Below are 57,671 nucleotides of genomic sequence, written 5' to 3'. Positions count from 1 at the left end.
TTCTGCTGAAGACAGAACAGCTGTTGCCGCTGCTTTGGATAAAGAAGCAAACGAGTTTAATAAAAAGCAAGCTGAAGATCAAAAAGATATTCTGGAGAAAAATAAAGAAAAACAAAATCAATTGTACAATTATGTTGAGAACGATCCACCACACTGGTTTACGATGTTCAAACAGTTGACATTGACTGGTTTCTTTAACTCAGAACTGGGTTGTACAAAAGCTTTGCGTTTTGTGAAGATCCCAGGAAGATTTGATGGCAACCTTCCTTACAAAAAAGGAGATAAGGCATTTGCATAACATGATGCTATATGTAAAATAAAGGGAGGCCCAAAGCCTCCCTTTTTATTTTGTTTCTATAGCCAAAGCAAAGTGGATTCGTTGCTGTTTAGTAACCGTCATAAAGTAACCTTGATCTGTTGCATCACCATTAATTTCTACCGTATCATTATAACGTAATTCACGCAGGTAATTCATCTCCAAGGATCTGATCTGATTGGTCAATACCAGCTCAATGGGCAATCTGTCCATACACCAATCCAGGTATTTTACATTGTTGGCGTGATTGACAATATCCAGGTCAGAGAGCTTAACGCTATATTCATCAATATTTTTGACGGTCTGGGAAATATCCAATTTTGAAAATGGCTGTTGTGTTGCCGGGCGATCAGGATAGGTGGTAAAATCTTCGGTGGAAATTGCGAGTGTTTCAGAGCTCCTTTTCACGATATTGATGACAGCCCAATAACTGGTTGCAGTAACATAGATCTGTCCATTGACTGTAATTTCGAAATTCCGCGTTGAGCGTGCGCCCTCTAATTCTTGAACCCAAGTTTTTACCTTGACATGGTCCATCCATTTGGGCAAGCGTGCAATCTCTATGCGTATGCGGCTAAGTACCCAGGTTTGGTTATGTTTGGCCATTTCTTTAAAACCGAATCCGACAGCATTGGCATGTTCTCCCGCGGTAAGCTGCAGAATATTGGATAAATCGGAGAAACGAATACGGCCGTTAGAATAGCATTGTGTGAAATAAATTTCCCACTCTTTTTCAAAAACAGATTTTTCCATTTACATATTGTTTTGATCAAAAATAGCCAATATGAATGATTTGGGCTATAAATTCAAAATGAAATGACACTATATTTAGATATCTCGTTATAAATGCCTGTTGGGCTTGCTGGTAATCCTCAAAGCGGAGCAGTGTGTCCAAAGTACAATCGTTTTTTTATTGTAAAATAAATGATAGTTTTCAAGGATTTAATTGATTTTTATCATGGGAATCGGTAGATTTAAATAAGCCAATGGCAGAAAGAGATAAAATAAGATTGGCTTTAAAGCGTTATAAAAGTAGCATAGCGCAAAACAATAATTTACACATTAAATGCTAGTATTATGGTTGGAGAACTAATAGCTAAAGAGGAAATTCCTCAATTTAAATTTATCCCGGCGAGTGAAGATAAGACAGCGACTTTTATGGATAAATTGAAAGGGGCACTTCGGTTGGGAAATGAGTTTAAATCCAAAACTGAAATCGCCTTTGAGACTGATTCCGGACCAAAGCGTATCGAGACCACTGTATGGTCGTTAACCGATAGATATATTCAGATTAAAAGTGGCGTTTTAATACCACTGAAATCTATTATAGCAATTGACTATTAAATAGACAAAGAAAGGCTCCTCATTTAGTTAAGGAGCCTTTCGCTTTTAATGATAGATGCTGTTAAGAAACGTATCAGTACTGTTTTCCTTTCTAAGAGGACCTCGTGCAAAAGGAAATTTCTAATACGTTTCGCCTGTTAATTCTTTTAGGCGTATCTCGGATACTTTCGCATCATATTGTGCTGTATAGCTACGTGTCATTACATTGATGTAGTTTAACTGCGCTGTTCTTACTTCTAAGGTTGTGATGGTACCGATACGGAATTTATCCATCGTGATGTTTAAATTTTCTTTTGCCAGCTCCTCATTTTTCCGTTCTACATTAGCCAGCTCCATATTGGTGATGTAGGTTTGGAATAGGGTTCTGACCTGAGCCTGGATATCCTGTTTTTGTTGCTGTATCTGTAGCTCGGAGCCTTTAATCTGAAATTTGGCAATCCGTTCGTTTCTATTTTGCAGAAATCCATTGAAAATATTAAGGGAAGCCGATACGCCGTAGGTAAGACCTCTATTTTTGTTTTCTGTCGAGAAACCGAGGGAGGAGTGGGATTCGTTCCAATTGTACCCACTATTTAAGCCAATTTTGGGATAACGTTCGGCCTTAACTGCTTTTAAGTTGAGCTCGGCCACCCGATTGTTGATGATGGCAAGCTGAATTTGCGGATTTTGTCGATCGGCAATTTCGATCAGATTACCAAGTTTAAGATCCGTATCAAGTTTCATGTCGTCTTCAATTTGAAAATCCAGGCTCAAGTCGCGCGTCATCAGCTGATTGAGGTAAGTCTTGGTATTTTTGAAGCTTTCCTGTTGTCTGAGTAAGTTTGTCTGATCGGTATTTAAATCGACTTTTGCATTCAGGAGGTCAAGCTTGGAGCCTTTTCCGATCTCTAGGCGATTTTCGGCAAGCGTGACACGGTATCTCGATAAGGTGATGGTTGTATCTAGGGCATTTATCAGGCGCTTTTGCTGCACCAGATTGTAGTAGGTAGCCATGACTTCGCTGAGCTGGGTAATCACTTGATATTTAATCTCCGCTTCCCCTTGACGTTGTATTTCTTTGAAGCGGTCGCGACGGGCGAACATGCCCAATCCATCGAATATCGTCCAGTTTAGGTTAACTCCATAAGACATGTTATCATTTTTGGCATTGGAAATTTGCTGTATTTGACCATCTGCTCTGACCTGCCTTGAATTCTGGGTGGAGTTGCTTCTATTGAACGTTCCAGTTACCGCTGGAAGCATACCGGCGCTTCCCAGACTGGTATTCTCCATATCGATGTTATTGTCATTTTTAGCCAAAAGAATATTGAAGTTATTGCTCAACGTTGTTTTTAGCGCATCTTCCAAGGTCAGTATCTCTTGTGCACGAGCTTGAAACATGATGGAGTAAAGTAATACTAGTAGGATGAAATTTCTCTTCATGTCTTTATTATTCGTAGCTTTTAATGTTATCAAATTCAGGCCTATGCTTTTTTTGTCTTGACCACATGTAATAGATTGCCGGGATAATGAACAAGGTTAGGATAAGGGAGAATATTGTACCACCAACGATAACAACCCCCATACCAATTCTACTCGTTGAAGCAGCTCCAAGTGACATGGCAATCGGTAATGCGCCCAAGGCAATGGCTAGACTTGTCATTAAGATCGGTCTGAGGCGTGATTCGGCAGAGTGCATAATTGCCTCAAATTTTTCCATTCCCTCTTCGCGCATCTGGTTGGCAAACTCAACAATCAAGATACCATTTTTGGTCACGAGACCAATTAGCATAATCGTTCCAATTTGGCTGAATATATTCCAGGTTTGATCAAATAACCATAGACTTATCAGTGCTCCGGCAACGGCCATGGGTACCGTAAGGATAATGATAAATGGGTCGAGGAAGCTTTCAAATTGGGCCGCTAAGATCAGGTAGATAAGCAACAAAGCAAGGCCAAAGGCAAATAGTGTATTGGAACTACTTTCAACGAAGTCACGTGATTCGCCACTGAGGTCGGTGGTGAAACTCTGATCGAGGACCTTTTCTTTTATGCGATCCATTGCTGCAATGCCGTCACTCATACTCATGCCCGGCGCCAAACCGGCTGAAACTGTAGCCGACATGTAGCGGTTATTGTGGTAGAGTTGGGGTGGACTGCTCTCTTCCTTAACGCTTACAACGTTGTCTAACTGGATAAGCTGTCCGAGGTTATTTCGCACGTAAATTGACGCAAGGTCTGTAGGTGTGGCTCTACGGTCGTTTTCAACCTGGCCTATGACCTGATATTGTTTGCCATCACGCATAAAATAAGCGAAACGTTGGCCGCTTAGTAATAATTGGAGGGACTGCGAAACGTCAAGTACGGAAACGCCCAGACTGAGGGCTTTCAGACGATCAATTTCGACATGCAGTTCGGGTTTGTTGAACTTCAGGTTGATGTCCGTTGTGGAGAATGCGGGATCGCTGTTGACCTCATTCATAAATTCGGGTATCTTTTCCTGAAGTTTTTCAAAATTTTGTGCCTGGATAATGTACTGAACAGGTAATCCACCTCTGCGATTCATGGATATCGTCGGCGTTTGCGAAACATTGACGCGGACACCATCGTATTTTTTTGTCCATTTAGTGAGCTCTTTGGCAATATCGTCCTGTGATTTTTTACGCTCACTTGGATCAACGAGAGTCATCCGTATACGTCCGGAGTTGACTGAGCTTGCGCCGAAACCCGGAGAGGTAATGTTTAAACTGATTTTGTTCTCAGGAATGGAATCGTAGACCAATTTGTCCAATTCCTGCATGTATCGGTCCATGTATTCATAGGTAGCACCTTCCGGGCCTGTCACATTGACGGAGATATTACTTCTGTCATCATAAGGCGCCGTTTCTTTTTTAATGGAGGAGAAAAGGATGCCAATAATGACAAAACATAGGATCAGGATTGGAAAGCTGATCCATTTGAATTTCATGAATTTCTCCAGTGCATTGGCATAACCTTTATTCATTTTGACGAACATAGGTTCGGTCCAATCGTAAAATTTCGTCTTCTTGTGTCCACCACCTTTGATTAGATAGGCATTGAGCATCGGCGTGAGGGTGAGGGAAACAAATGCGGAAACCAATACGGCCGAGGCGATGACGACACCAAACTCCCGGAAAAGCCGTCCCACAAATCCCTGAAGAAATATAACGGGTAAGAATACGGCTGCAAGTGTGATTGAAATGGAAATAACAGCGAAGAATATTTCCTTCGACCCTTTCAGGGCCGCCTCAATAGGGGACATTCCTTCTTCAACTTTCTTGAAGATATTTTCGGTAACAACGATACCATCGTCGACAACAAGCCCCGTCGCGAGTACAATAGCGAGCAGTGTCAGTACATTGATAGAAAATCCGAAAATATACATAATAAAGAATGTCGCGATCAAGGATACGGGAATGTCCAATAGAGGACGTAGTGCGATACCCCAGTCGCGGAAGAAAAAATAGATAATTAGGGTGACCAGAATGATCGAAATCAGGAGTGTCTCGGCGACCTCCTCAACAGATTTTTTGATGAATGTCGTATTATCAGAAGCGATGTTGAGTATAATATCTTGGGGCAGATCTTCTTTGATCTGATCGAGCATTTTATAGAAATTGTTGGCAATATCGAGGTAATTTGTTCCCGGCTGCGGAATAATGGCAATACCGACCAGCTGTTTACCGTTACTGACCATTTTTGTTTCTAGATTTTCAGCATCTATCTCTGCACGGCCAATATCGATAAACTTGACGATACGGCTGCTATCGGCCTTTAAAATGATGTTATTGAATTGCTCAGGAGTAGACAGGTTGCCGACGGTTTTTACGGTGAGCTCGGTTGTGTTTCCGACAATTTTCCCTGAAGGTAATTCAACATTCTGGCTATTCAATGCCGTACGAATATCCGAAGCTGTGATACCATAGGCAGCCATACGGTCGGGGTTGAGCCATAGACGCATGGCGTAACGTTTTTGACCATAGATCTGTGTGCTGCTGACACCGGGGATGGTTTGCAACCTTTCGGAAATCACATTTTCGGCGTAGTCGCTCAGCGAAAGTTTATCGCGCGTCTCACTTTGCAATGTCAATGTAATAATGGGATCGGAGTCCGCATCGGCTTTGGATACCACTGGTGGGGCATCAATATCCTGTGGTAGGCTTCGCACGGCTTGGGATACTTTATCCCGGACATCATTTGCGGCTTCCTCAAGGTTCTTTTTTAAGTCAAACTCAATGGTGATATTACTGGATCCCTGATTGCTCGAAGAAGAGATGTTGCGGATACCATCGATCGAGTTTATGGCCTTTTCTAGCGGCTCGGTAATCTGAGATTCAATGATATCTGGGTTGGCACCGGCATAGTTTGTTCTGACGGAAACAATCGCTGGGTCAATAGAGGGGTATTCGCGTACGCCTAGAAAACTAAAACCAATATAGCCAAACAATATGATGGTAATATTGACGACAATAGTTAAAACAGGACGTTTAATAAAAACTGCAGATAAATTCATGTACAACTAGTTAGCTAATGATACCTTAACTTTTGCTCCATCTTTTAACGACAGAACGCCCGTGGTTAAAACGGTGTCACCGGCACTGATGCCAGATAGAATGACGATGTCTTTGTCGGTACGCGCACCTGTTTCAACCTTCACTTCCTTGGCAAGGCCATGCTGTAATACAAAGACCTTTTTTCCATCCTGTACGGGAACAATGGCTTCTGTTGGAATGGATATCGCATCGTTTTCCACTTCGATCGGCACAATCACATTGACAAAGGATCCGACTTTCAATTTACCCTGATCGTTCGTTGCTCTGGCGCGGACGGTGAGTGTTCTGGTGTTAAGTGATACTTGCGGTTCAACGGCGTAAATGTTTGCTTTAATGATGGTTGGGTCGTTGGCTACGCTGAACTCAATGGGCATGTTTATTTTAACAATATTGCTGTATTTTTCGGGAACTGCAAAGGTAATTTTGACAAGATTGTCCTTCACTAAGTTTGTAATCAGGGTACTGGATGAGACAATGGCTCCTACGGAAATATTCCGAAGTCCAATCATGCCACTAAAAGGGGCGCGGATGGTTGTTTTGGATATTTGTGCCTGAATCAACTGGATCTGTGCTAAGGAGGTTTTTAAAGCTGCACTGGCTATATCAAACTCCTCCTGACTGATTGCTCCTTTTTGCAGCAGCAGTTTGGCCCGACGTTCATTTTCGGCATTCAGCTGGTTTGTTGTTTGTGCTTGTCTTAATTGTGCCTGAAGTTCAATATCATCAATCTTGATCAAGGGTTCGCCCTGTTTGATGCGCTGCCCTTCGGAGAAATAGATTTTGGTGATTCGACCACTTACTTCACTTCTGATTTCAACCTGCTCTTCTGCGTCAATGCTTCCTGAGAGATTAATGGATCGATCGGCGACGGAAGATTTGGCAATGATAGCCTGTGCGGGGACTGGCATATCTTTTTTCCCATTGGGCTTATCAGCTTCTTTTTTGTCTTTTTTAGCAGTTATCAGAAAGTATCCACCTCCAAACACAGCACAAGCCAAAAGGAGGTAAATGATCGATTTTTTATTCATACGGATATAGTCTCTTATGTACTTTTTACATTTAACGGGTAAATATAGGTTTATTATTATGAGGATATCAGTTGTCAAAAGGATTTTACAATAGGACCAAAACTTTGCAAATGGACATCGAAATGGGCGTATTGGGAACGATTGGAAATAAAAAAAGCCAGAAATAAGTTTCTAGCTTTATTGACTACTATTTTTTTGATTTTGCTTTTTGTTCCACTTCTTTTGAAGCCCCATTTTTTACTTTTGGCTTGATGGCAGCTTTCGATACATGTGGTCTTCTTTTTCCAAAAGAACCATTTGATATTTTTCCTCTTCTGGTCTTGATATCACCTTTTCCCATAGTGTAAAATATTTTGGTTTTAACAAATTATATTGATTACCTAAATATAACACTTTCTTTTCGGATGTTCAACCTGTTCATTTTTAAATAATTGGAAAAATACGTTTTTGAATAGCTACATTGAAGTTTTGGTTAATCGTGTCGAAAAATAAATTATTGACGGGCCTGTTTTCAGCGACTAAATAGGGGATTTCCAATATTTTGTTCTTTAACTTGATACGGTAGTAGCCGTATAATAACCCTTTGGTCGTTTGAATTGATTCGATTTTCTGAACGGCTTCTATGTCCTTAAAAATGTTAAAAGCATAATTTTCTCCTTTTAGCTGTTCAATAAAAACCTCATTGGTTTTGGCATTGTACCATATTTGTTGGCTTTTGAGCTTACTAAAGTGGTTGTTGAACAGAAAGAGATAGCCCAACAAGAAAAAGGCAATCGGAAGCAGGAACAGGACAATTTTTATCTTCATGAACAGCAACACGGTGATCAAAATGAGGATAATCCCCATAACGGCATTGGAAACACTCTTCTTTAGATTTGCCTGGATGACTGGAGATGAAGCTTCAATCAACTGAAAACCTGATTTTAAATTTCTGGACATATCCTCGGTAAACCCAAATAGATTGAATTTTTTGCGTATCATCAGATAAGCAATAAGAACAATAAGCCCAATGATCAAAAACCGCATATTTTTCTTCTAGTATTGTTCGTCTTCGTTCGGGTATTGTACTGCTTTTACTTCGGCCACATAATTTGCTACTGCTGTTGTGATTTGTTCGTGCAAATTAGCGAAATGACGCATAAATTTTGGTTTGAAATCGGCATTCATTCCAAGCATGTCGTTAATCACAAGGACTTGTCCATCGCAATCCGGCCCAGCCCCAATACCAACTGTTGGAATCGCTAGTTTTTCGGTTACTGTTTTAGCTAATTTTGCCGGTATCTTTTCCAGAACAATTGCAAAACAGCCCGCCTCCTGCAAAGCGAGTGCATCTTCTATTAATTTAGCGGCTTCTTGCTCTTCTTTTGCCCGCACACCAAAATTTCCAAATTTATTGATGGATTGGGGAGTCAAGCCCAGGTGTCCACATACAGGGATTCCTCCGGCAATGATTTTTTTGATGTTTTCGATGATTTCAAGTCCTCCCTCGAGTTTTAATGCGTGCGCACCTGATTCTTTCATCATGCGTACAGCTGCATTGTAAGCTTCATTGGCAGAGCCCTGATAAGATCCAAATGGCAAATCTGCTAATACCATGGCACGCTCGGTACCCCGAGCAACGGCAGCGGCATGGTAGATCATATTATCTAGGGTGATAGGCAAGGTTGTTTCGTAGCCAGCAAATACGTTGGCAGCGGAATCTCCAATCAAAATAACGTCAACACCAGCTTGATCTACCATTTTGGCCATGGAGTAATCATAGCTTGTAAGCATAGAAATCTTTTCCTGACGTTCTTTCATGGCTTGCAGCATTGCTGTGCTTACTCGTTTCATTTCTTTGTTTACAGACATCTTAACTTATATTGTGTGTTCAAAAGTAAGCTTTTTATCATACATTGAACAATATTCTGCCTTGTGTTTTGTATTTTTGCAAAATGATACAAAATGAGAATCGTCTATTTAAATTTCCCAAATTTTCAGAATTAATCATCCATGAGGATGAAAATTTGATTGTTATCAATAAACCGCCGTTTGTCGCTTCTTTAGATGAACGTGAGGGTGGGGAGGTCAATATTCTTCGCTTGGCGAAGAAATATCATCCTGATGCACAGGTATGCCACCGCCTGGATAAAGAGACCTCGGGTATTTTATTAATTGCAAAAAATCCAGAAACATACCGTACAATTTCCATTGCATTTGAAAAAAGAAAAGTGAATAAGATTTATCATGCAATCATAGGTGGTACACATACTTTTCAGGATTTGCTTGTCGATTTGCCCATCTTGAACCAAGGCAATAAAAATGTATCTATTGATCGTGCAAACGGCAAACCGGCAGAGACCATCTTTAATTCGATCAAATACTACAAGAACTATACCTTAGTGGAATGTAAACCCATTACAGGACGAATGCACCAAATCCGTATTCACCTAGCGACACAACATGCCGCTATTGTGGGGGATGACATGTATCGCGGTAAACCTGTGTATTTGTCCCAAATCAAGAAAAGGGGATATACATTATCCAAAGATGAAGAGGAACAACCCATTATGAAGCGTTTTGCACTACATTCAAAACATGTTGAATTTGAGTTGAACGGAGTTAAGATGGCTTTTGAGGCACCTTATCCAAAGGATTTTGCGACCTTGTTGAAGCTGTTGGATAAGTTTGATTCTTAATAGCGGGATTACCTATGAGTCCGAAGACAAAAAAGATAATCGGAAACGTTGTATTTGTACTGCTCATCGGTTTGTTGATCTGGCCAACAAGTAGAAGTTATTTTCAGCAATTTTTAATGAAAATGGGTTTTTTCAAACCTAAACTGGAGCTTAATTCAGCTTCTAAAGATTCCGATAGGGTGGCTCCAGGGGGCGCATTCAGTCATGTCTCCTTTGTCAATTCGCTGGGAGAAACAGTCAAGGTGGCGGATCTGAAGGGAAAAGTGGTGTTTATTAATTTTTGGGCAACGTGGTGTGCACCTTGTCGCGCAGAAATGCCTTCGATCAATGTACTCTATGATCGCTATAAAGATAACGCAAATATGGTGTTTTTGATTGTGGAGATAGAAGGCAGGAAAGCAAAAGCAGAGGCTTTTATGAAGGAACAGCAGCTGACTTTGCCGATTAGTTTTCCAAATAGTGATATTCCAAAAGAGTGGCTCTCGGGTTCAATTCCTTCAACGGTGATATTGGACAAAGCGGGTAATGTAGCGACACGGCATGAAGGTATGGCGGATTATTCAAGCCCTGATGTAGGTAAATTTATTCAAGATTTAATCAATAAATAATTTTAAGATCTCTAAATATAGCATGACAAGAGCAGAACTTATTCATCAAATAAAAGCGAAACGCTCATTTTTATGTGTCGGATTAGACACAGACCTCACGAAAATCCCGGAGCATCTCTTGGATGATGAGGATCCGATCTATAGCTTCAATAAGGCTATCATAGATGCAACGGCTGATTTGTGTGTTGCCTATAAGCCCAATATTGCGTTTTATGAATGTTATGGAATCAAAGGCTGGCAATCGCTTCAAAAAACCTGGGCTGCGTTACCAAAGGATTGTTTCAGTATTGCTGACGCAAAAAGGGGGGATATTGGCAATACGTCGGGACGTTATGCGATGGCATTTTTTGATGAAAAGACGTCTGGTCTTGGCTTTGATAGTATTACAATCGCACCTTATATGGGGAAGGACTCGGTGACTCCATTTTTGGATTTTAACGATAAATGGGCAATCGTACTTGCTTTGACATCGAATGAGGGTAGCTTGGACTTTCAAAATTTTGAAAACAAAGAAGGGCTGCAATTGTTCGAACAGGTGATCGATAAAGTCAATACCTGGGGGACACCTGACAATTTGATGTATGTTGTCGGAGCAACACGCGGAGAGGGCTTTATCAAAATTAGGGAACATGCACCATACCATTTTTTATTGGTTCCAGGAGTGGGGGCGCAAGGAGGTTCGCTTGAAGATGTTTGTAAATTTGGTATGAACAAAGATTGTGGGCTTTTAGTAAACAGCACAAGAGGAATTATCTATGCTTCAAAAGGACGTGATTTCGCTGAAAGAGCACGGGAGGAAGCTCTAATTCTACAGAAAGAAATGGAAGTAGAACTGTTAAAAGCAGGCATTATTTCCTGATTTGACATTTAATAATTCATTCGTAATACTTACCTTTGCAGCATGCCAGAAAAAATTATAATTCTAGACTTCGGGTCTCAGTACACACAGTTGATCGCTAGACGTGTCAGAGAACTAAATGTGTATTGTGAGATACACCCGTTCAATAAATTGCCAGATTTTGATGACTCCGTAAAAGGTGTTATCTTTTCAGGAAGTCCTTATTCTGTTAGACAAGAAGATGCACCGCAAATTGATTTTGTCGCTATTCAGGATCGTTTCCCACTTTTAGGAGTTTGTTACGGAGCACAATACATTGCTCAAATATCAGGTGGTGAAGTATTACCTTCTGAAATCCGCGAATATGGTCGTGCAAATCTGCAGTTTGTCAATAGTGAGAATGAATTATTGGCAGGAGTACCAACTCAATCGCAGGTATGGATGTCACATGGAGACACTATCAAAGAAGTTCCTGCAAATTTTAATATTATAGCAAGTACGGATAAAGTTCGTGTTGCTGCTTATCAAGTAAAAGGCACCCGTACCTATGGTATACAATTCCACCCGGAAGTAACACATAGTACTGATGGGGCTATCTTATTGAAAAACTTCGTTGTAAACATTTGTGGTTGTGCACAGGATTGGACACCAGACGCATTTGTTGAAACAACAGTATCCTCTTTGAAAGCGCAATTGGGTGACGATCACGTTATCATGGCTTTGTCAGGAGGAGTAGATTCAACAGTAGCAGCAGTATTGTTGCACCAAGCAATCGGAAAAAATTTACATTGTATTTTCGTAGATCATGGACTGCTTCGTAAAGATGAATACGAACAGGTATTGGATTCTTACAAAAATATGGGGTTAAATATTAAAGGAATAAATGCCAAGGATTTATTTTATGGTAGATTAGCTGGGGTTTCTGAACCAGAAGAGAAACGCAAAATCATTGGTAATTCATTTATTGATGTTTTTGATGAAGCTGCAAAAGAAATCCAAAAGGAATTACCTGAAGGAATTGAAGCGAAATGGTTGGGACAAGGAACAATTTACCCAGATATTATCGAGTCGGTTTCAGTGAAAGGACCTTCAGCAACAATCAAATCACACCATAACGTTGGTGGTTTACCTGATTTCATGAAATTGAAAGTCGTAGAACCGCTAAAAACGTTGTTTAAAGATGAAGTAAGAAGAGTAGGAAAAGCTTTAGAAGTGGATCAGGCAATTTTAGGCAGACATCCCTTCCCTGGACCAGGTTTGGCAATTCGTATTTTAGGTGATATTACACCTGAGCGTGTACGTATTGTACAAGAAGCTGATGCGATCTTTATCAATAATCTGAAGGAAGCTGGCTGGTACGATAAAGTATGGCAAGCTGGTACAATTTTCTTGCCAGTGCGTTCTGTAGGCGTAATGGGTGACGAGCGTACTTACGAGCATGTTGTTAGTTTACGTGCAGTTGGTTCTCTTGATGGAATGACTGCGGATTGGATACATTTACCATATGACCTGTTGGCAAAAATTTCAAATGAAATTATCAACCATGTGAAAGGAATAAACAGAGTTGTATATGATATCAGTTCAAAACCGCCCGCTACAATTGAGTGGGAATAAAATATGGGTTGCGGCACTTGTAGCATTATGTCTTGCAAGCTGCACAACGAAAAAAAGCACAGTATTGCGTTCGCCTTCCTCTGGTCAAGGCGAACAGCAAACTGCTGTGACTAAACCGGCAGTTGACAAAGATAAGATCGTTGCCAAAGTGGGGGATATCCAGGATGTCAACGGCCATGCTGTGAAAAATAATCGCATCGCCTTGCTATTACCATTCGAGTTAAGTGGTATTGCGGGGACGATTACAAAAGAAGATGTGGAACGTTCTTCCTTGGCACTTGATTTTTATCAGGGATTTCAATTGGGCCTTGACAAAATTGCCAAAGAGGGTGCTTTATTTGATCTACAGGTAATTGATTCTCGAGACAATGTTGCCTACAATGCGACTTTAGGGACTTCGGCGAATGTCAAAGATGCCGTACTTGTGGTCGGTCCGGTATATCCGCGTGAGATAAAAAGCTTTGGGCAAACATTTGCAAATAAGAATGTGTTACAAGTTTCTCCGTTGGCGGCGACTATGGCTTCTGAATTTAGCTTACCTAATTTGGTTTCCATCACACCATCTATTCGTACACACTCGGAAACATTAGCAAAATATGTTGCTGATCAGTATTATACGGGTGATCAGATTCTGGTATACGATGCCGGTGACGATGAAAGCAAACAGTTTCTAGTCAATTTTGTTAGCGAAATTTCAAAGGCTAATGCACAGGCAAAAGTAAAAACTGTTATGAGCGTCAACGAGCTCAACAATAGCCTTGTGTTGACTGGAACTAATCATGTCATTTCTGGTACGGCCAATAAGAATTTGGTAAAGGGGCTTTTGGATGCGATGGACGAACGCTTTTTGAATCCAGGTAACCAGTTTAAGTTGTATGGACATCCAAATATGGCTAAGCTTTCGTTTGAGAATTTCGAAAATATGGATTTCTATGGACTTACTATTACCTCATCCAACTTAGTGAATGAGAGTGATAGTGATACCCGCAAATTTATTGGAAATTATAAATCGGCTTATAAAGTAGACCCGTCTGAGTTTTCTTATAAAGGTTATGATGCGGCATTGTATTTCGGTCGATTAATTCATAAATATGGCGTGGATTATGTTAGCCGAATGACGCAAGATAAGTTTTCGGGATTGAATAGCGATTACAAATTTGAGTTTTATCCAAAATGGGGCTATGCTAATAGAGCTTTGGGTATAATGGTTTATCACAACAAAAAATTTGAAAGAAAATAATCTTTGAATGGCTGAATTCAGTGAAAGACGTGTTCATCAGCAAATACGTAATTTTGAGCGGGCAATGGATGGTTTTGAAGCTGATCAACCATTTTCGCGTTATTTGACTACTTTTTTTAAGTTGAACAAGCAAATGGGATCTTCCGACCGGAAGTCTACCTCCCGTTTATGTTATAATTATTTTCGTTTGGGAATGGCGGCTTCGCAGTTGTCGCAACAGCGTAGATTGGTGCTTGCGGAATTTCTATGTGAACAGGAAAGTCCCTTGGTGGCCCTTTTTGAGCCTTCCTATAGCGATAAACTCCATCTGCCGCTGAAAGACAAAATTGCATTTCTAGCGTCTGAGGGTATTTTTAAACTTAATGACCTCTTTCCTTTTGCGGATTATATTTCTGAAGAGGTTGACTTGGTGCAATTTTTAGAGAGCCAGTTGATCCAGCCCAACTTATATATTCGGGTGAAACGCGGGAAGACAAAGGTCGTGTGCGCTATTTTGGATAACAATCAGATTCCTTATTCCATGATTGGCGATCAGACTATCGCCTTGAATAATGGAACATCCTTGCAGCGATTTGATGTCTTGGATGGGATCATAGAAGTGCAGGATCTGTCTTCGCAGCGCACTTTGGATTATATGGAACCCGCTGAAAGAGAATCCTGGTGGGATGCATGTGCGGCTTCGGGTGGGAAATCGCTCTTGTTGATGGATGCTTGTCCATCTGTTAATCTTTTGGTTTCTGATGTTCGCATGAGTATTCTCCGAAATCTCGATGAACGTTTTGACCGTGCCAGAATAAAGCATTACCGAAAAAAAATACTCGATCTTACCAAGGATAGCTTCGCAATTCTTGGGAGCGAACGATTTGACGGGGTGTTATTGGATGCGCCTTGTACTGGATCGGGGACTTGGGGGCGCACACCAGAAATGGTTAGACAGTTTCGGGCCGCTAAGATTGCCGAATTCAATGCACTACAAAAGAATATTGCAAGTAATGTGGTGGGGCATGTTAAAGCGGGCAAGCCTTTGATTTATATAACCTGCTCTATTTTTAAAGCAGAAAACGAAGATGTTGTCAATTACATTGTAGATAATTTTGGTTTTGAAATAGAACGTATGGACTATTTGAAAGGTTATGAAGAGAAAGCGGATAGTATGTTTGTGGCGAGATTGATTAAAAAGTAATTTATATATATAATACAAGCAAAAAGGCTATTTTTTCCAATGAAAAAATAGCCTTTTTTTATACATATGGACCGTTTAATATCAGTCACATTTACTTGGAACAACGAGTACAGGGCAGGTAGATTTACGAATGACTGATTCGGATACAGAGCCGGAAATAAAGTGATCAAAGCCCGTCCGTCCATTGGTCCCCATAATAATAAGATCTGCAGACCACTCATGGGATGCCGCCAGAATTTCTTCTTTAATGGATCCGATTCGATTAAAAAGATATACTTCGCCTGCGCCTGTAAATTCGCGGCTCATTTTCTCAAGATATTTTTGTGCATTATCCTGTTCCATTTCCGATACTTCTGGAACGATGATGGGTTGCTGACCTAATAGCGGGTCCGCACCAAAGCTGGCCGGAGAAGTAGGGGGAACAACAGTGACAAGCGCTATGGAGGCTCCAAATACCGCGGCCATTTCTTTGGCATATAGTATAGCCTTTTCTGAGCATGGTTCGTCGTCAACAGCGACGAGTATCCTTTTGAATTTTGAATTTGTATTCTCCATTTCTACTATAATTAATTTATCTTAGTCATATAATATATAATCACATTTTTGACGATTTTGTTTTGTTTAGCACATGAAATATGGTATTTGTACACTAGCTCTCGTTCCGTTACGTTTAGAACAGGCACACCGTAGTGAGATGGTTTCTCAGGTATTGTTTGGGGAACTTTTTGAGATCCTTGATGAACAGGCCGATTGGACATCAATACGTCTGTTGGAAACGGACTATTTAGGCTGGATTCAAAACGGGCAGTTTCAGGAACTAAACGACTTGGATATGCAACATTATCTGACCGGAACACCAATTATCGTTGGAAGGGAGGGGGGATTTCTGTTTACTGATACCGCACAGTTTCAGCTCTGTCATGGAACCAAGCTTTACCTAGATGCAGCAAATACTGTCAATTTATCTCCATTGAGATTAACTTATCAAGGTAGTATCAATCCGCTATCCAAAAATCAGTTTGAAAGCGAGGTAATGCAATTAGCACGCAGTTATGAGAATACCCCTTATCTATGGGGTGGGCGTTCACAATGGGGAATCGATTGTTCCGGTTTCTCCCAATTGATTTATAGCTGTTTTGATCTTTCCTTGCCTCGTGATGCTTATCAGCAGGCAGAGATGGGGCAAACTGTGGATTTTGTTTCGGAAATACGGGTAGGGGATTTGGCTTTTTTTGACAATGCCGAAGGAAGGATTACTCATGTAGGAGTTATGCTGGATCGCGATACGATTATCCACGCCTCAGCGAAAGTCCGTGTTGATCGGATGGATACGGAAGGTATTTTTAATGCTGAACAGAATCGTTATACACACAAACTCCGGATTGTTAAACGGTATAATTGATAAAGGTGGACATATAAAAAAAGGCTATAAGTAATTATAGCCTTTTCTATTGTCAAACGCCTTATTGACTAGAAGTGGAATTGTACACCTAAAGTTGGCGCTAATGAGTTAACATTCAAACCAAATGTATTTACTGCAACGTCATTCGTTTTATCTTTATTGTAGTTGTAGTATAGACCTCTGACTTTTAATTCGATACCGATTTTGCTTGTCGGGAAGTAAGCTAAACCCGGAGCTAGTTCCACACCATATGATTCGAATTTATTTTTTGTCTCTACGTTATTTACTTCAGTTGTAGTTGTACCCCATGCCATTGGAACTGATAATTGAGCAAAGAATCTTACCGGGCCGTTTGCAGAGTACTTTCTAGCGAAAGGTGATACCTGGAAAGCATCGTTTTTAATACTATTATCTTTACTTGTTTCAGTTTTTCCCCAGTTATAACCAATTCCAGTACCAATTGCCAAGTTGTCACTTACAAAGTAACCAACTGTTGGGTTGATTGAGAATGAATTATTTTTATGGTCAGTATCTTTCACTTTTGATGTTTCGAAGCCAAGTTGACCACCAACCATAATTTTTCCTTGTTCAGTTTGAGCTTGTGCTGCTATTGTTAAACCTGCAATGGCAGTCAATGTTAGTAAAACTTTTTTCATGTCTTTTTTATTTAATAGTTTGTTTTAATTTGCCAGTAATTACTTCCTGACTTTTTAAATTTGTTAGTCAAATATCGAAATCTTATTTTGATTTTTTGTCACTGGATTGTCTAGATGTTTTGTTATTATTGTAAATTATAGTGGTTCAATTGATTAAAATTTGATGTATTTTTATTTTTATCGTTTCTATTTAACAATAATGATATTAAGCTGACTTTTTGTTTTTAATTGTCAATTTCAAGTAAGAAGATAAAAAAAAAGCCATTTGTCAACAGCGGACAAATGGCTTTTTTTTGTATTTGAAAGACCGGTTTTAATCGAAATATTCTTTGATTCGCTCGAAGAATGATTTTTCACTTTTACCTGGTTGAGGTTTAAAGTTTGGCGATTCTTTCAGTTTGTTCAATAATTCTTTTTCTTCGTTAGATACGGCTTTTGGTGTCCATATATTAACGTATACAAGTTGGTCCCCTTTGTGATAAGAGTTGACTTCAGGAATACCTTTTCCTTTTAACCGTAAAATTTTACCACCTTGTGTGCCGGGCTCAATTTTGATCTTCGCTTTTCCATCTATTGTAGGGACTTCAACGCTTGTGCCTAAGGTCGCATCTACGAAATTAATGTATAGGTCATAGATCACATTTAGTCCGTCACGTTTTAAACTTTCGTGTGGTACTTCTTCGATCAGGATAATTAAATCTCCTGGTACACCACCACGCGGAGCAGCATTTCCTTTTCCACTCATGGAAAGTTGCATGCCTTCACTTACTCCTGCAGGAATATTGATTGCGATTGTTTCCTCACCGCGTTCGAGTCCTTCACCTCTACAAGTTGTACATTTTGCTGTAATTTCAACGCCTTCACCATTACAAGTAGGGCAAGTGCTTGTTGTTTGCATTTGTCCTAAGATGGTATTTGTTACTCTTCTAACTGATCCGGATCCCCCACAGGTTTTACAGGTATGGAAAGAAGATTTATCTTTAGCACCAGATCCGTCACAAGAATGACAGACCACTTGTTTGTTAACCTTTACCTTTTTCTCGACGCCTTTGGCAATTTCTTCGAGTGTTAATTTAACTTTTATGCGTAAGTTGCTTCCACGAGCTACCCGACGGCCACCACGCTGGCCACCACCGCCGCCAAAGAAACTTTCAAATGGATGTCCTCCACCAAAGATATCACCAAATTGGCTGAATATGTCTTCCATATTCATGCCGCCGCCACCGCCAAAGCCACCACTTGCCGAATTACCGGCATGGCCAAATTGGTCATAACGTTGACGTTTTTGTGGATTGCTCAAGATATCGTATGCCTCAGCAGCTTCCTTAAACTGTTCCTCAGCTTCATGATCACCAGGATTTTTATCCGGGTGGTACTTTATCGCCAATTTGCGATATGCTGATTTAATCTCCTTCTCGTCCGCTGATCGCGAGACACCAAGTATATCGTAATAATCTCTTTTTGACATCGTCTTAATATTATTGACCTATAACTACCTTTGCGTGACGGATCACTTTGTCACCTAAGTAGTACCCCTTTTCGATCACGTCCACTACTTTATTCTTTAATTCTGCTGTGGGTGCAGGAATTGCCGTGATAGCTTCTTGTAATTCAGGATCGAAGGCTTGGCCTGTAGCTTCCATTTCCTTTAACCCCAATTGCGACAACGTTTGTCTGAATTTGTTGTTAACAATATCCATTCCTGTTTTTACAGATTCAACATCTGTCGCAGTTTCCATGGCTGTTAATGCTCTGTCAAAATCATCTAGTGTAGGTAATAGCTTACTAATGACATCTTTTCCCGCTGATTGAATCAATTCAACACGTTCTTTGCTTGTACGTTTTCTATAATTGTCAAATTCAGCAGAAAGACGAATGTATTTATCCTTTGCCTCTGCCAATTCTGCAGCCAATTTCTCTTCAGTAGACAGTTCATCTGCTATATTATCAGCAGGCTGTTCTTGTTGTTCAGAAGAATTTGTTTCTACTGGATCTTGACCTTCATCGTAATAATTATCTTGCTCATTCATATCTTCAATGCTAAAATTAGATTCAAAAATTTACTCTATGCTTCGTTTGTCAAAGTTTTTGCCAAACAATAAAATTCCGACAGCTTGTCAGATTTTATTAAAAAAGCCTAACAATTTGTCGGAATCTCATTTTTTATATGTCAGTTTTCCGTCTAGATACTGACATTGTCCTGTAATACCCCATCGGTGGTTTTGATGATGCGGGATGGCATATTACGGATAATGGTATAATCGTGTGTTGCCATTAAAATAGCTGTTCCCGAATTGGCAATGTCACGTAATAATAAGACGATTTCTTCTGATGTAGCAGGATCCAAGTTACCGGTAGGCTCATCTGCCAGAATGATTTCGGGGTTATTTAGTAATGCGCGGGCAATTACAATACGCTGTTGTTCACCGCCAGAAAGTTCATGCGGCATTTTCTTAAGTTTGGAACGAAGCCCAACTTTTTCCAGTACATCCAATATACGGCTATCGATCATTTTCTTATCTTTCCAGCCTGTTGCTTTCAGTGCAAATTCGAGGTTTTTCTCGATGCTTCTATCGGATAAAAGATGAAAATCCTGAAATACAATACCCAATTTTCTACGCAGGTAGGGAACATCATTTTCGTGCAGCTTCTTAAGATCAAAGCCCGCAATCATTCCCTCACCATTGCCGATGTATAAATCGCCGTAAATGATTTTTAGTAAACTACTTTTTCCACTACCGGACTGGCCGATAAGATAAATAAACTCTCCTTTACCAATGTTTAAATTGACATTGGACAATACCAAATGTTTTTGTTGGAAGATATCAACGTTTTTTAATGTAATTACTTTATTTTCAATCATGGAAGCTAAAATTCTAATTTTTTAATTTGCCCAAAAGGCATTTCTTTAACCAGTTGCATGATATATTCTGCCTTTTCTCCTAATCCAATCTTATCGAGTGATTTATCTGGGCGGTCGACTCTAAAATATGCCAGCAAGGTGAAGGCATCATCTCTTAATTGAACATAATCAGGGATTTTGGCGACACCTTTTACTTTAATGATATACATGATTTCAAAGTTAGTATTTTTAATGCAATTTATTTACTATGAATTTAAAGGAAGCTTATTGGTTTGCGAATAAAAAATCCAGTGTATTCACGCCATCAGCAAAATCATCTAAAGCAGGGCATTGGCTTTCTCCAAAATGAAATACCGGCGACGGCACATTTAATGCTATTTCTGAAACAATACATTGGATATTTTCTTGCGCTAGTTTGAGCTTATTTTCAACTTCAGCCAGTGTTTCGTATGTTTCGTAATAAACCACAGCAAGGGGAGAAGCCGTGCGCTCATCTTCTTTGAGCAATAAAAATCCATTGTCAAAATGCTTGTCGCCATTGATCAGATAGATGGATTTGTTATAGTCGTAATTGTTATTGTATTTAAAATGCTCTGTTATGCTGTTAAAAGCAGCGATACCTTCAAAGAAGTGTGCTATTGGGTAATCTTTTGGAATAAATAGCTTTGATACAGAGCGACAGCCCAACCCAAAATAATCAAAGATGTCGTGTCCCAGTGATTCCAACTGGTTAGGAGATTCTTGGCCACCGACAACGGCAATACTATTTCTATTGCGACGAATAATATGTGGTTTGGTGCCAAAATAGTAATCAAAGTAACGGGAGCTATTGTTAGAGCCTGTTGCAATAACCAGATCGAAATCTTTTAGAATGTCAACAATTTCAAAGGCATCATTAAAGTATGGGTCAATTTGTTTAAGCAGGTTGAGCACATAGCTTGTCAATCCTGCATCGTCCGATGAGACTTTGATTTTTGCTGTAAAGCCGCTGATCAGTACCGATAGGATATCATGGAAGCCAACCAACGGAATATTGCCGGCCAGAATTAAACCTACAATTTTCGTTGAATGAAGATCTGGATAAGGCGCCAACCAGTGATTCAGCTTTTCTATCGTCAAATTGGCAGCAATGGCTTGAATGGCGCGTTCAACATTTTGAGGGGTATACCAAGGGTTTTTATGTTGGGCGAATTGAATGATTTGAATCAAATCTTCAGGGCGCTTTTGCAGCTGTTCGCCTAATTTTACAAATGCATTTATTCGTTGTTGCTTTGTCAAAATATTAAAATTTTAAAAGATGAATACACAAATTTGTATTATATTTGTGCTGTTAACATTAATCAACGTGAATCAACTAGCCTTATTGTTCAATCAGACTTTGTTTCATATTGATAATGCAAAAATAGTTTATTTATCATAATTGTGAGGTTATAAATGGCGATTAAAATTACAGACGAATGCATTAACTGTGGTGCTTGCGAACCGGAATGCCCAAATAATGCAATATACGATGCTGGTGTAACTTGGAAATTCTCAGATGGGACGGCTTTGGATGGGGTTATCGATTTTGGCGATGGTGTTACACTAGATGCCAACGAGTCTCAAGAAGCAATCTCTAATGAAGTCTATTATATTGTTTCAGATAAATGTACAGAATGTGTAGGTTTTCACGATGAGCCTCAATGTGCAGCGGTTTGCCCTGTGGATTGTTGTGTGGATGACGAAGATGTACGTGAATCGAACGATGAGCTATTAGCGAAAAAAGCTTGGTTACACGCGGAATAAATTTAGTACTCCGTTAAAATATAAGGCAGGATAAGAAATTTTCCTGCCTTTTTTGTGTCTTTCTATTTTGGCGAAATCGATATTTTGTTGCGAAACTTGGCTATTTGGAATAATAATATTTGCAAAAGCATAGTATTTTTTTATTTTTGTTCTTTTGACCATTAAAATCTTTTAAATGTTAAAAACCAAAATAGGGTTGATTACCCTGATCACAGTTACATTAGCTTGTATCATTGCTGTATTATACGAATTTGATGTTGTAGGCTTTTCGCATGAATTTCTAATGGCTGTCCGTTGGATAGTTGCTACCGTTTTGGTTGTAAATGCGCTCTTTAAGAAAAATTTGACGACCTGGATTTTGACCTGTATGATTATGGGGATATTTGTCGGGTTGGATTTTCCAAATTTAGCGATTTCCCTGCAACCTTTGAGTAAAGGTTTTATCAAGTTAGTCAAGACGATTGTGGGACCGATTCTTTTTTCTACGCTTGTTTATGGAATTGCAGGCCATTCTGATTTGAAACAGGTGGGACGTATGGCATGGAAATCTATGCTTTATTTCTTTTGCGCAACGACATGTGCTATTTTTATTGGTTTAGGTGCTATAAATCTGACTCGAGCAGGAGTGGGCGTTGATGTTGCACATATGCCACATGAAGAACTCCCTGTAGCAAAGGAAAGTATGGATGAGCATATCCTCAAAACGCTTCCGGACCATGTGCATCCTGTATACAAGTTCACTTCTTTTATACGCGACTTGTTTCCTGAAAATATCGTCAAATCTGTAGCGGATAATCAAGTTTTACAGATTGTTGTATTTTCAATTTTGTTTGGGATTGGATTGGCAATGGTAGATGAGAAAAAGCGTAAACCCTTGGTTGATTTTACCGAGAGTATGTCTGAAACGATGTTTAAGTTTACGAACATGATTATGTACTTTGCGCCTATTGGGGTTGGTGCCGCTATGGCCTACACGGTGGGGCATCTCGGTGTCGATATCCTAAAGAATCTTTTCATGCTTTTGGCGACGCTGTATTTTGCTTTAGTGTGCTTTTTATGTCTGGTTCTTCTTCCGGTAGCACTTTATCTGAAAATACCTGTGAAACGTTTTATTAATGCGATTAAGGAACCTGTTTCGATTGCATTTGCCACTACAAGCTCAGATGCGGCATTACCGAAAGCAATGAGCGCGATGGAGAAATTTGGTGTACCACGTAAGATTGTTTCGTTTGTAATTCCGACAGGATATAGTTTTAACTTGGATGGTACTTCACTTTATTTATCATTGGCTGCGATCTTTGTCGCTCAGGCGGCTGGTATCCATTTGTCGTTTGGACATCAATTAATGATTGCATTTACATTGATGATCACCTCTAAAGGTGTTGCTGCTGTACCAAGGGCTTCATTAATTATTTTGATTGCGACAGCGGATCAATTTGGTTTACCAACATTTGTCATTGCTGCAATTTTAGGTATCGATGAACTCATGGATATGGCGCGTACCTCTGTCAATGTAATCGGAAATTGTTTGGCAACCGTTGTTGTTGCGAAATGGGAAGGCGAGTTCGATGAAGAAGCTCCTTACCGCGAAGATACTGAAGAGGCGATCTAATTGAAATAACTAACGAATATTCGTTGAAGAGAGCAGTCTTGACATTCCGTTGAGACTGCTTTTTTATTGTCTTTAACTCATGTTGATGATTTTGCTGCGCCTATTTATTATATTTAGCGCTGTAAATACCGTTCTTTAAACCAAATAGAACTTTAAACCAAATCCGTACGGGGAAATGAGACGATCTATATTTTATTTTTTTTGTTTAATGATTACGATCAATATGGCATTTGCTCAAACAAAGACGACTGCTTTGGATCGTGATTCATCCGTTTATATTGAAACCCAGGATGGGGTCAAACTTTTTACGAAGTCTGCTGGAAATGGTCCGGTTTGTATTTTCGTACATGGAGGGCGAGGTGTCTGGAGTAAGTCGTTTGAGGAGATGGGAGGTCGTGGTCTTGAAAAAGCTGCTTGCAAGCTGTTGTTGACGGCATGGTATCCTTTACACTAGCTTGCAAGCGAAATATGTTATATCAACGTCCGTCAACGTAGTACCATAAATCATCTTGTTTTTTGAACGTAGACTTTTCATGGTGAATTTGAACTTCCATCTGTGGATCCAAGTAATGTGCTTCAAACTCGACTGTGTGGAATGTAGATTTAAGGATAGAGAGTTGCATCCATTTATTCTCCCGCGCCCATTGTCCGATTGCCTGTTTATTTTGGAACCGTCGTGTTGAGGGATGAAACGTATCGTATAGGAAATCGATCTGTTGTGCTACAAAGGCGCTATAACGTGCGCGCATCAATGCCTCTGCTGTGGTTGCTTTGGCATGGAAACGATGAATTTGCTGGCAGCATTCCTCATAGGTATTGCCAGAGCCACAAGGGCATAATTGACCTGATTCTATCACTTGAATGTTTAAAATTTTACCAGCCTTTAATAGCGCCATTTTTGAACACTTTTTTTGCGGTCGCTTCGACTTCTGGTGACTGATACGCCTGGATAAACTGCTGCACCTTCTCATCGTTTTTATTATCTGAGCGGGCAACAATCAGATTAACATAAGGCGATTCTTTATCTTCTGTGAATAAGCCTTGTTTTTCGGGATCCAACCCAGCTTGAGAGGCGAAACTATTGTTGATAATAGCAATTGTAACTTGAGGATCATCTAGGACGCGAGGTAACTGTGGGGCCTCCATCTCTATGATTTTAACCTGTTTAGGGTTGCTGACAATATCTGTTACTTTAGGTTGGATACCTACATTTTCTTTTAGACCGATAATTCCCTCGCGTTGGAGAAGCAAAAGGGAGCGTCCACCATTGGTAGGGTCATTTGGAATGGCAATAACGGCTCCAGGTTGTAATTCTGTGATTGTTTTTATTTTCTTTGAATAGGCAACAATGGGAAATACAAACGTGTTTCCGACAATGGTTAATTTCGTGAAACCGCGTTGTTTGGATTGCTCTTGTAGATAGGGCTGATGCTGAAATACGTTTACATCGATATCACCCTGATTTAAGGCTTCATTAGGTACGACATAGTCGTTGAAAGCCACTAACTCAACATCAAGATTGAACTTTTCTTTTGCAACTTTCTTAGCCGTCTCCGCAAGCTCCTTTTCTGGGCCGGACACAACACCGACTTTGAGGATATTCTCTTTCTTTTCTCTGTTATTGCATGCTACAATCGATACGAGACTGAAGGCTAAGATTGCAAATGCATAGTTCAATTTTTTCATATGATATAATTTATGTTAACGATGGTTTACTTTTTTTGAGATGTAATCTCCTGTATATTGTAACAGGAATACTATTAAAATTAATAAAATTAGAACAGAATTCATGATAAAAGTATCATATCCGACATAACCATACTGATAGCCAATCTGTCCAAGTCCACCAGCACCTACAGCACCGCCCATTGCGGAGTAACCAACAAGTGTTATCAAGGTAATTGTCGCATTGTTTACTAGTGAGGGGAGAGCCTCCGGAAGCAAAACTTTGAAAATTACCTGTTGTGAATTTGCACCCATTGCTCTTGAGGCTTCAATCAGGCCATTTGGAATTTCCAGAAGACTATTTTCCACAAGTCTTGCTATAAATGGGGCCGCGCCTATACTCAAGGGGACCAATGCTGCGGCCATACCGATTGATGTTCCGACAACGTTGCGTGTAAACGGAATCATCCATACGATAAGTATGATAAAGGGGATAGACCTAAACACATTCACCAGCAATGAAACAAGTTGGTGCATGGCTTTGTTTTCGAGCAGTTGATGTTTTCGGGTCAAAAAAAGGTATATCCCGAGTGGGAGACCTAGGATAAAACCAAAGAAGCCTGATAAGAAAGTCATGGTTAGGGTTTCTAAAGTACCCGATAGCAGAAGATTAAATACCTGATCAGACATAGCCTAATATTTTAGTTTGTGAATGCTTTTCTTTTAAGAAAGATAGACTACGCGTTACATTTTCTTTTTCACCCGATAGTTCGGCCAATATAACACCAAATTTCATTTCGCCAATATAGTCTATTTGAGCGGTAATGATATTTGTCTTGACTTGATATTGTTGTTCCAAATGTTGTATAAATGGGATGGATTCTTCATTTGAAGTTAGATAGATCTCTACGAGTGGGTTTCCAGCGCTTTTTAAGCGTTCCTGAAAACTTAGTGGAATTTCAACTTCAAGTGAAGACTGAATAAAGTTTTTAGTTGTTGTTTCCTGAGGATTGGCGAATATTGATTCTACCGGGCCGGTTTCAATTAATTCTCCGTGGTCTAATACGGCAACCTGATCACAAATACTCTTTATAACATCCATCTCATGAGTAATCAACAATATCGTAAGGTCAAGCTGCTTATTGATTTTTTTTAGCAGTTTAAGGATGGATTTTGTAGTTGCGGGGTCTAAGGCACTTGTGGCCTCATCGCAAAGTAGAATGTAAGGATCATTGGCTAATGCTCGCGCGATAGCAACACGTTGTTTCTGGCCTCCGGAGAGATTTGCAGGGTACACGTCGGCTTTATCTTCCAACCCGACCAAACGCAATAGTTCCAACACTTTTTGGCTGATAAATTCTTTCGATTTGCCTTCAAGCTCGAGCGGAAAGGAAATATTTCCATACACTGTTCTTGATGATAGTAAGTTGAAGTGCTGGAAAATCATACCAATTTTTCTTCTTTTCAACATAAGACCAGTGGAAGATAGCGACATCAAGTCGTCATTTTCTATAATTACTTGACCACTGTCTGGTCTTTCCAAAAGGTTGACGCAACGGATCAAAGTACTTTTGCCGGCTCCGGAAGCGCCTATTACACCAAAAATTTCACCTTTTTCAATAGACAGTGAGATGTCTTTTAAGGCATCAATACGTGTCGCTTTTACCTCAAAAGATTTGGATATGTTGTTTAGTTGAATCATTGACCCTGTAGGGATTTAGCAATTTTAGTTGGACAAATGGATGATGTTGATATAAATGTACACAAATGCCAGGGATAAAATAAAATCAAGTGAAAGAAAATGGGTTCTTTCATACGGAAAAAGAATGAAAGAACCCAGATATATGTTTTTTACAACGCTTGATAAGCCGAAATCACTTGTTTTGCAGATCCGAGTCCATCGATGCCATATTCGATGATATCGCCATCTTTCAGGAATCTTTGTGGGGATTTGCCCATGCCAGATCCTGCAGGTGATCCTGTGGAAATGATGTCGCCTGGAAGTAAGCTCATAAAATGGCTTAAATAAGAAATCAATTTGGGCACACGATAGATAAAATCACTTGTATTGCCATCTTGCATAAGCTCACCATTGAGTTTAAGCCATATTTTTAAATTATCAATATCTGTGAATTCATCTTTGGTTGCTATAAATGGGCCAATAGGAGCGAAAGTGTCACATCCTTTACCTTTATCCCAAGTTCCGCCACGCTCGATCTGAAATTCACGCTCTGTAACGTCATTGTGTAGCACATAGCCAAACACATGGTCCAAAGCCTCTTCTTCAGTAACATAAGAAGCTTTTTTCCCAATTACAATAGCAAATTCGGTTTCCCAATCAGATTTTACAGAGAACTTCGGAAGGGTGATTCCATCAAAAGGGCCATTGAATGCAGATACAGATTTCATAAATACGATAGGCTCTGAAGCTTGTTGCAATTTGGTTTCTTTGACGTGATCATCGAAATTAAGCCCTACACAAAGTATTTTGGACGGAGCTTCCAATGGTGTACCGATACGCTCGTCGTCGGCTATCTCTTTAAGCGTATCGCCTTTTTCATTTATATATGTTTGAAGTTTTTCTAAATTTGCAATATCCGCAAAGAAATCGCGGTTGTATTGAAAATTTCCCTCTGAAACATCATATTTCTTTTCGTTTAAAATGACTCCCGCTTTTTCGGAGCCCTTTGCGCCATATCTAAAAATCTTCATAAGCCGCAAATATACGGATTTTGTCCCAAAAAGGGCAGAAATTAACGCGAATTAACAATTAATCAATATGTAAATTATCTATACAATTATTGTCCAAAAGGGGATATTTAAAAGGGAATTTTTCATGCACTATCTTTTTGTTGCTTACCCAAGTGCCATTGAGCACCATTTCCTGCCCTTTTTTTCCAAGCATAAATTTAATCAAAAAAGAGGGGACGGGTAGGGGAATATAGAATGGACCGTATTTACGTTTAGCTATTCTTTTTGCAAACTCCGCGAGGGAAAGCGGTTCGGATGAACAGGCATTATAAATTCCGGCTATGGTATCATTTTGTATGCCAAAGAGCAGCATCCGACAGAGATCATCCATATGGATCCAACTGAGTATCTGTTTTCCAGAGCCTAATACCGGAATTGAACGAAAGGGTAGGAAACGGTTAATTTCTTTGAGTAAACCTTGATCCTTGCTGATAACTACCCCAAAACGGAAGACAATGAGTCTTTTTCCCAATGTTTCGATAGGTTTCACGCTTCCTTCCCAGAGGTTACATACCCAGGAGAGAAAATTTCCGCCTTGTGGATCTCCTTCTTCAAAAGGTTTCTTTTGGTATTGATCGTCTGTTCCATACCAACCTATAGCGGAGGCAGATATGACTGCTTTTACTTGATTTGGTATTTGTTTTAGACTTTGATAGAGCAGTTGCCCACTTTCAACCCTGCTGGCAATAATTTCTTGTTGATATGATTTTGTCCAGCGTTTCGAATTGAGGTTTGCACCCGCCAGGTTAATGATATAGTCGGCTTCCTGAATTGATTTGACATCAATCTCCTGTTTACTGGGATCCCAATGTACGTAACGGACATTGTTTTGTATGGGATGAGACTTCGGATTTCTGGTAAAAATAATAACTTCATAGAAATTGGCAACCAATAGTTTTGTTAAATGAAGGCCTATAGCTCCAGCACCACCTGTAATAATTACTTTTTCCATGAATTGAACCTTGTTTTATAATATACGCCTGTTGTTATTTAAGCGAACCAATTTCTGTTGATACTAAATATACTATTTTGGTTTATAAAAATCGACCATTGCGGCAGCAATTACAAAAAAAGGTTTATCTCGTGGGGAGATAAACCTTTTAAGAGTCGATTAAACGATCTTATTTGTTAAAGCGTTTGAATTGTGCTGCCGCATGTTAGCATCTGTGCGCCGTAGTATGGATTTTTGATTTCTTTATGTCGGCTTAACCAAGTCGCACCTTTGCCTTTGTTGAACATTGGACACTTTTGGTAATAAACAGAGGAAGACGGTTTCGAGTTTTTGGACAAACTATAGATATCTTCTGACAGTAGCGCGAAGGCTTCTCGTTGTTTACTGATATCCGTTGCCTGTTGTAGGCTCTTCACTGTCGCTTTGAGTGATGTTGTTTTGGTTTTCCAGACCTCCTGTTCCGCTTTCGTTAGATCAGCAGTTTGTATTTTAGCGATTGCATCGGCAAGATCGTTTGCTAGGCCTGTAGCTTGTTTACTATCCGCAGCTACAAGTGCATCTTTAAGCAGAAAGTATTGGTCATAGATCTTTTGAAAATTGCTTGCGTTGCTGATGTAATCTACTGAAGCTACCGGCTCAATGCTTTTGTCTTGTGGGCTATCTGAAGCTGGAGGAGCTAAATTTCTTTCGTATTGGCAGCAAGCATGTAGTTTAGCATAATTATCTTCCGCGGCAAGGTATTTTTCATTGTCATAGCCTGCTCCTGCGATACTTTTCAATACAGCATCTAAGGAAGTTTTCTTTCCGTCATAGGCTATTGTCGCTGTTTGGTTGTCTTCGTTCCATTCAACTTTAGCCTGAGCGGCGGCTCCTGCATTTTCTATTGTTTTTTTACACATACCGCAGTTTCCAGCAATTTTAACAGTGGTGTTCACGGTGTTGTTTTGTGCATAGTTTGTCAAAGAGGATAGTACTAAAGCCCCTGTTATAATATAATGTTTGATTTTCATATGATTGGATGAAAAAATAAATAAAAATAAGTAATCAAAAATGATTGATAAATGATCAATGTATGGATTGTATGGATTAACTTATTTTTGGCGGGACCCAAGGACAAAAATATCCCTCAGAAATAAACGTTGGCGCTATGGGTTTATAATTTTTTTTGATTGCTATACAGCAAAGTTCATGACCTTGTTCAAGGGGATTGGAAATTGCCAAAAATGTACCACTATACGTGCATTGACAATTGCAATTTTTACATGGTTTGTGATGTTTACAGAAAGCCTTTTTTTGGAAAGATTTAAATTTTGAACAACAATGGTTCTTTTTGTCAGTGGTAGTATTACCTTGTGTGTGACTACTGTGTGCATTCATTTTATGGCAGGCGAAAGCGTCGGGTGCACTTAAAAGGAAACCGAAGGTTAAAAATAGTAGTATAAGTCGCTTAAGTACCATAACAGCTCAAATATAGTTGTTTTGGGTAGAATTTGCTTCCACTTTTAACTTTTTTTGGCATTATGGACTTTTTTATACGCTCCATGTTATTTGAGTTTGGGAGGACCAGATAACATGGAGCGACGTTTGGAATTCTTTTTTCGGAAAGCAAAGAAATACTTAAAACTTAAAACCAGAAAAAAAGCCGGGCTTTTTCCAGGTACGTTTATATTCATCAGCTAAAGGAGAATGATCCGAATAGGCGAGCACTTCATCAAGCAAATTGTGTGCTTTTTTCAGATTCCCTGTTTTATAGTTTGCATATGCCTCTGCTAATTTAACCGATTCGACATCATCGTCGTAGCCCCAATCACATTGCTGATAAATACCGTTGAAAACACTGACGTATTTATTTACTTCATCTATATCTCCGTTTTCGGCCAAAAGTTCAATTCCAAATTTTAACCAAAGGACATAATCATTAGGCTCCATGACAGACTGTACCCAGTTGTCATACGTTTGGAATGTTTCTATACCTGCGCTAAATTCCGTAAGATAGTAATGGCTTTTAACAATGAGATAGAGCGTCTTTGCTTTATCGAAATTATCGATGATAAATTCCCGTTTATTTTTAAGGTATTTCTGTGCAGCGAGGTTCATGGACTTGTAATTGCTCTTTTCATTATATAGCTGCATCAACACATATTGAGGCTGTGCTTCATGTGGGTACCGTTGTGCCATATTTTCGTAATAGGAGACACGTTGCTCAAAATTATCCGGCTCGATTATCTGATAGATAATATGTTCGATCCCATTCTTTGATGCCTCAAAATCACGATACTGGTAGTCGTCTAAATTGGGATGATCAATATAGAATTTGTAAATAAACTCGAGGAGCTGTTGGGCCCGGGATTGAATATTCGCTGATCGACCTAGCTGGTATTCAACATCGATTTGATGCATAAGCATGCGGTAACAGGGAGGAAATACAACAGACTCCATATCTTCAGCTTCTTCATCTTCTTCGGAGGTAAATGCTTGCTGCTCCAGGGTGGCTTCCAGCGAGATCTGATAGGTGTCAAAGTATTGTTGAAGTACCTCCTCCAGACGTGCGTAATCTTCCAATGCTGACAAGGCATCGGCTCGGGTGAAATGAAGTTCTTCAAAGTCGGAATAGCTTAATCCTTCGGTGGCGATAGCATAACAGATTTCCAGTTCTCCTGCTGCCTTATACGCTAACGCTAGATTATTACAATTCATAGCTCTGTTGTGGGAGCCCCCAAAGTAGTCACTTTCATATTTATTCTGTTCAAAATACTCGTTGAAAGCGTCGTAGGCTTGACGATAAAGTTCGAGGACGAGCAATTGTAGTGCAGATTGATCAACTGTGGTTAAGTTGTCCTGAGCGTGAATAAAATCAGATAGCGTGACAGCTTCATTATAACATTCACGGGGAAGGTCATGGAAAGTAGGAACCTGATCGTAAACTGTTCCATTAGCTTTAAAGGTGCATTCAACTAGGCGTCGCCAGGATGTTGCATTCCATTTTCGTTCACCTACCATTGTTAGATGCGGAATAGCCGCGGCATACTGCCCCTCGTCATAGAGATAGGCTGCCGCAAAATGGTAACCGACATAAGAATCAGGATAGGCATCGACCAATTTGAGTGCATGGAGATAATAATAGTCAAGCGGGATTCCGATTTCTTCTGAGTAATTGCGCTCAATGATAAGCTGATAGTAGAAGACCTCAGGGTGCTCATACCCCTCGGCAATCAATTCCTCAAAACGAGTATGCCATTTGACCAACTCCTGATGGATATGCAGGGCTGAGTTTTCCCCTTTGATAAGCTTAAGTAAAATTTGCAGTGCTAGGTCGATTGCTTTATTTTCGTAAGCAATTTCAGCGAGATCCACATAATTCATTTCATTGCTGCTGATGAAATGCTTAAAATCAGCTTCCATTAAAGCTAAAATATTAGACTCATTGATCTGTTTGGTACGGTCAAGCAGGTATATTTTCTTTATCCAAAAGATGGAAAAATTATGATCCAAGGTTTCCCGTTCATCCTTGAATGTTTCTTTAACGAAATCAATGCTCGCCTCCAAAACTGGAAGCATCGCTGTATCGTCCTGGAGCCCTTCGTAGATATTGGTTAAATAGTTGTGCCCATATCCGGACATATTTGGGGAAGCGATTAGTTTTTTTGCGTATTCGATGAATAGACCTTTATTGCCTTCAGTAATATGAAATTTTGGACGACCAATTTGTGCTAATGTCGCTTGATTGTCCAAAACATAATTCAGTATATGATATAGGGTCGTTTCATTATCAGGTTCGATGGCCAATGCTTTTTGAAAATAGGGGATCATTTTTTCCTGAATAACATCGAAAATAGCTTCGTGGCCTTCATAGAATGCCTGATCATGATAGGCGATGGCTAGGTGTGTCCAAAGCGTAACATCTTGATCGTTTTGTCGCAGTTGGTTTTCTCCTTCAATGATAAATAAGTCTAGTTGTCCGCTGTAGAACAAATCATATATATTCTTTTCTTCCATTTATTAATTTTTATATGTATCCAATATGTTAAAATCTGTGGAAAATACTATTTAGCCGTTGAAAGCTTTTCAAAGCTATTACCGTTCCATAGAAATTCTTCACTTTTTTTTGTGATCTTGAAATTCGGATTTTCTGCATCGTCGTCAATAGCTTCTCCCTCTTCGATGTATTTATAGATAATCTGATTATTTTTTCCGTGTTCGGAAGGGAAAAGAATCTTTTCATCGTAATAGAACACACCAGCATCACTAACAGAATACCTGCTGGGAAGATCTACAAGTCGTTGTCCTGTCCAGGCCACATAGTTGTACTCAGAAGGTATACCACAGGCTTCCCCCAGAAATTCGATGCGTATGATTTGTTTGACATTTTGCAGCCCCATGGCCGGCAGCAATTTACTCTGAGAGAAGGTTTGTTCTGAATAGGCGAAAGGGAAGGTGTGTTCAGCTAGAAAATTTCCTTTTGCGTCGAGAAGTTTTACCACTGTTGAAAAATGATCCTGTTCCTGTTCGTTGATACTTTTGGTAAAACGTTCAAAACCGTAAATATATTGCGAGCCGTCCGAAGCGGTTTGTTTTCCGAGCGCTAATAATCCGAGCCAAATAAATCCACTTTTTTTGATACTGCCTTCGAAATAGCTTATTTGGTGCCAAGGTGCATAAAAATTTTTCAGCGTATTTCCTTTGAAAGGCGCGCTGGTGATCGTAACGACATTTCCTACCGATAAAGAATCTACGATTGCTGCCTTAAGACTAGGTTGAGCACGCACATAAGCTTTTGTGGCAAAAACAGTTGCCGACTGACCCTTTTGTATGTTCCATAGGTTGAAATTATCGTCAAATTTTAAGTTTTCCTGCGCCTTTGAACAAAATGGTCCGATGACAAAGATGATTAAATAGCATCCCATTAGTTTTCTCATTTTTCACTCTCCTTTCCTGCAAAAATAGACGAATTGGTCCATAACCCTTATCACTGGTTTCAGGTATTTTTTGTGGAGTGTCCCGAACGAAGAAATAGCTTGCGAGGAAGTTGTAAAATAAAAAGGCTGGACTTTCGTTCGAGAGAAAGTATGTTGGAATCTTTAGATAAGTGATAGGGCTAGTCGGGTCGATCTTTTTAGCACATGAATTTTAATTATATTTATCATTGCGGAAATATGAAATTACATTTAAAATAGGGGGAAAGCTGTGGAAAATGAAAACAATAAGCTGCTCGTATTAGAAGCTGGTAAGTATATTGGGAACGAAGTTAGCCAAAGTTCTTTTGCTGGTATCATTACTTCTGATATTTATTACGAGGCTGGTATTATCTCTGATTGGCATTGTCATCAGAATCCACATTTTTCACATATTTTGAATGGTGGAAGTGTTGAAATCAGGCAGAATGAGAAAAATCGGCAGCAACAGGGTACTTCTCTATATTACTATCCCGGTATTATCCACCAGAATATTGGTTATATAAAAGGGACAAGAATCTTTAATCTTGAATTTACCGAAGATTTTCTAACTAAATATGATTTAAATATACCAGATGAATCCTGTATGTTTTCGAATGGTATTCAATGGGGCACAAGCGGTTTAGTAAAGATAATGGGGGAACATTATTTAGACGACCAACAAAGTTTATTGGCAATGGAGCAACTTTCCGTCCTGCTTTTGACATGTACCACTCCCATTAAGCGTATAGGGCCAGCGTGGATTTTCCGTATCAAAGATTTTTTGTATGATCATTGGGATATTCCATTATCGTTAAGTTATATTTCTGAAGAAATGAATTTGCATCCGGTTACAATCTCTCGATATTTTCCTCAATATTTTGGTTGTACAATTGGAGATTATCTTCGGCGGATTAAAATTGAAAAGGCATTACCCATGATCAGATTAAAGAAGCTATCACTCACAGAAATAGCATTCAATTGTGGCTTTGCTGATCAGGCTCATTTTATTAAAACCTACAAAAGGTTTATGGGGATCACGCCGAGTCAGTATCAACGGATGTAGAAAAAAAAGTTGAGGCTAATTGGGTACAATTTTGTCTAGCGCGTTGATTTTAACTTTGATCATAAGGAAAATGGTCCAGATGGATTATTTATGATTAAAGCTTTAATTCCAATGAAAAAGAAAATTTTAACAACTGTATTGTTGCTCTCCTCTATCTTGTACTCGAGAAAATCTATGGGACAGCATTTAAGTGCTTTACATAGGCTATTTGAAAAATACTATGAAAAAGAGTGCTATTTCAATCCGCTCCAAGCAACAGCGGATGGTATTCATGTCTACGATGACTTGCTTCAGAACGAGGGTTCTTTTGATTTTTTAGTCGCTAAGAAAAATTTCTATCAGTCATGTTTAAACGAATTACAGCAATTCGATAGGCAAAACTTGACAGAGGCAGATCGTATTTCCTATGATGTATTGGATTATACGTTAAAAACGGGTTTAGAGGGGCTCTCTATGCATTTTGAATATATTCCTTTTAATCAGTTTACAGCTTCGGTTCCAACAGACCTTGCACTATTTGGTTCGACCAATGGTCCCCAGCCATTTCATACCATTGAAGATTATACAAATTGGTCTAAAAGGATGATCTCTTTTAAGGCCTGGGCAGATACTGCTATCGCAAATTTCGAGAAAGGGAAGAAAGCGGGAGTTGTTCTACCAAGGTCTCTGGTTGGCCGTATGATTCCACAATTGATCGCGCTCGGCGAAAGAGATACTTTAAAAAGTGTTTTTTACAGGCCATTGCAACAATTTCCGGAAAACTTTTTCCATGAGGAAAGGAAAAAATTGACAATACTATACAACGAAGTTATTCCTAATTATGTCTTGAATTCCTATGCGAAGTTAGCAAGTTATTTACAATACGATTATATGCCTTTTGCATCTTTACAATCGGGCTTGAATAGTCTTCCTGACGGGGATAAAATGTACCAGTACTACATCAAGTTATATACGACCAGCTCTACACTTAGTCCCGACCAGATTTATCAGATCGGACTTAAAGAGGTGGACCGTATAACCCATGAAATGGAACAAAATATGGTTCTCAATGGCTTTAAAGGCTCTTTAAAAGATTATTTTAGATTTTTGCGCACAGATCAAAGGTTTAGGCCATTTAAAACCCCAGAACAGGTGCTAGACGCCTATCAAAAAATATATAATAAAATTCAGCCTCATTTAAAAGATATGTTTTTAGTGGAGCCCAAAACGAAATTTGTTATAAAACGCGTAGATCCTTACCAAGAGGCGTCACAAGGAGGTCCTTATTATATTAAAGGAAACTTAAAAGAAAAGAGAGCTGGCATTTTTTTCGTTCCGATACCTGACCCGACTAAGATAAATACAGTTTTTTATGGCCTAGAATGCACATTTATACATGAGGCAATACCTGGGCATCACTATCAGATTGCATTACAGCAGGAGTATAGCGAACTTCCTACTTTCCAACAACAAAATGCCCTATATGCTTACATGGAAGGTTGGGCACTGTATTGCGAATCCTTGGGTGAACAATTGGGATGCTATACAGATCCATATCAAAAGATGGGTGCGCTAAATAATGAGATCCACCGTGCAATACGTTTAGTAATTGATGTTGGTATTCATACCGGAAGGCTGACTGAACAACAGGCAATTGTATATATGATGGATCATGAATCAATAAGCGAAAATATCGCAAAGGCAGAAGTTGAAAGATATATGGCTTGGCCAGGACAAGCACTTTCTTATAAAATCGGGGAGCTAAAAATCAAAGAATTGAGAAAAAAATACCAAAACTTACAGGGCGAGAAATTTAGTTTTCAGGCTTTTCATGCCGCAGTGTTAAAATATGGTTGTTTGCCATTGGATGTTCTTGAAAATTTCCTGGATGACTGGAATGCTAAAATTTCCAATTAAAATTTGGAATATTATCTGGTTTGATCTTCTCATTGGTTCACAAACAACATTTTATGACCTTAGGCATGTCGCTGTTATTAGGGATTAAAAGAGCTATTTGGCCAACAAGTATATCAGTGGGAAGAGTGCTGCACTACTAATCTATTTTTTGTGAATAGGGGCCTGTTTTAATGTAATCATTTCTTCTTGGTAGTAGGTGAAATGAAAAATCGTTTATAAAATTCATCTATATGCTTTATCAAATCATTCATTTTGCTGCTTACGTTTTGAGAATCGATAAATTCAATGTTATTTTAATTCGATATTATTTTCTGTTGAGGGAGAATGGATAAATTTTCTCACACATATGGGACAGGTTCCCTAGAATCATATGGATGGCGTTCTGATCATGTCAAAGATGTTGATGGCGTCATTTGTTGCAAATAATTGGATAGGATGAAAAACAAAAATTATGATATAGAGCATTTCGAATATTTTCAGGAATTGAGGGCGACAAAAGAAGAGATTCTATATTTCAAGACTGAGCGGCAGATGTTTAGAAATGAGCCTATCGGACTTGATTTTTTTTCGTTTTTGTTGTTTGAAAGAGGTGGTGGCACGCATACTATCGATGGGGTTGCCTATGAAATAAACGATAAGCAGTTACACATAGTCTTTCCTGGCCAGCTTCATCACTGGGATATTTGGGCAGGCACGAAATCACATACCGTATTTGTTTCCGGGCGACTTTTTAAGCATTTGAGAATTTCTTTATTTATCCGATTGAATATTGTAAAAAGAATCCTGTGATGAACCTTTCGACTCGGATTTTTCAAGTGATGTTGAGAGAGTTTAGGGGAATTGATCGAGAGCTTGCGTTCAAGCAGGGGATGAAGGAGATTATTTTTTCAAAATTTAGGATTATAGCATTAATGTTCAACCGAGAAGTTTTTGGGAAATTAAAACGTAAGAAAAAAAGGTAAACTTGAACGATCAAGTATTTTTATCCGTGTGTCCACAGCACGATTGAAATCAATATCCCATTGGGTTCCCCAATGAGGCTGGGAAACTAGGATAGGTGAATGTATCAGATCGACGAGATTTGTAATTGCGCTATTGCCGGATTTTATGGTATAGATGATATGTCCGGGGTATGCGCCGCTGTTGATTCTGTATGAACGCAGGAAAATAGTTGGTCGCCCGGTTCAAACAGCTGCAATTTAACCTTAATACCTAGAAGTGTTTTTCGTATTAAATCGATGCTAGATTGAGCAATTTCAGGATTTTCGCTCTTCGAAAAATCAAGACGATCTTATATCCAAATTTCAAATTCGGGTTTGGTCATTTTAATTTAAGATGCAAATTCCTAATAGAAGCAGCAGCTGTTGGTGTATATGTAATTAATTGTAATAATAAGAATGCCGTATCTTACTACTATTTCCAATATAATAAGATCTCCCTGCGCAGTAAGGCAGTCTGCCTTCCAGAAAACAGTTTCATGAACACCATTTTTGATGACTCATAATTGCCTGATTAGGTTGGTAGCTAATCAAGAACAAAAATAAAACGGAAACATTCTAATACCAAGCGGTAGGTAATAACAATATTCAATCAATCTTTAGACAGTGATTAGTCACTGCTTATACAGTCTATACTGAGTGATCACTGAACAAACACTGAACAAGCACTGAACAAGCACTGTAGAAAGAGATAATCTGACCACCACCTGATCTTCGTTTGCTGCTACCCAAAAAGTGTACGAGAGAATAAGCTGCGCTTGTGTAAAAAATAAAAATCGCTGTCGTCATTGAGGGGGACAAACTGCAACGCAACGATGGTGATAGTCTGATCAGCAAGCGAAAATAACGCAAGTGGCTTTTACAATGAATTTAATACGAGTGTAGATATACTTTAAGTGCTGCCCCTGCTCCAAAAACAAAAAAAAGGCTTTCTGATTTCTCAGAAAGCCTTTTTGTCTTGGCGGAAGAGGCGGGATTCGAACCCGCGGTACCGTTTCCAGTACGACAGTTTAGCAAACTGTTCCTTTCGGCCACTCAGGCACCCTTCCTCGTTTTGACATTGCAAACATAAGGCAATTATTTGATTCTGCAAAGTCTAAATACTAAAAAAAATGCAAAAAAAATGTAACGTTGCAATAAGCGTTTGAAATTCAATTTGTTGTTTGACAATTAAAATTACATTGTTTTTTTGCTTAAATCATAATCTACCCGAACATGGTAGATACTTTTGAGCATTGCCTTAAAAATAACTGCAGATTCGGTGATATCTTTAAGCGTAATGTTACTATTATTGAACTGCCCCCGCATCAATTTATGTTCGATAATTTTATCGACAAGGTTATTGATAGACTCTTCAGATGGTTCTTTTAATGCACGGGATGCGGCTTCGACCGAATCCGCCATCATAAGTACAGCTGTTTCCTTGGAAAAAGGAATAGGTCCGGGGTAGGTGAATAAAGACTCGTCAACCAGTTTATCGGGGTTGTTCTTGACAAAAACGTTATAAAAATAGTCAACACGCGTTGTTCCGTGGTGTGTGCGGATAAAATCCAGGATCACGTCAGGCAATTGATGTTTTTTGGCGATATCGACGCCTTTGATGACATGTGATATAATAATCTGCGCACTTTGTTCCGGTGAAAGCTCATCATGCGGGTTTTTTTCTGTCTTCTGATTCTCGATGAAAAACTGGGGATTTGTCAATTTCCCGATGTCGTGGTACAGGGCTCCGGCGCGGACCAACAGCGGATTCCCGCCAATTTTGTAGATAGCGGCTTCCGCTAGATTAGCCACCTGTAAGGAGTGTTGAAATGTTCCCGGAGCTTTAAAAGAGAGCTCCCGCAATAACTTGGAGTTACTATTGGTAAGCTCCATGAGTGTTAGATCAGATACAATACCAAATAACTTTTCGAATGCATAGATCATTGGATAAGCCAACAAGGTAATCATGACACTTACGAAAAAGGGAAGGAGGTCGGACCAGTAAATGGTGTCTATAGATCCATTTCTCGTGACGACCAAGCCAATGTAAGCAATCCAATAGGTACCGAGGATAATAGCAGAGGAAATGAACAGCTGCTCTCGTTTGACCAATGTTTTAATACTATATATCGCAACTATCCCCGCCATAAATTGTAAAAAGACAAACTCAAAACTATTCGGTACAAAAAGACCTGCTAGCAGAACCATCAACAGATGGATATTGAGTGCTACACGCGTATCAAAAAGGATACGAATAATAATGGGGACGGCGCAAAATGGGATGTAATAGAGATTAGGGATTTTGATTTTGATCGCCCAAGATAGGACAGCGAGCATACCAATGATCACAATCATGATAATGACCAGCAACCTATTGTTAAAATAGATGTCCTTACGGAAAAGAAAAAGGAATACCATCAAGATAGACAAGGCAAGCGAGATAATCAGAAATTGCCCAAGGGTCACATAGTTTTGATTTCCGCTGATCTTGCCTTCATCTTCATATACCTTACGAAGCGACTCGAGTTTCTGGTACGTCTCATTGGATATGATTTTCTCCTTTTCAGCGATCAGTTCTCCCTTTTGGACCACACCGCGCGTAGCCGATATGTTTGCAATGGCATTTTGTTCTAAAGCTTCTGTTTGTTGATCGTTGTAGATGTAGTTAATGGTAATGTAATTTTTTAAAGTTTCCTCCAGCCAGCTCTTTTGCTTTATCTTGGTCAATTTGGGCATAATTTCATCCATATAACCATAAGAGCTTTCGATGGTGTAACAGTCGGCCGTGTTTTTTTGGCTGGCAACTTTGTCCTGGATCAGTGTAAAGTTGTAATGCTTGGAAGCTGGAGATTTGTCATTGCTGCGGTTCTGAAACCGATTGTTCAATGACAGAATGCCTTTGCCATAGAGATGGCTTAAGATGGCATTACCGGCATTTCTATAATCTACTATATTTTCATGCGTTGTATCTAATTTGCTGCTTTGCCACTTTTCGGCAAGATCCGTGTTGAACTGATCAATTTGCTCTTTGCTTGTTGTCGTATTGGCATTATAAATCGGTTGAATCGTGTTTAAGATACTTTTCTTGTCCGCATTCAATTCCTCCTGCGTTTTTAATATGGCAAAATTATAGGGTGATATCAGATTCTCATGATTCCATACTTTTCCCTTTTGGAATTCATAGCGAAAACGAGGCTGTTTGGGAAGGAATATACAGATCAGAATAATGGTGATAAGTATTAATCCAATTTTTCGGACGAGGTTCTCCGTTGTATTTAATTCTCTTCTGTATTTTATTTTTAGTCTTCCCACGGTGAGCTGTATTTTATTATCATGTTAATATACAAATGTAATTATAATTATTTTCTGCAGCTTCAGCCAATTGTCGTTTAGAGGTATTAAATCGGGTAAACGCTGTGATGAACCAAAAATACTTGTTATCTTTGCAAAAAAATACAACATGTCAACAAAATCACATCTAATTGCACCATCCGTTCTTGCTGCAGACTTTGCAAAATTATACGATGATATCATCATGGTAAACAACAGTGAGGCAGATTGGTTTCATATTGATATTATGGATGGTGTTTTCGTTCCAAATATCTCTTTTGGATTTCCAGTTATGCAGGCTATTGCAAAACATGCTGCTAAACCTTTGGATGTACATTTGATGATTGTTGATCCAGACCGTTATCTGCAGGTATGTAAAGACTCGGGTGCAGCAATCATTACCGTGCATTACGAGGCCTGTACACATTTGCATCGTACACTGGCTGCTATTAAAGAATTGGGCTGTAAAGCAGGCGTTGCATTGAATCCACATACGCCAGTAGCACTTTTAAAAGATGTTCTTGCGGATCTGGACTTGGTTTGTATCATGTCGGTTAACCCAGGTTTCGGCGGTCAGAAATTTATTCCAAATACCTATGCCAAGGTACAGGAACTAAGGGCCATGGCACAGGGAGTGAATGATGGTCTGCTGATTGAAATCGATGGGGGAGTAACGACTGCGAATGCAGCACAGTTATTGAAAGCCGGAGCAGATGTGCTGGTGGCAGGTTCATTTGTATTCAACGCGACAGATCCTCTGGAAACCGTGAAAGCATTAAAAGACATTGATATAACTGTAGAAAGTATATAAAACGAAAAGGTGATTTAATAATTTAAATCACCTTTTTTTTGAAAGAAATAAATACAATATAGCGGATTTCAAAAAAAGATGGCAGGATTGCATAAATGCTGTTTAGAACAATTCCAAATTGATTTAAATAAATGGAATGCATGCGTTTAAAGTTGGATTTTCACTATTTTTGTAATTAGTCATACAAGTTGATTTACGACAAATAGATCAGCTTCAAAACATGAAGTGGAAGGGCTAATTTGTGATTTGTCAGGGAGGACCCGATAGATGGCGTATTAGCTTAATTATATTACAGACATGGTAGCATAGAAAGACAATGTGTTTTTAGGCTGCCCATAAAATAGAAAGATAGATATCTATGAGTATTTACAACGATTACGTACAAGAGGTTGTAGAACGAGAAGGCCAAGGATTACATCCTAAGCCTATTGACGGAGCAGAATTACTAAGTGAGGTAATTGCTCAGATTAAAGATTTAAACAATGAAAATAGAGCTGAATCTTTAAGATTGTTTATTTACAACACGTTGCCGGGTACTACGCCTGCAGCGGGTGTTAAAGCGCAATTTCTGAAGGAAATTGTTTTGGGTGAATCAGTTGTTGCTGAAATTACACCTGATTTCGCTTTTGAATTGTTGTCACATATGAAGGGTGGTCCTTCAATCAAGGTTTTATTGGACCTGGCTTTGGGTACAGACCTAGCTATTGCAAAACAGGCAGCTGAGGTTCTTAAAACACAAGTTTTCCTATATGACGCGGATACCGCTCGTTTGAAAGAAGCTTTTGAACAAGGCAATGAGGTTGCAAAAGATATTTTAGAAAGCTACGCAAAAGCAGAGTTTTTTACAAAACTGCCTGAGGTTGCTGAGGAAATTCAGGTGATTACTTTTATCGCTGGTGAGGGTGATATCTCGACAGATTTATTGTCGCCAGGTAACCAGGCGCACTCGCGTTCAGATCGTGAATTACATGGAAAATGTATGATCACACCTGAAGCACAGCAACAGATCGTTGCCTTACAGGCGCAACACCCTGGTAAAAGTGTCATGTTAATTGCTGAGAAAGGAACAATGGGTGTGGGGTCATCTCGTATGTCGGGTGTCAACAACGTTGCATTATGGACGGGTAAACAAGCGAGTCCTTATGTTCCTTTTGTGAACATCGCACCAATTGTAGGCGGTACAAATGGTATCTCACCTATTTTCTTGACCACAGTGGATGTGACCGGAGGTATCGGTATAGACCTTAAAAACTGGGTGAAGAAAGTGGATGAAAATGGCAACGTAATCCGTAACGAGAAAAATGAGCCAATCCTTGAAGAAGCTTATTCTGTCGCTACAGGTACTGTCTTAACAATCAATACTAAGACTAAAAAATTATATAATGGCGAGCAGGAGCTGATCGATATTTCCAAAGCTTTGACTCCACAAAAAATGGAATTTATCAAAGCGGGTGGTTCTTATGCTATTGTCTTTGGTAAAAAAATCCAAACTTTTGCAGCGGAAACGTTAGGCATTCAAGCGCCGACAGTGTTTGCTCCATCAAAAGAAATCACGATTGAAGGACAAGGGTTGACTGCTGTAGAGAAAATTTTTAATAAAAATGCGGTTGGTGTAGCTCCAGGTAAAGTGTTACATGCCGGTTCTGACGTTCGCGTTAAAGTAAATATTGTTGGTTCTCAGGATACAACAGGTTTGATGACAGCGCAAGAGCTTGAAGCAATGGCTGCGACTGTAATTGCACCTACTGTAGACGGCGCTTATCAATCGGGCTGTCATACGGCATCGGTTTGGGATAAAAAAGCACAAGCGAATATTCCAAAACTGATGAAATTTATGAATGACTTTGGATTGATCACAGCACGTGACCCTCAAGGTGTATATCATTCGATGACAGACGTTATTCATAAGGTATTAAATGATATTACAATTGATGAGTGGGCAATCATTATCGGAGGCGACTCGCATACCCGTATGTCTAAAGGCGTTGCTTTTGGTGCTGACTCTGGTACGGTTGCGCTAGCTTTAGCGACAGGTGAAGCTTCTATGCCAATCCCTGAATCGGTAAAAGTTACGTTTAAAGGCAGTATGAAAGAACACATGGATTTCCGTGATGTGGTTCATGCTACACAAGCACAGATGCTGCAGCAATTTGCTGGCGAGAACGTTTTCCAAGGCAGAATTATTGAAGTTCATATCGGAACGCTTTTGGCCGATCAGGCATTTACTTTTACTGACTGGACAGCAGAAATGAAGGCGAAAGCTTCTATTTGTATTTCGCAGGATAATACGTTGATCGAATCATTGGAGATCGCTAAAAACCGTATCCAGATTATGATCGATAAAGGCATGGAAAACAAAAACAATGTTTTGCAAGGCTTAATTGACAAGGCGAATAAACGTATTGAGGAAATTAAATCTGGCGCTAAGCCTGCTTTAACTCCAGATACCAATGCAAAATATTATGCTGAGGTTGTTATTGATCTGGATATCATCGAAGAACCAATGATTGCTGACCCGGATGTGAATAATGCAGATGTTTCCAAACGTTATACACACGATACAATTCGCGACCTTTCGTACTACGGTGGCAACAAAAAGGTAGACTTAGGTTTCGTCGGTTCTTGTATGGTTCACAAAGACGATTTGAAAATCGTATCGAAGATGTTGAAAAACATCGAACAGCAAAAAGGTGTTGTTACGTTTGAAGCTCCTTTGGTCGTTGCAGCGCCAACGTACAATATCATTGATGAGCTGAAAGCTGAAGGCGATTGGGAATTCTTACAAAAATACTCTGGATTTGAATTTAGCGATGCTTTACCAAAAAGTACTGCACGTACTGAATACGAGAATATTATGTACTTGGAACGCCCTGGTTGTAACCTTTGTATGGGTAACCAGGAAAAAGCAGCTAAAGGTGACACGGTAATGGCTACTTCAACACGCTTATTCCAAGGACGTGTGGTTGAAGACAGGGATGGTAAAAAAGGGGAGTCTTTATTAGCATCAACTCCAGTTGTTGTTCTTTCAGCAATCTTGGGCCGTATTCCGAATATCGAAGAATATAAAGCTGCTGTGGAAGGCATTAACTTAACAAAGTTTGCGCCTATTCCAACAAAATAATGAGTGATTAGGGTTTAGTAACTTAATTAAACAACATAAATTAGAGAGATATGGCTTTTGATATAGATATGATTAAAAAGGTCTATAGCCAATATGACGAGCGCATTGCTGCGGCTCGTCAAGTGGTTAACAAACCTTTGACTTTATCTGAGAAAATTTTGTATGCCCACCTTTGGGATGGCAATGCTACTGAAGATTACAAACGTGGCGTTTCTTACGTCGACTTTGCTCCAGATCGCGTTGCTATGCAGGATGCAACTGCACAGATGGCATTATTGCAATTTATGCAAGCTGGGCGTCCAAAGGTAGCAGTTCCTTCTACTGTACACTGTGATCACCTGATTCAGGCGAAAGAAGGAGCAGACAAAGATTTAGCACGAGCTAAAAACGAAAGCTCTGAAGTATTTAACTTTTTGAGTTCTGTGTCCAATAAGTATGGTATCGGTTTCTGGAAACCCGGAGCAGGTATTATTCACCAGGTTGTTTTGGAAAACTATGCTTTTCCAGGCGGTATGATGATCGGAACAGACTCGCATACGGTGAACGCCGGCGGTTTAGGAATGGTTGCGATCGGTGTGGGTGGAGCTGATGCTTGTGATGTTATGGCAGGTTTGCCTTGGGAGCTTAAGTTTCCTAAGCTGATCGGTGTAAAATTGACGGGTAAGCTCAGCGGATGGGCTGCAGCAAAAGACGTGATCTTGAAAGTTGCAGGTATCTTGACTGTAAAAGGCGGAACAGGTGCTATCGTTGAATATTTTGGCGAAGGTGCGGAGTCTTTATCTTGTACAGGAAAAGGAACAATCTGTAACATGGGCGCTGAAATTGGTGCGACAACCTCAACTTTTGGGTACGACGAATCCATGGAGCGTTATTTACGTGCTACCGGTCGTGCCGAAGTGGCGGATGCGGCAAATGTGATTAAAGAGCACCTGACAGCGGATGCCGAAGTTTATGCTAATCCTGAGCAGTATTTTGATCAGTTAATAGAAATCAATCTATCTGAGCTGGAGCCTTCTCTAAATGGTCCTTTTACACCAGATTTGTATACACCAGTTTCGCGCATGCGCGAAGAAGCTGAAAAGAATGGCTGGCCATTGCAAGTGGAATGGGGATTGATCGGTTCGTGTACAAACTCTTCTTATGAAGATTTATCCCGTGCTGCCTCCATTGCAAAACAAGCAGTTGATAAAGGATTGATTACAAAAGCTGAATTTGGTATTAATCCAGGGTCAGAGCAAGTACGTTTTACGGCTGATCGTGATGGTTTGCTGAAAACTTTTGAAGACCTCAATGCGACAATTTTTACCAATGCATGTGGTCCTTGTATCGGTATGTGGGATCGTGTAGGTGCCGATAAACAAGAGAAAAATACAATCGTTCATTCTTTCAATCGTAACTTTGCAAAACGTGCAGATGGCAATCCAAATACTTATGCATTTGTTGCATCGCCAGAATTGGTAGCTGCAATCGCGATTTCTGGTGATTTGGGTTTCAATCCGGTAACTGATACCTTGACAAACAATAAAGGTGAACAAGTGAAGCTAGATCCGCCTGTAGGGGATGAGTTGCCAACGAAAGGCTTTGCGGTAGATGATCCTGGATATCAAGCACCTGCGGCTGATGGTAGTTCGGTGGTGGTTGATGTAGCTCCTACTTCTGATCGTCTTCAACTGTTGGAGCCTTTTGCGCCATGGGAAGGTACGGATTTGAAAGGGTTGAAATTATTGATTAAGGCAAAAGGTAAATGTACTACTGACCATATTTCAATGGCTGGTCCTTGGTTGAAATACCGTGGTCACTTAGATAATATTTCAAACAACATGTTGATTGGCGCTTTGAATTTCTTCAATGAGAAGACTGATAGCGTTAAAAATCAACTCACAGGCGAATATGGTCCTGTTCCTGCAACACAGCGGGACTATAAAGCACACGGTATTGGTTCAATTGTAGTCGGTGATGAAAACTACGGTGAAGGTTCTTCCCGCGAGCATGCTGCGATGGAACCTCGTCATTTGGGTGTTCGTGCTGTTTTAGTTAAATCTTTCGCACGTATTCACGAAACGAACTTGAAAAAACAAGGTATGTTGGGATTAACTTTTGCAAACAAAGACGATTATAACAAGATTCAGGAAAATGATACCATTGATATTCTCGGCTTGACAACATTTGCACCAGGTAAACCTTTAACACTTGTATTACATCATGCCGACGGAACGCAAGAAGAGATTTTGGCGAACCATACCTACAACGCGCAACAAATTGAATGGTTTAAAGCTGGTGGGGCTTTGAATATCATTCGTAAAAATCAAGGGTAACAATTCCTTGGAAATAAAATAAATGAAAAGCTGCTTTCCTGGAAGGCAGCTTTTTTCGTTTCTGGCGTGGAATGACATTTCTGTGATCTTCGTCATATTTTTCCAATTCCCATTGATTTTATTTGCTTATAAAATAGAATGCAGGTACTTTTGCCCAACGTTTTTAGCACCGATATGAGAAAAATATTTTTAACGATTGGAGCACTTGCATTAAGTGTTTCTGCCTTATTTGCCCAAGAAAATCCTGAGATAGGAAAAAGCATTTTCAAACCGAAAAATTTGAGAACAGAAAGTAACAAGGGCAAATTCTTCTTCTTTTGGGGGTACAACTTCTCTTCTTACGCAAAATCAGATATTCATTTTACGGGTCCTAATTATGACTTTATACTCCATGATGTAAAAGCGGGTGATAGGCCAACTAAATTTGGTTCGACGTATTTTGATCCAAGCCGGTTAACTATTCCACAATTTAATCTGCACTTTGGTTATTATATCAAAGATAATTATTCAATTTCATTGGGATGGGATCATATGAAATATGTGGTCGATATTCCGCAGCAGGTGAAAATTTCCGGTTTTATCGGTGAAGAAATTTCTAATCCTGGTATCCCGACGGGAAACCGCGCCGGTCAATATAACGGTGAATTGATTACTGTAGACTCTGCTATGCTGACATTTGAGCATACAGATGGTTATAACTTTGCCTCAGTAGGTCTGGAGCGTTATGATGACATCATCAATAATCGCAAAGGTCAACAGGTGCTGACAATGGAATCTGGTGTGGATGTAGGTCTATTGATTCCTCGTTCCGACGTGCATCTTTTTGGCGAAGGGGCCAACCACTTTTGGAACATTGCGGGTTATGGTGCTTCGGCAAAAGTTGGTTTGCACTACCGTTTTTATAAAGGACTCTATCTTCAGGGGAACTTCAAAACGGGCTGGACTGATTTAACAAACATTCGTACAACAGGAAGAAGAGGGGTAGATAAAGCATCCCAACAAATATGGTTTTTTGAGAATTATTGGGCTTTGGGCTTTAGATTCTAAACATATTCATGAAACAAAAAAAGGCTACTTTCAAAGTAGCCTTTTTTGTTTATCCTTTTTCATATCCTATTTGATCTTCTTTAAAAAGACCAGCTAAATCTCGCCTAGTTTGAAAATATCCTTTACCCGGATACCTTTTTCAGTACGTTGAAGTGTACAGCATTCATGTATGGGATCGTGTTCGAAAAATAAGATGTATTCATTATCGACGATCTCATTCCAATAGCTGTTGCGTTCCTCCATGGTCACGAGGGGTCTGACATCATAACCCATAACATAAGGAATGGGAATATGTCCCACCGAAGGCAATAGATCCGCCATATAGAGGATTGTTTTGCCTTTATACTGTATCTGTGGCAACATCATAGCTTCTGTATGGCCGTGTGCATAACGGATAGCGATATTGTTTCCAAAAGGATTTTGATGATCTTCGACAAATTTTAATTGTCCGCTCTCCTGTATCGGTAAAATGTTCTCTTTTAAGAAAGAAGCTTTTTCGCGCGGGTTAGGATCGGTCGCCCAAGACCAATGGTCACTATTGCTCCAAAAATGAGCATTTTTAAAAGCCGGAACCAGCTGTTCACCTTCGCGCACTATAGCGCCGCCGCAATGGTCAAAGTGTAGGTGTGTAAGGATGACATCGGTGATATCGCTTCTGTTAAATCCAATATTTTTTAATGATTTATCCAGCGTTGCATCGCCGTGAAGATAATAATAGCTGAAGAATTTTTCATTCTGTTTGTCTCCCAGTCCTGTATCGACCAGCATTAATCGATTACTGTCCTCGATGAGGAGCAGGCGGTTTCCCCAGGTACACATATTGTTTGAGTCGGCCGGGTTTGTTTTGTTCCAGATACTCTTTGGAACAACGCCAAACATTGCACCGCCATCGAGTTTAAAAAATCCCGTTTCTATAGCATGTAATTTCATTCGCAGATTATGTGTCTTTTAATGGTTATATAGCATATCCAGTTTATTTTAAGCACAAGCAATTATTTGTCAGATAGCATGAAAGCCACCCTGTGCTCTTCCGTGTTCGTGCTACAATTCTAGCTATTTCATCTCTTTATCTTTACTCATGTTAGTCCGTCGGCCTGGACATTGCTGCCACTTTCAACGATCAATGGCTGATGGACGTTACACCTTCTGTTTTTTTACTTTATTAATATTTGTAAAGGTTGGAACAATTTACGAAAAATATGTGATATTTTTTGATAGTGATAAATTGATGTGCTAAAAAAATATGCTAAAAAGTTTATTTTTTTTTACTTGCGTAAGTTGTTGTTAATGAGTGTTTTGTTTTTGTGTTTTTTGTACAATAAGCTTGATTTTTAGATAATTAAGTTTTGTTTTTAGCGAAAAATGCCTTTAAATTTGGGCACATTTTAAAACAAACAAAAAATATGAAAAAGGGTAACATTGGAAACGCGCCTGATTTGAAATATTTAAAAATTGATAGTACAAAAAATGTATTTTATCAATTGCCTGTTTCTGAATTGGTCGAACATGCCTTAGCAAATCACGAAGGTCGACTTTCTGATACGGGAGCACTCGCTGCTGATACGGGAAAATTTACTGGGAGATCGCCAAAAGATCGGTTTCTGGTCGAAGATTCTTTAACAAAAGATAGCGTTTGGTGGGGAGAAATCAATCAACGGATGTCTCCGGCTAATTTTGAAGCACTATTTTCGAAAGTAGCTGCTCACTTAAGTAATAAAATCATCTATGTAAGAGATTGTGCTGCAGGGGCTGACCCAGCTTATCAAATAGATTTGCGTGTTGTTACGGAGACAGCTTATCAAAGTATATTTGCCAATAACCTGTTTCTGCGTCCGGAACCAAATTTGGATGCTCAGCCTGCTTGGTCGATTTTAGCTGCCCCGACGCTGCTTATCGAAGAGCCGCATCAATATGGCATTATCAACGAAAATTTTGTTGCGATTGATTTTACAAAAAAGATAGTTCTGATTGCAGGGACCGGTTATACAGGGGAGATTAAAAAGAGCATTTTTTCAATATTGAACTTTATTTTGCCATTTCAGCATAATGTGCTTTCTATGCACTGTTCGGCGAATACTTCGAAAGAAGGGGAGACTGCTTTGTTTTTTGGACTTTCGGGTACAGGGAAGACGACCTTGTCAGCTGATAGAAATAGAAAGTTGATCGGTGATGACGAGCATGGATGGAGCGAAAAGGGAATATTCAATTTCGAAGGTGGCTGCTATGCCAAATGTGTAGGTTTATCGGAGGACAAAGAGCCTGAGATTTTTCACGCAATTCGTTTTGGGTCTCTGCTTGAAAATGTTGTTTTGGATGAATTTGATCGACCTGATTACAACGATATTAGCAAGACGGAAAATACCCGCGTATCCTATCCAATAGATTTCATGGAAAATGCCGAAATGAGCGGTATTGGTCGTGAACCTGAAAATATTTTTTTCCTGACGGCAGATGCTTTTGGTGTACTTCCTCCCATTTCATTGTTGACCATCGATCAGGCAGTATATCATTTCGTTAGTGGTTATACAGCAAAGGTCGCGGGTACAGAGGTAGGGGTAAAGGAGCCTACAGCAGCATTTTCAACCTGTTTTGGACAGGCATTTTTGCCGCTTCATCCTTCAAAATATGCGGCTTTGCTGCGTTCAAAACTAGAGCAAAATCGCAATATCAAAGTTTGGTTAGTGAACACGGGCTGGATTGCCGGTCCTTACGGAATAGGCAGACGTATTAAGCTAAATTATACGCGATCGCTAATTCGAGCAGCAATAGATGGTTCACTGCTGGAGTCTCACTTCAACAAGCACAATATTTTTGGACTGGAGTATCCAACGAGCTGTGGAGAGCATGTTCCTGCACAAATTTTAGATGCGCGAGGCTTATGGAACAATGACGAGGCTTATGACATGCAGGCAAAACGCCTGGCGAAGCTGTTTATTTCGAATTTTGAAAAATTCAATAATGAGATGCCACCCTCGGTGCACGCAGCAGGACCTAAAATAGAAACTACAGTTCTGGTGTCCTAATTCGTTCTGCCATTATAACAAACAGGAGGAAATACTTTTCCTCCTGTTTGTTATAATTGTACCTTTCCTAATCGACAGACCTTTAATCGTGTTTTGTGACGAAAGAATCTATTTTTTCCTGTTCACTTCCAACAAGAGCATTGATAATAAGTCTGAAGGACGCCAGGCGAGCCTTTTTCTTATTATCTTTCGCGATTTCTAGCCAAGGCGATTTTTTTGTACTTGTCTTTTTAAATAAATCCTCAATATAGCCCGTATATACATCCCATTTCTCCTGTGCCTGCTGGTCTAGCACACCGATTTTCCATTGTTTTAGGATATCTTCTTTTCGCTCTTTTAACCTTTCGGCTTGCTCTTCTTTGCTGACGTTCAGGAATAATTTGATAAGGATGATGCCATCATCGATTAACTGCTTCTCAAATTCAGGGACCTGGTTCATAAACAGCTCATGTTGCTCCTTGGAGCAAAATCCAAATACAGGTTCAACAACAGCTCTGTTATACCAGCTACGGTCAAAAATCACAATTTCGCCGGCATTAGGGAGCTGTTTGATATATCGTTGAAAATACCATTGTCCAGCTTCCTCTTCGGTTGGTTTGGGCAATGCAACAACGCGTACCTTTTTGGGATTTAGATATTGGGTTATGCGGCCTATTGTACCACCTTTACCCGCAGCGTCCCTACCTTCAAAAATAATAAGGACCCGTTTTCCTTTTTCAATGATTTCATATTGAAGCTTTAAGAGCTTGACTTGAAGCTCGTAAAGTTCTTTCTCATAATCGTAAACATCATTGAATTTTTTTATTTCCAGAATGCCATGTTGTTCCAGATAGTTTAAAACATCTTTGTTTTCGTGGATCTTCTGAAGTTCATTTAAATCGTACTCTGCCATATGATATTTATTTATATGTTCGTTTTCCTAAAGTTACTTATTGAATTGTTAAAAAATGTCAAATTTCACATAAATCCGTAAGAGCTGCGTAATAATAAGCTTATGGTTTACGTTTAATAGTCAAAACAGCGAAAGAGGCTGTTTGTATAAATTAGACTTTTCATAAATTTAGGTTAATAATTGGTTAGGTTAGCTCGGAGTTCCCCACTTCGAGCTTTTTTTGTGAACAGGATCGGAGGATCCCTGACAAGAACACGAAAAATTATGGTTTTTGCCACGCTCAAATAGAGTTTAATATTAATCTCTTCTAAACGTTAAAAAATGTTAAATGACTATTCTTGTTATAATGAATTCAAAAATGTGGCGTTTTTATTACAAATACTTTTCATAAAATAGGTTAATATATGGCTAACGAAAGCTCAGAGTTCCCCACTCTGGGCTTTTTATTTTTCAGCTTCCTTTTTTGACTTGCAGACTCTTTTTTTGACTTGAGTCAATGTTTAGCTTTTTGATCCGCGGCATATTTGCACTCGAAATATAGTTAAACAAAAAATTTATGAGTGTAATTTTAGAAAAAGGACAAACAATTGGTTTCTACAAAGCCATAATTCCCATTATTGTATCGGTATTTGGAGTCTATTTGACTATTGGAATTGCTTTGGGGCTACTTCCGAAGTTTGTTGAGGAGAAATTAGGATACGACAGTTTTATTGTTGGTTTGGTTATTGGTTTGCAATCGCTCGCGACACTTCTTACACGCGCTTACTCGGGTAAAATTACCGATACGAAGGGCGCTAAGAAGAGCAAGATGTCGGGCGCTATTTTAGCTGTTCTAGCGGGATCAGCCTATGTTTTAGCTGTTTTTTTTCAATTTAGCAGCGGTACAGCGCTTGCATTGCTTCTTTTTGCCAGGGTAATGCATGGTATTGCAGAAAGTTTTCTGGTCACAGGAGCGCTTACTTGGGGCATCGGGTTGGTTGGACCGGCGCAGTCAGGAAAGGTGATGACCTGGAACGGTATTGCGATGTATGCTGGTATCGCTATCGGCGCCCCTCTAAGTATTTGGTTGGGACGAGTATCCGGAGACCTTTCCGCCTGTTTTCTTATGTTATTATTGCCAATGATGAGCTGGCTAGCCACGGTAAAACTGCCAGCCGTAGCCATTGATAAAGACCATATCCGTACACCGTTTTATAAGGTGATAGGGGCGATTTCTGGACAAGGGCTTAGCCTGGCATTCTCTTCCATGGCATTTGGCTGTATTGCGTCCTTCATTGCCTTGTTCTTCAAGGCAATGAATTGGGGGGAGGCTTCATTGGCGTTTATGGTTTTTGGGACATGTTATGTGTTGACCAGAGTGTTCTTTGCATCATTTCCAGATAGATTTGGCGGTCTTAAAATAGCTTTGATATCATTGTTTATCGAAGTTCTGGGACAAGCGCTGATCTGGACTGCCACATCCAAAATGCTTGCAATAATAGGCTGCGGACTTACAGGTGTAGGGTTTTCCCTGGTATTCCCGGCTTTGGGTGTGCTAGCCATAAAAAAAGTTGCACCGCAGATGCGTGGTACAGCACTTGGAGCTTATGTTGCGTTTGTGGATTTGTCGCTGGGACTGGCAGGACCATTGGCGGGAATGATCGCGGGCTCGTTTGGTTATCAGTCGGTCTATTTATTTGGGGGAATCAGCTGTCTGCTGTCTATCCTTATATTGATCTGCAACAGGAAATAAGCTTACGGAAATTCACAGCATGTTGCAGCAAAGAATTTCATTAAAGGCGAGAGGAAATTAAATTGATCTGTATAAATAAGACGGACCGGGTGTAGATCCCCTGAGTCCGTCTTATTTATTGTGTATTTCGTTGCTCACTAAGCAACTTCTCTTAGATCTACTGCAACTACACGGGATACACCTTGTTCAACCATGGTTACGCCATAGATGATGTCTGTACTTGCTATCGTTTTTTTATTGTGTGAGACCACGATAAATTGTGAATTCTTGGAAAAATCCCGGATAATATTATTGAATTTATCAATATTAGTATCATCCAACGGAGCGTCCACCTCATCGAATATACAAAAAGGTGCCGGTTTAGAAAGATAGAGTGAGAATAACAAGGCTGTTGAAGTCAAGGTCTTTTCACCACCCGAAAGCTGATTGATAGACAGCGGTCTTTTCCCTTTTGGTCTTGCAATAATGTCGATGTCTGAATCCAGCGGATTGCTTGGGTCTGTGAGCACCAGGTCGCAGCTGTCTTCTTCGTTAAATAGCGAACGGAATACCTTGACGAAGTTATTCCTTACGGCATCGAATGTAAACATAAACTGAACTTGAGCGGTATCGTCAATTTCTTTTATTGTTGCCATCAATGAGCCTTTTGCTTCGATTAAATCAGCTTTCTCTTTGTTAATGAAATCATAGCGTTCATTCATCTCGTCAAAAGCCTCTTTTGCCATTAGATTGATCGTTCCAAATTCATCAAGCTGTTTCTTGAGTTTACTGCATTTGGTTGCCAATGTCGTCTGATCTTCTGTGATCTCAGGCACATCTTCACGGTCAATCAGGTCTTTCAGTTCAACGTTGAATTCAACAGAAAGACGTTCTTTCAAGGCATTGAGGTCGATCTGAAGACCCGTTTTTTTATCTTTGATCTCTGAAACAAGAAAGTCACTCTGTTCTTTTGAACGACGCTGCTGTGTCAGAGCATCTTCGAGGTTATTGATTTTCTGCTTATCTGCATAGTAGCCGTCTTCCAATTCTTTGAGACCATCTTCCAGGGCGATCTTCTGCTCATACATCGCAATAAGATCCTGATCTTCTTCATCTTCAAATGGAATGGTTGTTCTTAAAGCTTCCTGCACTTCAACTAATTCTGCACTGTTTCGCTCCACACGGATTTCGTGATCATCTTTCTGCGTCTCTCTAAATTCGAGATCTTTTGTGATATTGGAAACTTTGTTTAACTGTTGATGGTAAGCGATATTCTCTTGATTGTATGCGGTTGATTTTTCGTTAAGTACCTCAGATATTTCATGGAACTGATCTTGTAAAGTCGATAATTCGGCTATACTCTGTTCTTTTTCCAGACGGAGCTCCTGAAGCTGTGGCTCCGCAATTTTTAAATCCGATTCTATACCTTCAATTTTCTCCTGAATATCTTTTTTACGGGCCTGGGAGTTATTGATGAAGGCTTGGTATTGCTCTTGCTTTGTTTTGACGGTAATTAATTCATTATTCAGTCTATTGAGCTGAAAGCGCAGCTCATCGATTAACTCTTTCTGTGAATTACCACGCAGTGCATCCAAACGAGCTGTTTCGGCCGTTATTTTATCTTCAAGTTTTGCTATTTCCTGATTTAAGGTTTTGATCTCTTGGGATAGCACTTCCAGATTTTTCGCTCTTCCGATACGTTTGCCCTCAAATAATCCCACTGAACCACCCGAAAGGCCTAAATGATGTTTCGAATAACGTCCATTTTTTTGTAGAATCACCTGTCCTAGAGCAGGTAGCTTTTCATCCAGCTCCTTTTCATTTTCATGTTTAAGGATGAAGACTTGCTGGAGCAGCATCGTACATAAAGCCTTGTACTTTTCGTCTACGTTAATCACATCTAACGCAGACATCAAATTGTCATTTGGTGCGGGGGCAGCGCTTGGGGAATCTACTATGGCATCTAAAACAAAGAAATTAGCTCTTCCTTTTGCTGCATCGCTCAATAGTTGGATAGCCTGAACGGCATCTTGTTGTGTTTCGACAACATAATGGTTCATAATAGGCTCTAGGTAGTTCTCAATAGCCACACGGTAATCTTCCTGACAGAAAAGGACATCTGATAGGAGTGGGGGCTGCTTTTTCCAGCCTGCATTTTTCTTGAGGAAGCGAATGGAATCGGGGAAACCTTCTAAATTATCAACAAGGGATTTCGTGAGGTTGTATTCGTTTTGTTTGGCATCTACCAGGCGGAGATCTTTGGCAAGCTGGGCCTTAAATTCCTCGAGGTTTGCCTGGCACTGATTAATCTGTCCTTGGAGCTCTTCTTCCTGCTGGTTTGCTGAATCGTACTGTAGCTGCTGTGCTTCTACACGGCCTTCCAATTCCATAACAGAGGAATTGAACTGCTGCAATTCGGCTTCTTTTGCTTCTGTATCTACACTATTGCGAACAGATTCTTGCAGAAGAGCTTCTTTCTGAATTGTGAATACCGCAAGATCTTTTTCTAATTTGTATATTTTTGCCTGTAATTCAGCATTGCTCTTATTAAAAATATCGAGCTTTCCCTTTGCAGATTGTTGCTGTCCTCTCAATTCGTCGACTTCGGTTTTATCCGATTCAAGATTTGTTTTTAACGAATCGAGTTTATTTTGCTCATCAAACAATTCCTCATTCAGTCGTTTGATGGTGTAGAGGACATGGTTAAGCTGTTGTTTATCGCTGTTGATATCGAGGTTCAGTCGGTTTTCTTTATCTTGAAGATTTTTGACTTTTTCGTTTTTGATCTTCTTTTCCGATTCATAACCTCGGATTTTATTGACAAATTCCTGTGTTGTCTTTTGCTGTACCGAAAGGTTTTTTTCCTGTTCCAAATTTGTCTGGCGGAGTATTTGGAGTTCAGTTTCCGCGTTCAGAATATTTTGCTGTGCATTGACGGCATCTTTTTGAACCTTGGATTCTTGTGTCTGAAGTCTTTCTAATTCGGTCGAAAAATCAGCAATTCTATAATAAGCCAAATCTATACTTCTCTGGCGGTATTCTGCTTTAAGGGAGGTATATTTTTCAGCTTTTTTAGCTTGATTTTCTAATGATTTGAGATTCTTTGTGATTTCGTAAAGCAAGTCATCAACACGGGAAAGATCGGCTTCAGTATCTCTCAGCTTTGCTAAAGTTTGTTTTTTACGAACTTTATACTTAGAGATTCCGGATGCTTCTTCAAAGAGGTTGCGACGTGAATTATCTTTGTTGTTGATAATTTCATCAATCATTTTCAATTCGATGATCGAATAACTGTCGGCACCAACTCCGGTATCCAGGAACAGATCCGTGATATCTTTTAAACGACATTTGACATCATTCAATCGATATTCACTATCGCCGTTGCGAAACAGCTTACGGGTGACCGTCACTGTAGAGAATTCCGTTGGTAAAATATTATTGTTGTTGTTGAAGGTCAGCG

Annotated in this window: 48 protein-coding genes and 1 tRNA gene (2 of these 49 only partly in view); 21 read left to right on the top strand and 28 right to left on the bottom strand. The window is 39.6% G+C overall.

The features are described 5' to 3' along the window. Positions 1–298, top strand: partial view of a gluconate 2-dehydrogenase subunit 3 family protein gene (locus IQ31_RS01525; RefSeq protein ID WP_145326894.1) — the 3' portion only. It extends 332 nt beyond the left edge of the window; 298 of the gene's 630 nt are visible here — the last part of the coding sequence; its start codon lies off the left edge, out of view; the stop codon is at positions 296–298. A 45-nt stretch (positions 299–343) separates the two neighbouring features. On the opposite strand, the gene IQ31_RS01520 is transcribed toward IQ31_RS01525, so the two are convergent. After that, positions 344–1,069 (bottom strand): acyl-[acyl-carrier-protein] thioesterase, encoded by a 726-nt coding sequence (locus tag IQ31_RS01520; protein WP_145326893.1) that lies wholly within the window; start codon positions 1,067–1,069, stop codon positions 344–346. 324 nt (positions 1,070–1,393) lie between these two features. Here IQ31_RS01520 and IQ31_RS01515 point away from each other — a divergent pair, with 324 nt between their 5' ends. Further along, positions 1,394–1,660: a hypothetical protein gene (locus IQ31_RS01515; RefSeq protein WP_172462508.1), complete on the top strand. Its 267-nt coding sequence runs from the start codon at positions 1,394–1,396 to the stop codon at positions 1,658–1,660. Between the two features lie 120 nt (positions 1,661–1,780). Here IQ31_RS01515 and IQ31_RS01510 read toward each other — a convergent pair whose 3' ends face one another. From IQ31_RS01510 to panB, 6 genes are all read right to left on the bottom strand, one after another. Then, entirely contained in the window at positions 1,781–3,082 is a 1,302-nt protein-coding gene (locus IQ31_RS01510) for a TolC family protein (RefSeq protein ID WP_145326892.1), read from the bottom strand. Positions 3,083–3,089: 7 nt separating this feature from the next. Then, positions 3,090–6,173, bottom strand: coding sequence for an efflux RND transporter permease subunit (locus IQ31_RS01505; protein WP_075992882.1), 3,084 nt, complete (start codon positions 6,171–6,173; stop codon positions 3,090–3,092). Positions 6,174–6,179: 6 nt separating this feature from the next. Further along, a complete protein-coding gene (locus IQ31_RS01500; RefSeq protein ID WP_075992881.1) occupies positions 6,180–7,241 on the bottom strand; it encodes an efflux RND transporter periplasmic adaptor subunit in 1,062 nt (353 codons plus the stop codon). Positions 7,242–7,428: 187 nt separating this feature from the next. Further along, positions 7,429–7,581: a 30S ribosomal protein THX gene (locus IQ31_RS01495; protein WP_075992880.1), complete on the bottom strand. Its 153-nt coding sequence runs from the start codon at positions 7,579–7,581 to the stop codon at positions 7,429–7,431. An 83-nt stretch (positions 7,582–7,664) separates the two neighbouring features. Further along, a complete protein-coding gene (locus IQ31_RS01490) occupies positions 7,665–8,267 on the bottom strand; it encodes a hypothetical protein (protein WP_145326891.1) in 603 nt (200 codons plus the stop codon). 9 nt (positions 8,268–8,276) lie between these two features. Beyond that, complete coding sequence (gene panB, locus IQ31_RS01485) at positions 8,277–9,092, bottom strand: 3-methyl-2-oxobutanoate hydroxymethyltransferase (RefSeq protein WP_088161770.1); 816 nt, start codon at positions 9,090–9,092, stop codon at positions 8,277–8,279. An 83-nt stretch (positions 9,093–9,175) separates the two neighbouring features. Here panB and IQ31_RS01480 point away from each other — a divergent pair, with 83 nt between their 5' ends. From IQ31_RS01480 to IQ31_RS01455, 6 genes are read left to right on the top strand one after another with little or no spacing between them, the layout of a single operon-like run. Beyond that, positions 9,176–9,919, top strand: coding sequence for an RluA family pseudouridine synthase (locus IQ31_RS01480; RefSeq protein WP_088161769.1), 744 nt, complete (start codon positions 9,176–9,178; stop codon positions 9,917–9,919). 14 nt (positions 9,920–9,933) lie between these two features. Then, entirely contained in the window at positions 9,934–10,527 is a 594-nt protein-coding gene (locus IQ31_RS01475; RefSeq protein WP_088161768.1) for a TlpA family protein disulfide reductase, read from the top strand. 22 nt (positions 10,528–10,549) lie between these two features. Continuing rightward, positions 10,550–11,386 carry an orotidine-5'-phosphate decarboxylase gene (pyrF, locus tag IQ31_RS01470; protein WP_088161767.1) on the top strand — a complete coding sequence of 279 codons (837 nt, stop codon included), beginning with the start codon at positions 10,550–10,552 and terminating at the stop codon, positions 11,384–11,386. Positions 11,387–11,428: 42 nt separating this feature from the next. Then, positions 11,429–12,979 (top strand): glutamine-hydrolyzing GMP synthase, encoded by a 1,551-nt coding sequence (gene guaA / locus IQ31_RS01465; RefSeq protein ID WP_145326890.1) that lies wholly within the window; start codon positions 11,429–11,431, stop codon positions 12,977–12,979. Then, positions 12,936–14,219, top strand: coding sequence for an ABC transporter substrate-binding protein (locus IQ31_RS01460; protein WP_145326889.1), 1,284 nt, complete (start codon positions 12,936–12,938; stop codon positions 14,217–14,219). The genes guaA and IQ31_RS01460 overlap by 44 nt, the downstream gene beginning before the upstream one ends. Before the next feature lie 7 nt (positions 14,220–14,226). Next, the gene (locus tag IQ31_RS01455; protein WP_088161766.1) at positions 14,227–15,402 is read left to right on the top strand and encodes an RsmB/NOP family class I SAM-dependent RNA methyltransferase; all 1,176 of its coding nucleotides are present in this window, start codon (positions 14,227–14,229) and stop codon (positions 15,400–15,402) included. An 81-nt stretch (positions 15,403–15,483) separates the two neighbouring features. Here the strand turns inward: IQ31_RS01455 and IQ31_RS01450 are convergent, their stop codons facing one another. Further along, positions 15,484–15,957, bottom strand: a complete 474-nt coding sequence (locus tag IQ31_RS01450; protein WP_075992873.1) for a universal stress protein — start codon at positions 15,955–15,957, stop codon at positions 15,484–15,486. A gap of 73 nt (positions 15,958–16,030) precedes the next feature. Here IQ31_RS01450 and IQ31_RS01445 point away from each other — a divergent pair, with 73 nt between their 5' ends. Beyond that, positions 16,031–16,804 carry a C40 family peptidase gene (locus IQ31_RS01445; protein WP_145326888.1) on the top strand — a complete coding sequence of 258 codons (774 nt, stop codon included), beginning with the start codon at positions 16,031–16,033 and terminating at the stop codon, positions 16,802–16,804. 68 nt (positions 16,805–16,872) lie between these two features. Here the strand turns inward: IQ31_RS01445 and IQ31_RS01440 are convergent, their stop codons facing one another. From IQ31_RS01440 to IQ31_RS01415, 6 genes are all read right to left on the bottom strand, one after another. Then, complete coding sequence (locus IQ31_RS01440; RefSeq protein ID WP_075992871.1) at positions 16,873–17,460, bottom strand: porin family protein; 588 nt, start codon at positions 17,458–17,460, stop codon at positions 16,873–16,875. Between the two features lie 313 nt (positions 17,461–17,773). Beyond that, on the bottom strand, positions 17,774–18,928 hold the full coding sequence (gene dnaJ, locus IQ31_RS01435) for a molecular chaperone DnaJ (protein ID WP_046672894.1): 1,155 nt from the start codon (positions 18,926–18,928) through the stop codon (positions 17,774–17,776). Between the two features lie 10 nt (positions 18,929–18,938). After that, complete coding sequence (locus tag IQ31_RS01430; protein WP_075992870.1) at positions 18,939–19,490, bottom strand: nucleotide exchange factor GrpE; 552 nt, start codon at positions 19,488–19,490, stop codon at positions 18,939–18,941. 152 nt (positions 19,491–19,642) lie between these two features. After that, positions 19,643–20,323 (bottom strand): cell division ATP-binding protein FtsE, encoded by a 681-nt coding sequence (locus IQ31_RS01425; protein ID WP_070561120.1) that lies wholly within the window; start codon positions 20,321–20,323, stop codon positions 19,643–19,645. A 5-nt stretch (positions 20,324–20,328) separates the two neighbouring features. After that, positions 20,329–20,532 (bottom strand): fructose-6-phosphate aldolase, encoded by a 204-nt coding sequence (locus IQ31_RS01420; RefSeq protein ID WP_070561119.1) that lies wholly within the window; start codon positions 20,530–20,532, stop codon positions 20,329–20,331. A 55-nt stretch (positions 20,533–20,587) separates the two neighbouring features. After that, positions 20,588–21,601, bottom strand: coding sequence for an acyl-CoA reductase (locus tag IQ31_RS01415; RefSeq protein ID WP_075992869.1), 1,014 nt, complete (start codon positions 21,599–21,601; stop codon positions 20,588–20,590). A gap of 156 nt (positions 21,602–21,757) precedes the next feature. Between IQ31_RS01415 and IQ31_RS01410 the strand changes: the two genes are divergently transcribed. The 3 genes from IQ31_RS01410 (at position 21,758) to IQ31_RS01400 (ending at position 24,174) form a co-directional block, all read left to right on the top strand. Further along, on the top strand, positions 21,758–22,108 hold the full coding sequence (locus IQ31_RS01410) for a 4Fe-4S dicluster domain-containing protein (RefSeq protein ID WP_046672889.1): 351 nt from the start codon (positions 21,758–21,760) through the stop codon (positions 22,106–22,108). Between the two features lie 175 nt (positions 22,109–22,283). Further along, complete coding sequence (locus IQ31_RS01405) at positions 22,284–23,720, top strand: dicarboxylate/amino acid:cation symporter (protein WP_075992868.1); 1,437 nt, start codon at positions 22,284–22,286, stop codon at positions 23,718–23,720. Positions 23,721–23,943: 223 nt separating this feature from the next. Beyond that, entirely contained in the window at positions 23,944–24,174 is a 231-nt protein-coding gene (locus IQ31_RS01400; protein ID WP_145326887.1) for a hypothetical protein, read from the top strand. Positions 24,175–24,196: 22 nt separating this feature from the next. Here IQ31_RS01400 and IQ31_RS01395 read toward each other — a convergent pair whose 3' ends face one another. The 9 genes from IQ31_RS01395 to IQ31_RS01355 all read right to left on the bottom strand — a co-directional run bounded on the left by IQ31_RS01395 (position 24,197) and on the right by IQ31_RS01355 (position 34,004). Beyond that, on the bottom strand, positions 24,197–24,616 hold the full coding sequence (locus IQ31_RS01395; protein ID WP_145326886.1) for a YchJ family protein: 420 nt from the start codon (positions 24,614–24,616) through the stop codon (positions 24,197–24,199). Further along, positions 24,594–25,406, bottom strand: a complete 813-nt coding sequence (metQ, locus tag IQ31_RS01390) for a methionine ABC transporter substrate-binding lipoprotein MetQ (RefSeq protein WP_088161762.1) — start codon at positions 25,404–25,406, stop codon at positions 24,594–24,596. The genes IQ31_RS01395 and metQ overlap by 23 nt, the downstream gene beginning before the upstream one ends. Positions 25,407–25,421: 15 nt before the next feature. Then, positions 25,422–26,075 (bottom strand): methionine ABC transporter permease MetI, encoded by a 654-nt coding sequence (gene metI / locus IQ31_RS01385; RefSeq protein WP_145326885.1) that lies wholly within the window; start codon positions 26,073–26,075, stop codon positions 25,422–25,424. Next, complete coding sequence (locus IQ31_RS01380; RefSeq protein WP_145326884.1) at positions 26,068–27,087, bottom strand: methionine ABC transporter ATP-binding protein; 1,020 nt, start codon at positions 27,085–27,087, stop codon at positions 26,068–26,070. The genes metI and IQ31_RS01380 overlap by 8 nt, the downstream gene beginning before the upstream one ends. Before the next feature lie 149 nt (positions 27,088–27,236). Then, positions 27,237–28,097, bottom strand: a complete 861-nt coding sequence (locus tag IQ31_RS01375; protein ID WP_145326883.1) for a fumarylacetoacetate hydrolase family protein — start codon at positions 28,095–28,097, stop codon at positions 27,237–27,239. A gap of 58 nt (positions 28,098–28,155) precedes the next feature. Continuing rightward, positions 28,156–29,088 (bottom strand): TIGR01777 family oxidoreductase, encoded by a 933-nt coding sequence (locus tag IQ31_RS01370; RefSeq protein ID WP_145326882.1) that lies wholly within the window; start codon positions 29,086–29,088, stop codon positions 28,156–28,158. Between the two features lie 176 nt (positions 29,089–29,264). Further along, positions 29,265–30,098 (bottom strand): DUF3347 domain-containing protein, encoded by an 834-nt coding sequence (locus tag IQ31_RS01365; protein WP_075992859.1) that lies wholly within the window; start codon positions 30,096–30,098, stop codon positions 29,265–29,267. Positions 30,099–30,705: 607 nt separating this feature from the next. After that, positions 30,706–33,084, bottom strand: a complete 2,379-nt coding sequence (locus IQ31_RS01360; protein WP_145326881.1) for a hypothetical protein — start codon at positions 33,082–33,084, stop codon at positions 30,706–30,708. 47 nt (positions 33,085–33,131) lie between these two features. Next, a complete protein-coding gene (locus tag IQ31_RS01355; protein ID WP_145326880.1) occupies positions 33,132–34,004 on the bottom strand; it encodes an SH3 domain-containing protein in 873 nt (290 codons plus the stop codon). A 268-nt stretch (positions 34,005–34,272) separates the two neighbouring features. On the opposite strand from IQ31_RS01355, the gene IQ31_RS01350 reads away from it, so the two are divergent. The 3 genes from IQ31_RS01350 to IQ31_RS01340 all read left to right on the top strand — a co-directional run bounded on the left by IQ31_RS01350 (position 34,273) and on the right by IQ31_RS01340 (position 37,770). Continuing rightward, complete coding sequence (locus IQ31_RS01350) at positions 34,273–35,085, top strand: helix-turn-helix domain-containing protein (RefSeq protein ID WP_237241690.1); 813 nt, start codon at positions 34,273–34,275, stop codon at positions 35,083–35,085. Between the two features lie 111 nt (positions 35,086–35,196). Then, positions 35,197–36,981 (top strand): DUF885 domain-containing protein, encoded by a 1,785-nt coding sequence (locus IQ31_RS01345; RefSeq protein ID WP_158638768.1) that lies wholly within the window; start codon positions 35,197–35,199, stop codon positions 36,979–36,981. A gap of 435 nt (positions 36,982–37,416) precedes the next feature. After that, positions 37,417–37,770 carry a hypothetical protein gene (locus IQ31_RS01340; RefSeq protein WP_145326878.1) on the top strand — a complete coding sequence of 118 codons (354 nt, stop codon included), beginning with the start codon at positions 37,417–37,419 and terminating at the stop codon, positions 37,768–37,770. A 1,168-nt stretch (positions 37,771–38,938) separates the two neighbouring features. Here IQ31_RS01340 and IQ31_RS01335 read toward each other — a convergent pair. Together IQ31_RS01335 and IQ31_RS01330 are read right to left on the bottom strand one after the other, a co-directional pair. Continuing rightward, a tRNA-Ser gene (locus IQ31_RS01335) sits at positions 38,939–39,028 on the bottom strand. 127 nt (positions 39,029–39,155) lie between these two features. After that, on the bottom strand, positions 39,156–41,273 hold the full coding sequence (locus IQ31_RS01330; protein WP_088161752.1) for an HD family phosphohydrolase: 2,118 nt from the start codon (positions 41,271–41,273) through the stop codon (positions 39,156–39,158). Between the two features lie 148 nt (positions 41,274–41,421). On the opposite strand from IQ31_RS01330, the gene rpe reads away from it, so the two are divergent. From rpe to IQ31_RS01310, 4 genes are all read left to right on the top strand, one after another. Further along, complete coding sequence (gene rpe, locus IQ31_RS01325) at positions 41,422–42,102, top strand: ribulose-phosphate 3-epimerase (RefSeq protein WP_145326877.1); 681 nt, start codon at positions 41,422–41,424, stop codon at positions 42,100–42,102. A gap of 358 nt (positions 42,103–42,460) precedes the next feature. Then, positions 42,461–45,223, top strand: a complete 2,763-nt coding sequence (locus IQ31_RS01320) for a bifunctional aconitate hydratase 2/2-methylisocitrate dehydratase (RefSeq protein WP_075992853.1) — start codon at positions 42,461–42,463, stop codon at positions 45,221–45,223. A gap of 50 nt (positions 45,224–45,273) precedes the next feature. Beyond that, the gene (locus IQ31_RS01315) at positions 45,274–47,538 is read left to right on the top strand and encodes an aconitate hydratase (RefSeq protein WP_145326876.1); all 2,265 of its coding nucleotides are present in this window, start codon (positions 45,274–45,276) and stop codon (positions 47,536–47,538) included. Between the two features lie 174 nt (positions 47,539–47,712). Next, the gene (locus IQ31_RS01310; RefSeq protein WP_046672928.1) at positions 47,713–48,585 is read left to right on the top strand and encodes a hypothetical protein; all 873 of its coding nucleotides are present in this window, start codon (positions 47,713–47,715) and stop codon (positions 48,583–48,585) included. A 93-nt stretch (positions 48,586–48,678) separates the two neighbouring features. On the opposite strand, the gene IQ31_RS01305 is transcribed toward IQ31_RS01310, so the two are convergent. Next, positions 48,679–49,515, bottom strand: coding sequence for an MBL fold metallo-hydrolase (locus IQ31_RS01305; RefSeq protein ID WP_145326875.1), 837 nt, complete (start codon positions 49,513–49,515; stop codon positions 48,679–48,681). Positions 49,516–49,988: 473 nt separating this feature from the next. Here IQ31_RS01305 and pckA point away from each other — a divergent pair, with 473 nt between their 5' ends. Next, positions 49,989–51,608: a phosphoenolpyruvate carboxykinase (ATP) gene (pckA, locus tag IQ31_RS01300; protein ID WP_145326874.1), complete on the top strand. Its 1,620-nt coding sequence runs from the start codon at positions 49,989–49,991 to the stop codon at positions 51,606–51,608. A gap of 82 nt (positions 51,609–51,690) precedes the next feature. On the opposite strand, the gene ppk2 is transcribed toward pckA, so the two are convergent. Next, the gene (ppk2, locus tag IQ31_RS01295) at positions 51,691–52,500 is read right to left on the bottom strand and encodes a polyphosphate kinase 2 (protein ID WP_145326873.1); all 810 of its coding nucleotides are present in this window, start codon (positions 52,498–52,500) and stop codon (positions 51,691–51,693) included. 556 nt (positions 52,501–53,056) lie between these two features. On the opposite strand from ppk2, the gene IQ31_RS01290 reads away from it, so the two are divergent. Continuing rightward, positions 53,057–54,232, top strand: coding sequence for an MFS transporter (locus IQ31_RS01290; protein WP_120334417.1), 1,176 nt, complete (start codon positions 53,057–53,059; stop codon positions 54,230–54,232). Between the two features lie 137 nt (positions 54,233–54,369). Here IQ31_RS01290 and smc read toward each other — a convergent pair whose 3' ends face one another. Next, positions 54,370–57,671 carry the 3' portion of a chromosome segregation protein SMC gene (smc, locus tag IQ31_RS01285; protein ID WP_145326872.1) on the bottom strand. The gene runs 241 nt beyond the window's last position, so the window shows 3,302 of its 3,543 coding nt (coding positions 242–3,543); its start codon lies beyond the right edge, outside the window; it ends in the stop codon at positions 54,370–54,372.

It is taken from the genome of Sphingobacterium siyangense, assembly GCF_007830445.1.
Classification (GTDB): Bacteria; Bacteroidota; Bacteroidia; order Sphingobacteriales; family Sphingobacteriaceae; genus Sphingobacterium; species Sphingobacterium siyangense.
This window is presented reverse-complemented; position numbering and strand designations above follow the sequence as displayed.

Excerpts from the sequence above, each read along its gene's own strand:
- IQ31_RS01370 (WP_145326882.1), bottom strand. The coding sequence starts at position 29,088 with ATGGAAAAAGTAATTATTACAGGTGGTGCTGGAGCTATAGGCCTTCAT.
- IQ31_RS01510 (WP_145326892.1), bottom strand. The coding sequence starts at position 3,082 with ATGAAGAGAAATTTCATCCTACTAGTATTACTTTACTCCATCATGTTT.
- IQ31_RS01425 (WP_070561120.1), bottom strand. The coding sequence starts at position 20,323 with ATGATTGAAAATAAAGTAATTACATTAAAAAACGTTGATATCTTCCAA.
- IQ31_RS01440 (WP_075992871.1), bottom strand. The coding sequence starts at position 17,460 with ATGAAAAAAGTTTTACTAACATTGACTGCCATTGCAGGTTTAACAATA.
- IQ31_RS01455 (WP_088161766.1), top strand. The coding sequence starts at position 14,227 with ATGGCTGAATTCAGTGAAAGACGTGTTCATCAGCAAATACGTAATTTT.
- dnaJ (WP_046672894.1), bottom strand. The coding sequence starts at position 18,928 with ATGTCAAAAAGAGATTATTACGATATACTTGGTGTCTCGCGATCAGCG.
- IQ31_RS01460 (WP_145326889.1), top strand. The coding sequence starts at position 12,936 with ATGATATCAGTTCAAAACCGCCCGCTACAATTGAGTGGGAATAAAATA.
- IQ31_RS01320 (WP_075992853.1), top strand. The coding sequence starts at position 42,461 with ATGAGTATTTACAACGATTACGTACAAGAGGTTGTAGAACGAGAAGGC.
- IQ31_RS01355 (WP_145326880.1), bottom strand. The coding sequence starts at position 34,004 with ATGAGAAAACTAATGGGATGCTATTTAATCATCTTTGTCATCGGACCA.
- IQ31_RS01420 (WP_070561119.1), bottom strand. The coding sequence starts at position 20,532 with ATGTATATCATTAAAGTAAAAGGTGTCGCCAAAATCCCTGATTATGTT.
- IQ31_RS01380 (WP_145326884.1), bottom strand. The coding sequence starts at position 27,087 with ATGATTCAACTAAACAACATATCCAAATCTTTTGAGGTAAAAGCGACA.
- IQ31_RS01450 (WP_075992873.1), bottom strand. The coding sequence starts at position 15,957 with ATGGAGAATACAAATTCAAAATTCAAAAGGATACTCGTCGCTGTTGAC.
- IQ31_RS01430 (WP_075992870.1), bottom strand. The coding sequence starts at position 19,490 with ATGAATGAGCAAGATAATTATTACGATGAAGGTCAAGATCCAGTAGAA.
- pyrF (WP_088161767.1), top strand. The coding sequence starts at position 10,550 with ATGACAAGAGCAGAACTTATTCATCAAATAAAAGCGAAACGCTCATTT.
- IQ31_RS01515 (WP_172462508.1), top strand. The coding sequence starts at position 1,394 with ATGGTTGGAGAACTAATAGCTAAAGAGGAAATTCCTCAATTTAAATTT.
- IQ31_RS01410 (WP_046672889.1), top strand. The coding sequence starts at position 21,758 with ATGGCGATTAAAATTACAGACGAATGCATTAACTGTGGTGCTTGCGAA.
- IQ31_RS01305 (WP_145326875.1), bottom strand. The coding sequence starts at position 49,515 with ATGAAATTACATGCTATAGAAACGGGATTTTTTAAACTCGATGGCGGT.
- IQ31_RS01395 (WP_145326886.1), bottom strand. The coding sequence starts at position 24,616 with ATGGCGCTATTAAAGGCTGGTAAAATTTTAAACATTCAAGTGATAGAA.
- IQ31_RS01505 (WP_075992882.1), bottom strand. The coding sequence starts at position 6,173 with ATGAATTTATCTGCAGTTTTTATTAAACGTCCTGTTTTAACTATTGTC.
- metQ (WP_088161762.1), bottom strand. The coding sequence starts at position 25,406 with ATGAAAAAATTGAACTATGCATTTGCAATCTTAGCCTTCAGTCTCGTA.
- IQ31_RS01520 (WP_145326893.1), bottom strand. The coding sequence starts at position 1,069 with ATGGAAAAATCTGTTTTTGAAAAAGAGTGGGAAATTTATTTCACACAA.
- IQ31_RS01345 (WP_158638768.1), top strand. The coding sequence starts at position 35,197 with ATGAAAAAGAAAATTTTAACAACTGTATTGTTGCTCTCCTCTATCTTG.
- IQ31_RS01310 (WP_046672928.1), top strand. The coding sequence starts at position 47,713 with ATGAGAAAAATATTTTTAACGATTGGAGCACTTGCATTAAGTGTTTCT.
- guaA (WP_145326890.1), top strand. The coding sequence starts at position 11,429 with ATGCCAGAAAAAATTATAATTCTAGACTTCGGGTCTCAGTACACACAG.
- IQ31_RS01400 (WP_145326887.1), top strand. The coding sequence starts at position 23,944 with ATGGCATTTGCTCAAACAAAGACGACTGCTTTGGATCGTGATTCATCC.
- IQ31_RS01375 (WP_145326883.1), bottom strand. The coding sequence starts at position 28,097 with ATGAAGATTTTTAGATATGGCGCAAAGGGCTCCGAAAAAGCGGGAGTC.
- IQ31_RS01475 (WP_088161768.1), top strand. The coding sequence starts at position 9,934 with ATGAGTCCGAAGACAAAAAAGATAATCGGAAACGTTGTATTTGTACTG.
- pckA (WP_145326874.1), top strand. The coding sequence starts at position 49,989 with ATGAAAAAGGGTAACATTGGAAACGCGCCTGATTTGAAATATTTAAAA.
- IQ31_RS01290 (WP_120334417.1), top strand. The coding sequence starts at position 53,057 with ATGAGTGTAATTTTAGAAAAAGGACAAACAATTGGTTTCTACAAAGCC.
- ppk2 (WP_145326873.1), bottom strand. The coding sequence starts at position 52,500 with ATGGCAGAGTACGATTTAAATGAACTTCAGAAGATCCACGAAAACAAA.
- IQ31_RS01340 (WP_145326878.1), top strand. The coding sequence starts at position 37,417 with ATGAAAAACAAAAATTATGATATAGAGCATTTCGAATATTTTCAGGAA.
- IQ31_RS01360 (WP_145326881.1), bottom strand. The coding sequence starts at position 33,084 with ATGGAAGAAAAGAATATATATGATTTGTTCTACAGCGGACAACTAGAC.
- IQ31_RS01405 (WP_075992868.1), top strand. The coding sequence starts at position 22,284 with ATGTTAAAAACCAAAATAGGGTTGATTACCCTGATCACAGTTACATTA.
- panB (WP_088161770.1), bottom strand. The coding sequence starts at position 9,092 with ATGTCTGTAAACAAAGAAATGAAACGAGTAAGCACAGCAATGCTGCAA.
- rpe (WP_145326877.1), top strand. The coding sequence starts at position 41,422 with ATGTCAACAAAATCACATCTAATTGCACCATCCGTTCTTGCTGCAGAC.
- IQ31_RS01315 (WP_145326876.1), top strand. The coding sequence starts at position 45,274 with ATGGCTTTTGATATAGATATGATTAAAAAGGTCTATAGCCAATATGAC.
- IQ31_RS01490 (WP_145326891.1), bottom strand. The coding sequence starts at position 8,267 with ATGCGGTTTTTGATCATTGGGCTTATTGTTCTTATTGCTTATCTGATG.
- IQ31_RS01495 (WP_075992880.1), bottom strand. The coding sequence starts at position 7,581 with ATGGGAAAAGGTGATATCAAGACCAGAAGAGGAAAAATATCAAATGGT.
- IQ31_RS01480 (WP_088161769.1), top strand. The coding sequence starts at position 9,176 with ATGATACAAAATGAGAATCGTCTATTTAAATTTCCCAAATTTTCAGAA.
- IQ31_RS01500 (WP_075992881.1), bottom strand. The coding sequence starts at position 7,241 with ATGAATAAAAAATCGATCATTTACCTCCTTTTGGCTTGTGCTGTGTTT.
- metI (WP_145326885.1), bottom strand. The coding sequence starts at position 26,075 with ATGTCTGATCAGGTATTTAATCTTCTGCTATCGGGTACTTTAGAAACC.
- IQ31_RS01365 (WP_075992859.1), bottom strand. The coding sequence starts at position 30,098 with ATGAAAATCAAACATTATATTATAACAGGGGCTTTAGTACTATCCTCT.
- IQ31_RS01445 (WP_145326888.1), top strand. The coding sequence starts at position 16,031 with ATGAAATATGGTATTTGTACACTAGCTCTCGTTCCGTTACGTTTAGAA.